The organism is Rhizobium sp. WSM1274 (assembly GCF_025200775.1).
Taxonomy (GTDB): domain Bacteria; phylum Pseudomonadota; class Alphaproteobacteria; order Rhizobiales; family Rhizobiaceae; genus Rhizobium; species Rhizobium leguminosarum_I.
This window is the reverse complement of sequence record NZ_CP104140.1, coordinates 227615-283211: the sequence shown is the minus strand read 5'-3', so window position 1 is coordinate 283211 and position 55597 is coordinate 227615. Positions and strand designations below refer to the sequence as shown.

Here is a 55597-nt window from a genome sequence, read left to right as displayed (position 1 = left end):
CTCCCTCCGTCCATTGGCCCATCAGCGGCCAGGACAGCACCGTCTCGACATAGGCTTCGAGCTGCGGTTCGAGCTCCACCGCATAGGTGCGGAATCGGGTGCAGACCGGCGCATACATCGCATCGGCGACGGTCGGCGTGATCCCGAACAGCCACGGGCCGCCGCTTGCCTCGAGGCATTCGGTCCAGATCGCCTTGACACGCTCGACATCAGGCCGCGCGCCCGAAAATATCTTGAAACTCGCATGCCGCGCCTTGAGGTTCATCGGCAATGCCGAGCGCAGATTGTGGAAACCCGAATGCATCTCGCCCGAAACCGACCGGCAGCGGGCGCGCGCCGCGCGCTCGGTGGGCCAGAGCCCGGCAGTGGGCGCGACCTCATGGAGATATTCGGCGATCGCCAACGTGTCCCAGACCGTCACATCGTCATGGGTCAGCCTCGGCACCAGAACCGACGGTGAAAGCAGAAGCAGTTCCTGGCGCGCCTCGTCATCCAGCTCCACAAGGACTTCGGCGAAGTCCAGCCCGGCCATCCGGCACAGCAGCCAGCTACGCAGAGACCATGAAGAGTAGTTTTTCGAGGAAATCGTCAGTGCCGCCTGCGACATCGGCTCGTATCCTTGTCGGACAATGTTGTTTCTTCCTCGATAATCTTCTCGCATGGCAGGACATATTCCACTAGCATTTTTTGCACTGCCGCATCGATGCGGCAGTGCGGGAGATTTCGGCCATGCTCTACCAGGCCTATCAGTTCCAGGATGATCTCATCGCGCCGCTCCGCGATCTGGCGCGGCGCCTGCAGATCTTCTCCGCGACAGCGCTTTGGGGATCCGGCAGCGAAATGGGACGGCACTTCGCCGCCGCGCTGGAGATGATCTCACGCTTCGAGATCACCCACCAACGTCCGGATTTCGCTATTACGTCGGTCATGATCGGCAATCGCGTGATGCCCGTCACTGTCGAGACCGTGCTCGACATGCCCTTCGGCACGCTGCTGCGCTTTGCAACGGACACCGATGCAAAGCGGCCGCGGGTGCTGGTCGTCGCACCGCTGTCCGGCCATTTTTCCACGCTGCTGCGTGGCACCGTGCAGACCCTGCTGCGCGACCACGACGTCTATATCACCGACTGGGCCAACGCCCGTGACGTGCCGCCGTCGGCCGGACGCTTCGGCATGGACGACTATGTGGACTATATCATGCATTTCCTGGAGGAGATCGGTCCGGGCGCTCATATCCTTGCCGTCTGCCAACCCTGCGTGCAGGCGCTGGCCGCCGTTGCCGTGATGTCGGAAGAGCGGCATCCCGCCACCCCGCGGACCATGACGCTGATGGCCGGTCCGATTGATCCGCGCGAGAGCCCGACCACGGTCAACGAACTTGCCGTATCGAAGTCGCTCGCCTGGTTCGAGAACTCGCTGATCGCGGACGTTCCCTGGCGTTATCGGGGTGCGGGACGGCGCGTCTATCCCGGTTTCCTCCAGCTTGTCGCCTTCATGTCGATGAACATGCAGCGCCACCAGGACGCCCATCGCAAGCTCTACGACCATCTGGCGAAGGGCGAGACGGCCGAAGCCGGCAAGATCAAGAATTTCTACGACGAATATTTCGCCGTGCTCGACCTCACCGAGGAATTCTACATCGAAACCATCGAACGCGTCTTCCAGAAGGCGGAAATCGCGACCGGCGACCTGACCCATCATGGCCGCAAGGTCGATCCCGGCCAGATCCGCAACACGGCGCTTTTGACCGTCGAGGGCGGGCGCGACGATATCTGCGCACTCGGCCAGACCTCGGCCGCGCACGATCTCTGTCGGGCGCTACGCCCACATCTGAAGCGCCATCATCTTCAGGCCAATGTCGGACATTACGGCGTCTTCAGCGGCCGCCGCTGGGAGGGGGAAATCTACCCCGTCGTGCGCAACATGATCCTGTCGATGGAATAACGCCCGTCAGATCCGAAACGCGATGGCAAGTCTTAGCGATCCGCCATGACAAGGTGGCCCGGCCCGACTTCGCGATAAGACGTGCTTGCAGGCTGATAGTCGACCGGGCGCATTGGGCTCTTGATCTCGTCATTCGCCACCATCCGCTTTTCGTGGCGACGGTCGGGATCCGGCACCGGCACTGCCGCGATGAGTTTTTTCGTATAGGGATGCTGCGGATTTTCGAAGACCGCGGATCGCGGGCCGATCTCGACGATCTCGCCGAGATACATCACCGCTACGCGATGGCTGACGCGCTCGACCACGGCCATGTCGTGCGAGATGAACAGGAAGGCAAGGTTGAGGCCCTGCTGCAGGTCGAGCATCAGGTTGATGACCTGCGCCTTGATCGAGACGTCGAGCGCCGAGACGCTTTCGTCGGCGACAATGACCTTCGGCTGCAATGCGAGCGCGCGGGCGATGCAGATGCGTTGGCGCTGGCCGCCGGAAAACTCATGCGGATAACGGGCGGCCATATCCGAGGAGAGACCGACCTTCACCAGCAGATCGGCGACGACATCCTTTGCCTGTTTCGCGTTGCCCATCCTGTGCTCGAGATAGGGTTCGGCGATAGCTGCGCCGACCGTAATGCGCGGATTGAGGCTGGCAAAGGGATCCTGGAAGATCATCTGCACCGACTTGCGCATCTCGCGCAGATCCTTCCGGTCGAGGCCGAGCACCTCCCTGCCCTCGACGAGAACGGAACCGGCCTGCGGCTCGATCAGCCGCATGATGGCGCGGCCGGTCGTCGATTTGCCGCAGCCGGATTCGCCGACGAGCGACAGCGTCTCGCCGGCATGAAGATCGAAGGAGACGTTTTCGACGGCATGCACCCGGCTGGTGAGCCGGCCGAACAGGCCGGAATGAATGTCGAAGCGCTTGGTGAGGTTCTTCACCTGCAGGACCGGCGTTGCTGCCACCGTATCGGCGACCTCGGCGGGAATGTCGGATTCCCCCGTTGCGGTATTGACCACGGGAAAGCGCAGCGGCCTTTGCCTGCCCTGCATCGAGCCGAGCACCGGCACGGCTGACAGTAGCGCTCTCGTATACGGATGTTTGCCGCGGTGGAAGATATCGGCGGTAACGCCGCTTTCCACCTGTTCGCCGCGATACATCACCACCGTCCGGTCGGCGATCTCGGCAACGACGCCCATGTCATGGGTGATGAACAGAACGGAGGTTCCCTCCTCGTCCTGCAGCATCTTGATGAGATCGAGGATCTGGCCCTGGATCGTCACATCGAGCGCCGTCGTCGGCTCGTCGGCGATCAACAGTTTCGGCCGGCTGGCAAGCGCCATGGCGATCATCACCCGCTGGCGCATGCCGCCGGAGAAACGATGAGGATATTCGCCGAAGCGCGAGGCGGCCGAGGGAATGCGGACCTTTTCCAGCAGCCTTATCGTCTCGGCTTTGGCATCGGCCCTGCTCATATCGGAATGGCAGAGCAGCGCTTCGGATATCTGGTCGCCGATGGTGAAGAGCGGATTGAGCGATGTCATCGGCTCCTGGAAGATCATCGCCACCTCGTTGCCGCGCACCTGCCGCATGGCATTTTCCGGCAAGGCCAGAAGGTCGCGTCCGCCGAGCATGACGCGGCCCTCGACGCGGCTCGTATCCGCCTGCAGCAGCCGCATAATCGAGAGCGAGGTGACGCTCTTGCCCGAGCCCGATTCGCCGACGATCGCCACCGTCTCCGCTGGCGCCACCGTGAAGGAAACATCGCGCACGACCGGTTTCCAGACGCCGTCCACCAGGAAGGATGTCGTCAGCCCTTCGACGGAAAGAACGTCGGTGGTCGTCTGGATCGGTTGCATTTGGGCGCTGGCCATGGTGGTTCCTCTTGCGACGGGTAAGCGGCGGATCAATCCGGCCAGCGCAGCACACCGTCGAAGCGGTGCCTGCTGCGGTTCTCGATCGCCGTTGCGATGATCTCGTTGGAGGCGCGCGCCTTGTCGAGTTCCTGCGCCAGGCGCTCCGCGACGACCGTCTCCTCGCCCGCGTGCAGATTGCACGGGTCGAGGTAGAAATAGCGGTGCTCCACCTCATGATCGCGAACGATGATCGGCGGGCTGCCCTTGGCAAGCGCATCGGCCAAATCCCAGGCGGTGATATGGGCTTGCTCGGGATCGACGATCAGGCGCAGCCGCTCGAGCGGATTGTGGGTCGGATCGGGCTCGATCAGCGCGGTAAGGCCAGGGCGGCCGTCGAGCGTGCGCTTCCACAAGTTGAGATAGCCGGTCTCGCGTTCCCGGATGCCGGCATGGTCGCGGTTTTCCCATGCTTCAAGTGCTGCCATGACGCCGAAGATGCTCTCCTTGCCGACCTTCATGCCGCGGCCGATGCCCATGTTCTGCAGGAAGGCGTGGCGCACCAGCTCCTTTCTGCCGGCAACGATGCCCGAGGTCGGGCCGCCGAGGAATTTGTGGCCGGAGTAAAGGGCGATGTCGGCCCCCTGCTCCAGGAAAATCCTGAGATCATATTCCGAGGCGGCATCGACGATGACGGGCACGCCCTTGGCATGGGCGATCTCGACGAATTCCTTGAGGTTCAGCAGGCCGTAATCGACAACATGGTGGGAGACGACATAGACGGCGGCGGCGGTCTTGTCGGTGATGGCGTTTTCCATGTGGAAGCGATGCGTCGAGGTCGCCTGCCCGACAAGCACGACCTTGCCGCCGGCAAGCCGGATTGCCTGGTCGACCGGGGCGCCGTAGCTGACGACATGGCCCATCTGCACCAGCACTTCGTTCTTCTCCGGCACGACATCCGGCAGCTTCTCGATCGCCAGCAGGTTATTGCCGGTGATCGCGCCGGCGACGGCGAGCGAAATACCGGCCGAGCAGGAGGCAGTGACGAAGCCCGCCTCGCCGCCGGTCAGCCTTGCGATGACGGCGCTTGCCTTGCGCTGCAGATCGTTGATCTCGACGAAGTGCGGCAGGATCGATGCCATCGCGCTGATCGCTTCGGGAACGACGATCGAGGCGCCGAGGCTGGTCATGGTGCCCGATACATTGATGACAGGGCGAAGGCCGAGCGACGGGCGGATATCAGTGAACATGGAGATCTCCAGGATTCTGGGTCGAAAAACAAAACATGGGGCGGTCGATCAAATGTGTCGAGCTTCCATCAGCCGTGCAAGGCGACGATCGCCTCGATCTCGACGGTGATGTTGCCGGGCAGCGAGCCGAAGCCGACGGCCGAGCGGGCATGTTCGCCGGCCGGCCCGAAGACTGCGATCAGCAGATCCGAGCAGCCGTTGATGACGCTCGGATGATCCTCGAAATCAGGCACGGCATTGACCATGCCGAGCAGCTTGACCACCCGCTTGACCCGGGAGAGATCGCCGAGCGCATTCTGCATGACGGCAAGCAGGTTGATGCCGGTCAGCCGCGCATGGCCATAGGCCCCCTCGACACTGATGCCAGCGCCGACCTTGCCGGCATGCAGGAAGCCGTCGGCCTCGCGCGGGCCCTGGCCGGAGAGGTAGAGCATATTGCCTTCGATCACGTGCGTGACGAAATTGGCGATCGGCGGCGGCGGCGGCGGAAGCGTTATGCCGAGGGCGGCAAGCCGTTCGTAAGGCGAGTTCTCGACCTTGCCGGCGGCGGTGGGAAACTGATTCACGCAAACTCCTGTCATGCAATTTTCGATTTAGCGAATTTCGATTGGGCCGACGCTTAGTCGGCGGATTAAAGATCCTTGCGAAGTCTCGGATCGAGCATGTCCCTGAGGCCGTCGCCGACCATCTGCAGCGACAGCACGGAGAGGATGATGGCGACACCCGGAAACAGCGTCATCCAATCGGCCTGGCCGATATACTGCCGGCCGGCGGCGATCATCGTTCCCCAGGTCGGGATTTCGGGACTGACGCCGAGGCCGAGGAAAGACAGGCCGGCTTCGGCGAGCATGGCGCTGGCGAAGAGGAACGTCGCCTGCACCAGGATCGGCGACAGCAGATTGCGCAGCACATGCCGCGTCATGATATGGAAGGTCGAAATGCCGAGCGCCCTCGCCGCCTCGACATAGGGCAGCTCGCGAATGACCAACGTCGAAGCGCGCACGATGCGGGCAAGCCGCGGCGCATAGACGATCGACAGCGCGATGATGACCGTCGTCAGCGACGGGCCGAGGGCGGCAACGAGCGCGATTGCCAGCAGAATATCCGGAAACGCCATCATTGCATCGATCAGCCGGGCGATCGGCGTGTCGAGCTTCTGGAAAAAGCCGGCAAGCAGGCCGAGCGTCACGCCGATCACGGCCGACAAGGTCACGACCGCAACACCGACGAGCAGCGACAGGCGGCCGGCGAAGATCGTCCGTGAGAAGACGTCGCGGCCGAATTCGTCGGTGCCGAAGACAAAGGTGCCGCTCGGCGGTTTCAGCCGATTGACGATGGAGAGCTTCGACGGCGAATAGGGCGCGACAAGAGGTGCGAGGACCGCCAGAAGCACGAAGATCGTCAGGATCAACAGACCCAGGGCGACCGTCTTGCGCTTCAGCAGGCGCCTGGCGAATTTGCTGCCCTCGCCTTCGATTGATTTAATTGCGATATCGGCCATCAGTAGCGCACCCTCGGATCGATCAGCAGATAGAGCATGTCGATCGCAAAATTGATCAGCACATAGAGGGCGGCGATGACGAGCAGCGCCCCCTGGATGACCGGATAGTCGCGGCGCAGGACCGCCGAGACGACAAGATTGCCGACACCCGGCAGGCCGAAGACAGTCTCGGTGACGACGGCGCCCGAAATCAGCACCGCTGCCGTCAGGCCGATCACCGTCAGGATCGGGATCAGTGCATTCTTCAGCGCGTGCTTGAGAATGACCCGGCGCTCGATCAGCCCCTTGGCGCGGGCCGTGCGGATATAATCGTCGCCAAGCACATCGAGCATCGACGCGCGGGTGAAGCGCAGGATCAGCGCCGAAGAGACAATGCCGAGCGCAAAGGCAGGCAGCGTCAGGTGATACATGCGCTCGAAGAAGGTCGAGCCCGGACCGCCATAACCCGAGACCGGGAAGAGGTTCAGCCTGACGGCGAAGAACTGCATCAGGATCAGGCCGAGCCAGAAGCTTGGAATGCTGGCGGCAAACATCGCGAGCGTCGTTGCCGCCTGGTCGACGAAGGAACCGCGCCGATAGGCGGCATAGATGCCGATCGGCAAGGCGATGATGCTGGCAATGGCGAGCGAAAACAAAGTCAGGAAGAAGGTCGGCTCGGCGCGGTCGAGCAGAGCCGAAGTGACCGGCATGTTGAGGAAGATCGACTGGCCGAGATCACCCTTCAGCAGCTGAGCGATATAATAGACATATTGCAGGCCGAGCGACTGATCGAGGCCGAGCCGGGACCTGAGGTCGGCAATATCCTGCGGCGTCGCATCCGGCCCGAGCATGACGGCGGCCGGATCTCCCGGTGTCACACGCACGATGACGAAGACGATCGTGACGACGAGAAACATCACGACGATCATGCCGAACAGGCGCTGGAGGATGTAGCGTATCATGAATGTCTGGCAAACCCTTGCAGATGCTGCAAAAAAGAAGACTGATACCGGCCACGATGGGCCGGTATCGCTGGCGATGTTTACTTCTTGATCGAAGCATTCCAAAAATACGGCCACGGAGCCGGATCGACGCCTTCGAGCTTGGTCGATTCCGCCGAAACCGCGTTGAAGTCGCCGATCTTCATGAAGGGTGCATCGGCATAGATCGCCTTCTGGACATCGGCCCAGAGCGCCACGCGCTTCTTCGGATCGACTTCCGATGTAAAGGCATCGACGGCGGCCTTGCGGGCCGGCGTATCCCACCAGCCCGGCGAACTGGTCGAGAGCGAGCCGATCAGCGCCGGCTCCGGCAGGAAGGGGCTATGGGTGATGTAGATATCCCAGAGCTTCGGATCGGTGCGGCGCTGGGTCAGCGTCGCCCAGTCCACAACCTGCATATCGACGGTGAAGCCGGCAAGCTTCAGATATTCGGCGGCGACCTGCGCCATCTTGTAATGGAACTCGTACTGGCGGCTGGTCAGGATGCGGATCGGCTCGCCATTATAGCCGGCCTTCTTGGCGGCGGCCGCCGCCCCTTCCGGATCGGCGACGTTATAGGCGCCTTCGACGCCGGCATCGGTCGACCAGGCAAAGGTCTTCGGATAGATGGCGCCGTCGAGCGCGTAGAAATCGGTGCTGCCGAAGGCCGCGGCCAGCATGTCTTCCATGCTGAGCGCCTGGCGGATCGCCTTGCGGACCTCGACATTCCCGGCAATACCTTCCTTCGTGTTGAAGACGAAGACCGGATAACCGAAGGGCTTGAGGATGATCGGCTGCGAGGCGGTCGAAGCCTTCAGCTTGTCGTAGGATTCGACGGGGATCGAGTCGACATAATCATACTGGCCGGAAACAGCGGCTTCGACGCGGGTGTTCGGATCCGGCACCGGCACGAAGCGGATCTCATCAAGATATTGATGACGGGCGCCGCCATAACCATTGCTGTCGCCTTCGCGGGACTTATAGCCATCGAAACGGACGAGCTGGATATACTGGTCGGCCTTGCGCTCCTTCAGCATGTAGGGACCGGTGCCGATGAAGTCCTTCATCGGCTCGTCCTGCTTTTCGGAAGGGATGATGATCGCGGCCGAATTGTTGAAGGCGAGCAGCGAGGTCAGCGGCGCATAGGGCTGCTTCAGCGCAATCTTGACGGTCGCCGGATCGACGGCGGTGACGGACTCGATGAAGCCGGCCACCTGCTTGCCGCGCGAAGCGATCTTCATCCAGCGGCCAAGCGAGGCGACGACATCTTCCGAGGTCATATCGGTATTGTCGTGGAACTTGATGCCGGTTCTGAGCTTGATCGTATAGGTTTTGCCGTCGGCGCTGATCTCAGGCAGGCTTTCGGCCAGAAGCGGCGTTACGTTCCAGCTCTTGTCGAAGGTGTAGAGCGTTTCGAAAATGTGTTGCGTGACGATGCCGACCAGATCGGCCGTCGACGACATCGGATCGAGCGTTGGCGGTTCGCCGATCGTCGCGACGTTGATGACGCCGCCCTTTTCCTGGGCAAGGAGTGTCGAAGGCAGGGCGATGAGCGCAGTGCCGAGAAGGAATGCGATCAGTGTTTTCATGTGAGAGCTCCCGTTTAGTTCCACAATTATGTAATTCATCTTTTTGTAACAGAATAGGAGATGGATCGATCCTGTCAAGCACGAGCGACGGATTATGCTAGGGCGGATAGCCGGACGCCGGAAAAACACACAATCTTCGGCTGCGCCGGCCTGCACCACGGCCGCGCATTATGCCAAGGTGAGGCGATCGCCCTGCGGTGAGGCTTCAACGGAACGGGAGAACAGGATGAGCATCGACTTCAATGACGGCAAATGGCTGAACGAGCCCGCACACTGGCAGGCGAACGAAGCCGGCCTTACCTTGACCACCGATGAGAAAACCGATTTCTGGCGAGAAACCCATTACGGCTTCACCCGCGACAGCGGTCATTTCCTCGCCTTTCCCACCACCGACGGCTTCACCGCGCAGATCCGCGTCCAGGGCGAATTCCGCACCCTCTACGACCAGGCCGGCCTGATGGTGCGCATCGACGAGAAACGCTGGGTGAAAACAGGCGTCGAGTTCACCGACGGCGAAGCCTTCCTCAGCACCGTCGTCACCGACGGCAAATCCGACTGGTCCGTCGCTCAGCCCTTCCGCGAATTGGAAGATTTCCGCATCCGCGTGACGGTCGCCAACGGCGCGATGCGCATCCAGGCTTCACGCGACGGACGCCGCTGGCCGCTACTGCGGTTAGCGCCCCTCCCGGCTGCCGAGCGCTACGAAGTCGGCCCGACCGCCTGCACGCCGGAGCGCAGCGGGCTGAGGGTGCGGTTTTCGGAGTTTTCGATTGGGCCGGCGATTACCACCGATCTTCATGACTTGAGCTAGCGGATTTCGATGTCGTATTCTCGACGGCAATATACGAATCCAGATAGTGGAGTCCAAGAGGCACCCCGGCAGAGATTATCCGCGGGGTGCGCATCTCTTAAAATCGTTCATCGTCATCGCGCGGCGCAGCCGCAGGACTGTCATTTTCGAGATGACATCCGCCCCGTTCTCTGCGAAAAAGGGCGTGATGAGAGACAGGGGCGTTCGTCGACAGACGGGCTGAGAAGCACCCTTCGAACCTGAACCGGATAATGCCGGCGGAGGGAGTCGCTCGGGGCCGCGGCACCGTCCGCATGAACCGCCCCGTGCCCGCCCCCGCCTGAAAGGGGCCATATGCAGACCAGGACCACACCAGGAGCGATGCTGAAGGCGATGCGCGAGAAGCCGCCGCTCGTTCAGTGCATCACCAATTACGTCGCCATGAACATCGCCGCGAATGTCCTGCTTGCATCAGGCGCCTCGCCCGCCATGGTGCATGCCGCGGAAGAAGCCGGCGAATTCGCCGCGATCGCCAGCGCTGTGACAATCAATATCGGCACGCTGTCGACGCAATGGATCGACGGCATGCAGGCGGCTGCGAAGGCGGCGACATCAGCCGGCAAACCCTGGGTGCTCGATCCGGTCGCCCATTATGCCACCGCCTTCCGCCGCAATGCGGTCGCCGAACTGCTGGCGCTGCGCCCAACCATCATCCGCGGCAACGCGTCCGAGATCATCGCGCTTGCCGGCGGAGAAAGCCGCGGCCAGGGGGTCGACAGCCGCGACCCGGTCGAGCAAGCGGAAGGTTCGGCGCGATGGCTTGCCGAGCGGCAGCGGGCGGTCATCGCCGTAACCGGCGCCGTGGATTTCGTCACCGACGGCGAGCGGGCCGTGCGCATCGAAGGCGGATCGGTCCTGATGCCGCAGGTCACGGCACTCGGCTGCTCGCTCACCTGCCTCGTCGGCGCCTTTGCCGCGACGGCACCTCAGGATATCTTCGGCGCGACGGTCGCAGCCCTTGCAACCTTCGCCATCGCCGGCGAGGAGGCCGCCCTTGGGGCGGCCGGCCCCGGCTCCTTCTCCTGGCGCTTCCTCGATGCGCTGGCCGCGCTCGACGCCGAAACGCTGGATGCCCGGGCAAGGATATCAGCCGCATGAAGGCTTTCGACCTTTCGCTCTATCTCGTCCTCGACCCCGATCTCTGCGCCGGGATCGGCATGGTCGAAACAGCGCGCCTTGCCGTTGCCGGCGGCGCCACCATGGTGCAGTTGCGTGACAAAAATGCCGGCACCATCAGGATGATCGAGACCGGCCGCGCCTTGAAACAGGCGCTGGATGGGACGGGCGCGCTTCTCATCGTCAACGATGACGTCGAGGCGGCCATCGCCATCGGCGCCGATGGCCTGCACATCGGCCAGGAGGATATGGATGCGCGCAGAGCGCGGGCCATGGTCGGTGCCGAGATGATCCTTGGCCTGTCGGTCGAGAGCGAGGCGCTTGCGAACGCCGTCGATCCTGGCTTGGTCGACTATACCGGCGTCGGGCCGGTGTTTGCGACACCGACCAAGGCCGATCACAAGCAGCCGATCGGCTTTGACGGCCTTGCAAGGCTGGTCAAGGCCTCGCCGGTGCCATCCGTCGCGATCGGCGGGCTCAAGGTAGATCATGTCGGCCAGGTGTTCGCCGCCGGCGCCCGGGGGCTTGCCGTCGTCTCCGCCATCTGCGGTTCGCCCGACCCCGAAGCGGCCACCCGCCGCATCGCCGCAGAAATTCGAAAGGCCCGCGCATGATCCGCAACGTTCTCTCGATCGCCGGCTCCGATCCCTCCGGCGGCGCCGGCATCCAGGCCGACCTCAAGGCCTTTTCCGCCCGCGGCGTCTACGGCATGGCGGTGCTGACCGCGCTGACGGCGCAGAACACGCAAGGGGTGAGCGGCGTGCATCTGGTGCCGCCGCAATTCGTCGCCGATCAGATCAATGCCGTCTTTGCCGATGTGCGCGTCGATGCCGTCAAGATCGGCATGATCGCCAATGCCGGCATCGCCGACGCCGTTGCCGGTGCGCTGACCGACCACCGCGACATTCCGATCGTCATCGACCCTGTCATGATCGCCAAGGGTGGAGCCGCCCTACTGGCGCCCGAAGCGGTCGACGTCCTGACCCGCCGGCTGCTGCCGCTTGCCACGCTTCTGACTCCGAACCTGCCGGAAGCCGCCGCCCTGCTGCACCAGCCGGTCGCGACAAACCGCGCTGACATGGCGGCGCAGGCCGAGCGCCTGCTGGCGCTTGGCCCGGTCGCGGTGCTGGTCAAGGGCGGCCATCTCGACAGCGACGAGAGCCCTGACGTGCTTGCTACCGCCGCCGGTCTGCACTGGTTCGAAGCCAGGCGCGTGCCGACCAAGAACACCCACGGCACCGGCTGCACGCTGTCCAGCGCGCTGGCGGCCGAGCTTGCCAAGGGCGCTTCGGCGCGGGAGGCCGTCGCCATCGCCAAGGATTACCTCGCCGGCGCGGTCGCGGCTGCCGGTTACCTCACCGTCGGCTCCGGCCATGGACCTGTCCAGCATTTTCATGCACTCTGGAAAGGCGGCGAATAGGCACTCGCTCAACCAAACATGCCGACCGAAACGGCCGGCCATTGGGCGAGCTTTACAAGAGCTGGGCGGACCCGTCGGTGCGGATGATCTGAAGCGGCTTGCTGGCCTCGTCGCCTGCCCTATGCTAGGGGACAGTCCCTTTCATAAGAGGCGAAGCCGTCATGCTGCCATGGATCCAGCTCGATTCCGCGACCATTCCCGGTGAATACGGCGAATTGCGGCTGAAGCGGCGCGGCAGCGAGTTCTCGATCATGCTCGGCGCCAACGAGCTGATGAACAGCCGTCTCAGCGGCTCGGAGGAGGCACTGGCGACCCTTTCCTGGGATCGGATCAAGGCGCACCCGAAGCCGCGGATCCTGATCGGCGGCCTCGGCATGGGCTTCACCCTGCGCGCCGCCCTCGCCGTCCTTCCCGAAGATGCCGGCGTCACCGTCGCCGAACTGGTGCCGGCCGTCGTCGCCTGGGCACGCGGGCCGATGGCCGAGGTCTTCAAGGGCTGTCTCGACGATCCGCGGGTCGGCATCCATCAGGGCGATGTCGGCGACGCGATCCGCACCGGCAAGGCCGCCTATGACGCCATTCTGCTCGATGTCGATAACGGTCCTGATGGCCTGACCCGCAAATCCAACGACCGGCTCTACGATTTTGCCGGCCTTCGCGCCGCCGGCGACGCGTTGCGCCCAGGCGGCGTGCTCGCCGTTTGGTCGTCCGGTCCGGACCCGGATTTCACGCGGCGTCTCAAGGATAGCGGTTTTTCCGTCGATGCGGTCAACACGCGCGCCAACGGCAAACGCGGCGGCGCCCGCCACGTCATCTGGCTGGCCGTCAAATCGGTGAAATGACGCTCAAGCAGAAGCGATCCTGCGGGCGGCATTGATGGCGCGGCGGGCGCCGGAGCGCAACTGCGCGGTCTCGGCGCCGGCAATGACCAGATCGAAGCCGAACTTCAGCAGTTCGCCAGCCCGCTCGCCGTCACCGGCGAAGGCGCAGGCGAATTTGCCATGGGCACGGCAGCGCGAAACCGCATGCTGCATGGCGCTGTCGATCTCGGCGGCGTTCGGCGCCACCTGATCGCCGTTCGACAGCGCGATCGAAAGGTCGGAAGGGCCGATGAAAATGCCATCGATGCCGGCAACGCCGAGGATGCCGTCGATCGCCTCGAGGGCTGCCCGGGTCTCGATCATGGCGACGGCGACGGTGAGCGCATTGGCGTTCTTCAGATAATCATCGGCCGACAGGCCTGTATGGTTGAGCGCCAGCGACGGTCCCCAGCTGCGTTCGCCGAGAGGCGGGTATTTGGTGGTCTTGACGAAGGCTTGCGCGTCTTCGGCCGAATTGATCATTGGCGCGATGATGCCAGAGGCGCCGGCATCGAGCAGGCGCGAGGCGGACGCGAAATCACCGACCGGAATGCGCGCCAGCGCCGGCTTGCCGGCAAGGCGCACCTGGGCAACGGCGTTCGCTGCCGAGGGCATGTCCCACATGCCGTGCTGCATATCCAGCACGATGGTGTCGAAGGCCTCCTGCGCCAGGTGATTGGCGAGCGTAGCGTCGGGAATACCGATCCAGGCGGAGATCATGCCGCCCCGGTGCTGCCTGATCCTGTCCGCAAATCCGTCGATATCAGCTGCGCTCATGCCATTCTCCTCAATTCGACAGGCCGCCAGCGGCCAGATATTTCACCTCGAGGAACTCGTCGATGTCGAATTCCCTCAAAGCCGTGCACGGGTTGCCGGCTCATCCTCTCCGGCGCAGCCGTGAAATAATAATTGTCACAGCGAGCCCGGCGACGACCATGATGCTTCCCCAGAGAACCCAGATGCTTTGGTTGATCATGAAACTGGACGCGGGATAGGGAAAATAGCCGCTTCCCTGGGCGATCCAGATCAGTCCCAGGAGGATCATGAGCAGTCCAACGATGTATCCGACGGTTCGCGACATGTTTCGGCCCTTCCTTATGAATCGATGCCACAATGTCGATCGACGCCAGTCATGACAAGGCTTCTCTCGTGAGCGCGAACATATTCCGGATGCAATGGCGCGCCGGCCTTGGTCCGAACGTCAGGTCCTGCCGACTTCATCCACCAGCCACGTGCTGAGCCTCTCGCTATCAATATTTGCCGATCGCGGCGGTATCAGCCAGTAACCGCGGTCGGGCGCCTCGAGCGGCGGCCCGGCTTCCACCAGCATATGTGTGGAAAGAAGCGTATCGACCAGCCCCATCCAGCCGATCGCCACGCCCTGCTCGCTGAGAGCGGCCTGGACGACCAACGAGTAAGTGTTGAAACTGACATCACCGCGGCCGGCATGGAGATCGCGAGTAACGGAGAATTCGGCAAGATAACTTCGCCAATCGAACCAGGGCGGCGGCGTCGGCGAGTCGAGATGGATCAGGATCGCCTTGGCAAGAAGCTGCGGATCGTCGAACGGGCCGTTGCGATCGAGAAAGCCTTTCGTGCAGACGGGCACGACCTTTTCCTGCAGCAGAAGCGATCCGATGGCGCCGAATTCCGCCCGCGTCCCGAAAACCACCACCACATCTGCGTCGTCGCGAAAGCCGGGCTCAAGCCTCTGGGTCGCGACGATCTGTATATCCGCTTCCGGGTGAAGCAGGCGAAAGCCGTGCATGCGCGGGATCAGCCAAAGCGCTGAAAAGGCATAGTCGGTTCTCAGTCTGACGACCGGCCTTTGAGCCTCAGTGCGGAAACTGCGCGCCAGGGCATCGATATCACCGACCGTTTTGGCGGCGACCTGGAAAAGCCGCTCTCCTTCCGCGGTCAACTCGACGCCGCGGTGCTGGCGGCGCAGCAGGGCGACGCCGAACTGCTCTTCCAGCCGCCGAATCTGATAGCTGACGGCCGGCTGCGTAAGGCCGAGACCTGCCGCCGCGGCCGAAAAGCTGCCGAGCCTTGCGACCTCCGCGAAAATGCGCATCCATCCCAGCTCAGGCGGGCGGTCTGGCATAAAAATTCCTTTTGACAACCATCGAAAAAATCCAGCTTTACAGGCATGATGATACTGGCTTTGATAAGATCTGCAAATAGCTAGGGGGACGTTCCCCTCATCGGCCCCCCGGCCTCTGAGACCACAGGAGACAATTTCACATGGCGCGTCCGAATATCCTCATCCTGATGGTCGATCAGTTGAATGGCACTTTCTTTCCCGATGGCCCTGCCGATTTCCTGCATGCGCCGCATCTGAAATCATTGGCGGAGCGTTCCGTGCGTTTCACCAACGCCTATACCGCAAGCCCGCTCTGCGCACCGGCGCGGGCCTCCTTCATGTCCGGACAATTGCCAAGCCGAACCCGCGTCTATGACAATGCGGCGGAATTTGCCTCTGACATGCCGACCTATGCGCATCACCTGCGCGCGGCCGGGTACCAGACCGCACTTTCCGGCAAGATGCATTTCGTCGGCCCCGACCAGTTGCATGGTTTCGAGGAGCGTCTGACGACGGACATCTACCCGGCCGACTTCGGCTGGACGCCGGATTATAGCAAGCCCGGCGAACGCATAGACTGGTGGTATCACAATCTGGGTTCGGTCACCGGCGCCGGCATTGCCGAGATCACCAACCAGATGGAGTATGACGACGAGGTCGCCTACCACGCCGCCCGCAAGCTGTTCGATCTCTCGCGCGGACACGACGAGCGCCCCTGGTGCCTGACCGTCAGCTTCACCCATCCGCACGACCCCTATGTCGCGCGCCGCAAATTCTGGGACCTCTATGAGGATTGCCCGGCACTTGACCCGGCGGTAGCGCCGATTGCCTTCGAGCGCCAGGACCCGCACTCTCAGCGCCTGATGATAGCCTGCGATCACGATGCTTTCGACATCAGCGATGAGCAGATCAGGCGGGCAAGGCGCGGCTATTTCGCCAATATCTCCTATGTCGACGAGAAGATCGGCGACATTCTTGGCGTCCTCGAACGGACCCGCATGGCCGAAAACACGATCATCCTCTTCGCCTCCGACCATGGCGACATGCTCGGCGATCGCGGCCTCTGGTTCAAGATGAACTTCTTCGAAGGATCGGCCCGCGTTCCGCTGATGATTGCAGCACCCGGCTGGAAGGCCAGACGGATCGACCAGCCCGTCTCCACGCTCGACGTGACGCCGACGCTGGCAGGACTTGCCGGGATCGATATCGCCTCGCTGAAGCCATGGACCGAGGGCGAGAATCTCGCAGCGCTTGCCCAAGGCACCGGCAGCCGCGGCCCGGTCCCGATGGAATATGCCGCAGAGGGTTCCGAGGCGCCGCTCGTCTGTATCCGGGACGGACGATACAAACTCTCGCTTTGCGAGAAGGACCCGCCGATGCTGTTTAATCTCGAGGCCGATCCGCAGGAGCTCGACAATCTGGCGGCCGATCCGGCGCATGCCGAGATTTTGGCAAGGCTTGTCGAACAGGCCGGCCGGCGCTGGAACCTTGCCGATTTCGACGCAGCCGTGCGCGAAAGCCAGGCGCGCCGCTGGGTGGTTTACGCGGCGCTGCGCAATGGGGCCTATTATCCATGGGACTATCAGCCGTTGCAGAAAGCCTCGGAACGCTACATGCGCAATCACATGGATCTGAACGTGCTGGAGGAAAACCAAAGGTTCCCGCGCTAGAACAGGATGATTTTAGGCCGGGTCGGCCTAAAATCTGAATCCTGTTCTACATTATGTCGTTAGAGCATGATGTCGTCCGAAAACCGCTCATACTTTTTCGGCATCATGCTCTAGGGATGAGCGAGAAGTGCTTCTGATTTAAGCCGTCCTGCGCGCCGGCGACTCGCGCAGGAAATCCTCGATGAACGTCTTTTGCAGCAGGATGCCGTCCCATTCATCCGGGAAGAAGGACGAGTCGTAGATCAGCGTGAAGGGACCGGCATAACCGGCCCTCTCGCACATCTCCAGGCACGTGCGGTAGTCCTCGGCGTCGAGGCCGCTAACGCCGTAATCGGCCTTGGCATGGCAGATTTCCGCCTGGCCCATGATATCGGCAAGGCCCTGATATTTCGCCGGCGCCGCCCAGTTGCCGAGGTCACCGTTGAGGCCGACCCTGCCATCCAGCCGGTCCAGCAGCCAGTTCATCTCGACGGGGGACGGCAGCAGGTCGAACCAGTTCTCGACGACGACACGTACGCCGCTGCCTTCCGCCTTTTCGGCCAGCCAGTTCAGATGGCGGGCGGCGCGGGCGAGGTTTTCTTCCGTCGGCTTCTGCTTGCCGGCTATGACGCGCATCCTCTGCGCCCCGAGGGCTGCAGCGATGTCGATCCACTCCGCCATCCATCTGACGTCGCGTTCGGCGGTCTCGGGATGGCTCGGATCGCCGTCCTCGACCAGCAGCGTCTGGAACAACACGTTCGAGGCCACCATCGCCTCGCGCAATTCGCTTATATAGGCGGCGTCGAGGCTCGGCAGATGGAAGGAACAGACCTCCAGCCGGTTGACGCCACGTGCCGTAAGCGCCGCCGGCACGTCGATCAGCACCGCGCCGCCTGGGCCATAGGGCTCTTTCGGCGCAGCGCTTTTGTCGGGATCGGGACTATAGGCGTGAACGGCGCCAAGCAGCCGATGCAGCGACCATGTCGAAACCGCGAAACGTCCGTTTTGCAAAACCTGCACTTGCTTTCCTCCGGGATCTCCTCACGCCATCAATGGCAACTAATTCCCGGCGGTTCAATTGCCAATTCAGGCAAAGTCGTCGCGGATGACCGGCTCGGCGGCAAGGGCGATCCCCAGGAGCGCCTCATCGCGATGGGCCGTGGCGGAAAGCAGCAGTCCAACAGGCATGCCAGCCTCGCCGGTGCCGCACGGAATGGAAACGCCGCACCAGTCGAGGAAATTGCCGAGCGCGGTGTTGCGCAACGTCTTGTTGTTCGTCGCGAAGAACAGCTCGTCATCCTGCACCAGCGGCCCGATCGGCGGCGCGACATGGGCGACAGTGGGAAAGGCGAGCAGCCGGTCGCCGACCAGGAGCTCGACATCGGCGATCAGGCGGCTGCGCGCCTCGAGGATTCTGAGGTAATCGGGCAGCGTCGTCTTGCTTCCGAGACGGGTACGCAAGACGACACGGTGATCCATCCTGTCCGCGTCCGGTCCGGCCAAGCGTTCCTGATGAAGTGCGAAAGCCTCCGCCGTGACCAGCGGACCATATCTCGTCATCAGCTCGAAGATTTCGTCGAAGGCGGGGATGACGGTGCGGGCAACCTTGGCGCCGGCCTTTTGAAGACGTTCCAAAGCCGCCTCGAACGCGGCGACGACGCCGGGTTCCGCTCCGTCGAAGACGACATTTTCAGGCACGATGAGTTCCAGCCCTTGCAGGGGATGCGCAACGACATCAGGCGCGGTCAGGCCACGCATCGCCGCATCGATCCAGACCGCGTCCGTGACGTTGCGGCAGAGCGGTCCTAGCGAATCCAGGCTCTTTGCCAACGGATAGACGCCTGCCATCGCGTGGCGGCCACGCGTCGCCTTGTAGCCGACGATGCCGTTCAAGGCGGCGGGAATACGCACCGAGCCGCCAGTATCGGTGCCAATGGCGACCGGAACCAATCCGGCAGCGACGACGACACCAGCGCCCGAGGACGAGCCGCCCGGAATGCGCGGGAGATCAGTGCCGCGCGGATTTACCGGCGTGCCGTAATGCGGATTGATGCCGAGGCCGGAAAAGGCGAATTCGCTCATATTGGTGCGTCCGACGGCGACCATGCCCGCCTGCCTGAGCAAAGCGACGACAGCCGCATCGCGCTTGGCCGGCATATCCTTTGCCAGTACGACGGAACCGGCCGTCGTCGGCAAGCCTTCCATGTCGAAAAGATCCTTCCAGGCGATCGGAATGCCGTCCAGCAATCCAAGCGAGCGCCCCTCCCGCAGACGTCGCGACGAAGCGCGTGCCTCCGCCATCGCCCGGCTTTCGAGCAGTGTGGTGAAGACCGCCTTGTCGGCATAATGCGCGATGGAATCGAAGACCGCCTCCGCCACCTCGACCGGATCGGCCGCGCCAGCTTGAATGAGGACGGAAAGCTGCGCGACCGACATCGCGCCGAAGGATTTGCTCATGGGACTATCCAGAAAAAAGATGTTCCTCTCTGGACTACCCCGGATCATTCCGGTGAACCAGAGGTTCACGATATTTTGCATTTATTGGTACGATTTTTTGAACACTGAGTTTGAATATCGCCCCTTCAATTACCACGATCGAAGACACACATGCTGCACGCATGCGGAAGCGGTTCGGCGCGAGGGTAAGAGTCTGCTCTTAAGAGACCGGCTCCGCATGTGTTGCAGGAGTAATTAAAAATGACAGATTGTGAAACTTTGACCCGTCGCCAGGATATGGTGACCCTTCATGTAAAAGAAGACGAAACAGCCGGTTTAGGCGAGCGTGATTATGTAGACCATGTCAGCGCCCAGAAACTTTCGGCCTTCGAGCGCATTGTCGTGGTCGGAGCGCTGGTTCTCTTGAGCTTTGCGGGTTTTGCCGCCCATTCTTCCGGCAATACGGACCCGATGACGACATCGGCCATTGCCGTCACGGGCGGCGATAACATGCCGCCGCATCCGGCCTACGGCCATTGCCGCGACAGCAGCCCCTACGCTGAGAGGGTCTGCTAACAGGAAAGCTAGCTCGCCGGGCATGGAGACCTTGGCCCAGGCTGCATCGACAGCAGGAAAAGGGAAAAGGACCATGGCCGGTGAAATTGACTATAATCTCGATCGGTTCATCGATGCCCAAAACGGCGTCTACGAACAGGCGCTTTTAGAGCTGAAAGCCGGACGCAAGACGTCCCACTGGATGTGGTTCATCTTCCCGCAGATCGCCGGTCTCGGCACGTCGGCGATGGCCGAAAAATATGCGATCCGCTCGGCCGAGGAAGCCGCCGCCTATCTCGCCGATCCCATTCTCTCAAGCCGGCTGCTGCGCTGCGTCGAGGCGATCCTGTCCGTGAACGGCCGATCGGCGCACGAAATCCTGGGCTCACCCGACGACCTCAAGCTGCGCTCGTCGATGACCTTGTTTGCCGCGATCAGCGACCATGGTTCGCCCTTCCACCGGGTGATCGAGCATTTCTATCAGGGAAAATTCGACGCTCGGACGATGGAAATCCTTAGCGCCAGCACAGGATGATTTTAGGCCAGGCCGGCCTGGAATCTGAACACGTTCCAAAATGAAACAGTTAGCGGCCCGGCCTGCTCTCCAGCGTAGCGATTTCCTCGGAAATCTCGCTCAACCGCTGACGCAGATCGCTGTCGGTGCCATCATCGACTTCTTCCTCGCCGAAACAATAGCGCGCATCATGGAGCTCCAGCTTGGCTTCGAGCTCGGCGCGTTTGGCATACAGGCGTTTGAGATAGACGTAGTTCATCTCCCTGCCTCCACATCGCTCTCGGGTTAGTGTGAAAACGGCATGGAAGCAGTAAGGTTCCCCTCCCACACTTGCGGTGGTCAGGCGAAAGAAGCGATTGCCGCATGGCAGGCCTTGGCGAAATGGCCGCAGCAGCCGGCAGCACCCATAGCCTGGCGGCTGACACGCGCGCCTTCGAGCAGCAGCGTCAACGTATCGGCAAGAAGCTGGGGTTCGCGCGCGCCGGCCGCCGAACAGAGCGCGGCCAGGCGATCACGCTGTTCGGCCTTGTGCCGCTCGATCATTTCATGGGCGGGATGGCCCTCGCCCTTCAGCTCGATGGCAGCATTGGCAAGATCGCAACCGGCGGGCTCGCCGTTCAGACATTGCGCCCGCAACTCCACCCAGGCGTCCAGCTGGGCGCGCGGATTGCCGGGATAGGCCGCTTCCAGATCGCGCCAGATGGTACCCGCCTTTTCGGAGGCCCGGCGCAGCGTCTCACAGACGAGTTCGTCCTTCGAGCCGAAATGCCGGTAGAGCGTCATCTTGTTGGTCAGAGCCGCGTCGGCAATGGCATCGACGCCGATACCGCGGATGCCGCGCTCGCGGAAAAGCTCCGAGGCGGTCGAGACGATACGCTCCCGCGGCGGGATGCGATCTTCTGGAACGGCTGCGGAGATTTCATTCGAAGTTTCTGATTTTTTTGCGGACGTAGTCCTTGACATCAATGTGACCGATCGGTAACAAATGCATTGTTACTTACCGGTAACACCACAAAACGCGAAAGTCAATGCCGAGGGCATGGCAGCGGAAAGTGGAACACGGGCGACCGCCCACGAAAGGAGGACAACCATGAGAAAGACCAGAGACGACCTGACGATATCCGAAGCCCTTCACGACCCCCTGATCGCCATGGTGTTGCGCGCCGACGGCGTAAAGCTTGAAGACTTCAAGCAACTCCTGGAGACGGCCGCCCGCAAACGCGAACCGCGCTCGACTTCGGTGGGCAATATGATCGGAGCGCTTGCAAGCCGCGCCAATCTGCCGGCAATGCCCTGCTTCGGCTGAAGAAGCCGCCTGAACAGCTTGGGGATCTCTCCCTGCCCCCGTCAAGGGCTGCCGTCACAACCAGACGGCGGCCCTTGCCGCTTTAAAGCATGTCGCGCAGCGCAAGGATCGCGACGCGCTTTAGAGGATCGGCTTGCCGCCGGTGACCGCGATCGTCGTGCCGGAGATATAGCTCGACAAGGGATCGGCCAGCATCACATAGGCTGTCGCAAGCTCGGCCGGCTGTCCCGGCCGTTTCATCGGCACTTGCTTGCCGAAATTGCTGACGCTTTCTTCAGGCAGTGTCGAAGGGATGAGCGGCGTCCAGATTGGTCCTGGCGCTACCGCATTGGCGCGAATGCCTTTCTCGGCCAGAAGCTGAGCAAGGCCGGCGGTGAAATTCTGGATCGCACCCTTGGTCGTCGCATAGGCAAGCAGCGTCGGGTTCGGATTGTCCGAATTGATCGAAGCCGTATTGATGATGGCGCTGCCGGGCTTCATATGGGCGACGGCTGCCTTGGTCAGGTAGAACATCGAGTGAATATTGACCTTGAAGGTCAGTTCCCACTCTTCATCGCTGATCTCGTCGATGCTCTTGAAGCTTGCCTGATGCGCGGCGTTGTTGACGAGAATGTCGATCCCACCGAGCTCCTTGACCGCCGTCTCGACGATCTGCCTGCAGTGAGCGGGATCCTGGATGTCACCGCTGACGAGAATGGCCTTGCGCCCGGCCTGCTCGATGAGCCGCTTGGTCTCGTCGGCATCCTCGTCCTCGTCGAGGTAGGAGATCACCAGATCGGCCCCTTCACGGGCATAGGCGATCGCCACGGCCCGGCCGATGCCGCTATCGCCGCCGGTGATAATCGCACGCTTGCCCTTCAGCCGCTCGGAACCGCGATAACTTTTTTCGCCATGATCGGGAACGGGGTCCATCTGTGCCGTGAAACCCGGCATCGGCTGTTTCTGAGAGGGGAAAGGTGGCGTGGGATAATTTGGCATCATGACCTCCTGGGTTGAGGGGGTCAAACTCGGACTGCGGCTTGTTGTTCCACGCCGAGCTGTCGCATCTGCCCACACGATCAACCTACAAGATGTTGCGATTTGCCATAGCCACCGCTATGCCATAGTAATGTAACATAACGGCGTTTTTCATGAGGTGCGTGGAATTGGACGGAAAGACATCCCCCCCGGTTTACTCCGAAGATGAGGGCGTTGCCGACGAGGCTGCTGGCAAGGGCGCGCGCCGCGCGCGTGTCAGCGGTATCGACCGGGCGCTTCAAGTGATCGACCATCTTTACGAGACCGGATCGCCTGCCGGCGTCTATGCCATCGCCAAGGCGGTGAAGGCGCCGCTGTCGACCGTTTACGTCATCGTTGACGATCTCGTCGAGAAGAACATGCTGACACGTCAGGCGGACGGCTCGATCTGGCTCGGCGCGCGGCTCTACCATTACGGCCTTGCGTATGCCAGGTCGCTGGATTTCATGAGCATCGCCACCCACGAAATGCACGATCTCTGCCGCCAGGCCGGCGAAACCGTGCAGGTCTGCGGCCGCGACGGCGACTATATGCTGGTGCTGGCCATGGCCGACGGCCCGAGCCATTTTCAGGTGGCGTCCCGCGTCGGCACAAGGGTGCCGCTGAACTGGACGGCCTCCGGCCGCCTGCTCGTCGGCCACCTGGCCGAGCAGGAGCGCATCGAACTGTTCAAGCGCTGCGCCCGCTCTTCGCCGACCGGCCGCGCCGAGATCGATCCAGGCACGTTGTCGGAAGCCGCCGGCAAGGCCTTCGAGTCGCGGCTGTCGATCCAGGCGGGGGAATCCGATTACGCGGTTGCCTGCATCGCCTCGCCGATCTGCGATCGCGACGGCCAGTGCGTCGCCACTATTTCCATCGTACTGCCGGAACAGAAGGCGTTTTCCGACGAGAACCACTATACGGCGCATGTGCGAAGTTCAGCGGAACGGATCGAAAAGCTGATGGGTTGGCGCAATCGCTGAGCATTGCGCCCCTTAGCGGATCCTATCTATAGGAATAGCCGTGGCTGTGGCGCACCAGCTTGCGCGCCCGCGGCACATAGCGGCTGGCGGTGAAGGTATCGGCGCCCATCACTGCATAGCGCGGCTCGAACAGCTTGTTGAGGACCGAGACATCGCCGTTGGAATCCGTCGCCTCGAGGTCGGAATCGACCAGGTCGAAAATGGTGAACTCCGCTTGCGAGCCGACCGAAAGCCGGTTTTCCATCGACAGCTTGATGACGGATGCCGGCGCATGGGTGACGGCCTCCACCACCTTGTCGAAAGGCATGCCGACGCTGAGCAGCTTCGACATCGTGGTCGCCAGGTCCCAGACCGGGAAATTCATCGAATGGCCGTGCAGGTCGGTCGAGATCGAGAACGGCAGAAGCCCCCGTGCGATTGCCGCCTCGGCGACCTTGAAGGAGAAGGAGGCGCCGCCATGGCCGATGTCGAGGCGGATGCCCTCGGAGGCACAGCGCTCGGCGAGGTTGAAGAGGTCCTCGTCTTCCATGATGCTCGACCCGGCCTTGCCGTTGAAGCAATGGGTGACGACGTCGCCGGGTCGGAGGATCTCAAGCACCTCGTCATAAAGCGCCGGCGGCTCGCCGACATGCACCATCATCGGCACTTTCAAGATCTTGGCGATCTTCTTGCCGAGCTTGACCGGGGTGACGCCCCAGGACCCGGTGATGACATGGCTGGCGCGCACCTTGATGCCGACAATGTGCTCGCTGTTTGCCGCATAGACTTCGAGAATGCGGTCGAGATCGATATCACGGATGTCCCGCAATTCCGCGACGCGGTTGCACGCGACGAGGCCGATCGAGCCGAGATTGAGGAAGGCCTTGATGCGCTCGCGCGAGGGCTCGATGATATATTCGCGGAAGCCATGGAAATTCGCCTCACCGGCCGAACCGGCATCGACCAGCGTGGTGACGCCGCGCTCGACGCCGCATTCGGACGGACGTATGGAAATATCGGTGCCGCCGTGCCAGATATGCACGTGCAGGTCGACCCAGCCGGGCGAAATGAAGGCGCCCTTGCCGTCGATGCGCACAACATCCTGCGAGACAGAAAGCGACGGACCGGTCTCGGCGATCCTGCCGTCGGCCTTGACGAGAATGTCGATTGCCCGCTCTTGTGTGCCCGCACCAAAAGCCACTGGTTTGACATTGGTGAGGAGAAGCGGCTTCTTCGCCTGGTCGCCGGGCATGATATGCATTCCTTTCGAAGTCTCGGACCGGGATCACGCCTCGGCCATCCGGGTCATTATGGAAGAGCAATGGAAGCTAGAGATGGCCTCTCAGGGCGCCGTATCGGAAATTCCATAACTATGATACATAAGGCTTTATAATAGAATAAAGCCGAAGACGAAGCTGTCAAGGAAAATGACGCGGTCGTCGCATAGACGAAACGTAAGCGGTGCGCTCCTTGCGAAGCGCGCCTTTTTCGAAGATCCGGTAAATTCGCCTTTATTTTCAATCCCGAAGAATCGAATAGTCAAGCCGTTCCAAGTGATCCGGATCGGCGATGGCGTCGATTGCGGCGATCCTGCCCTCGGCGATCGTCAGCGCCACCACGACGCGGAGCTGGCCCTTGATCTGCACGACGAATCCGAGCTCGCCGTCGACGATGGCGATTTCTGCCGCCTGCGCCCGACCCTTGAAGGCTTCGGCCACGTGAGCCGCGCCGCGCGTTTCGCCAATGGTGCCGAAGCGGGCCGCCGTCGCATCCGGCCGGAAGACGACATCAGGGGCAAGCACCGCGAGCAACCCTTCCAGATCGCCGTTGCGCGACGCCGTCAGAAAGGCTTCGGCGATCGTCCGCTTGCGGCCGAAATCGACATCAGGCGCTTCGTCCACCCCCTGCACCCGGCGGCGGGCGCGGCTTGCGAGCTGACGGGTGGCACCGGACGAACGGCCGATGATCGGCGCGATCTCGTCGAAGGGCAGATCGAACATGTCGTGCAGCACGAAGGCGACACGTTCGGCGGGCGCCAGCGTCTGCAGCGCGACGAGCAGCGCCAGACCGACCGAATCGGCAAAGGCGGCATCGCGCTCGGGATCGTTCGCGGGATCGGCGATCCCGCCATGAACAGGCGCCTCCAGCGGCTCCTCGCGCCGGGTCTTGCGGGTGCGCAGCATGTCGAGACAGATGCGCGCCACCACCGTCGTCAGCCAGCCGCCGAGATTGCCGACCCCTGTCGTGTCCGTGCGGCTGAGCCGCAGCCAGGCCTCCTGAACGGCGTCCTCCGCCTCGCTGCGCGAGCCGAGCATGCGATAGGCTGCGGCCCTCAGATGCGCTCTGTTCGCCTCGAACTCATCGGCCAGCCATTTTTTCTCGTCCATTTGTCACATTCCTCCGCTGCGTTCCGTCAAGGCCATGACGAATGAAACCCGGCCGATGTGACACCCGGCGGATCGTCGAACCATAAACGCATCAAGGAGACATACCATGCAGGAAAAAATGGTCATGCAGGAGCGAATGGGAAATCCCGCCCTCGTCCTTCCCGCAGCCATGCAGGCGCTCAATGCTCTCAGCAAGGTGCCGGCCGAATCCGGCCTTTCACCGAAGCTGCTCGAACTCGTCAACCTGCGCGCCAGCCAGATCAACGGCTGCAGCGTCTGTGTCGACGGTCATCCCCGTATCGCAAAGAAGCTCGGCGAAACCGACGAAAGGCTCTTTGCCATCGGCGCCTGGCGCGACTCGCCCTATTTCAGCGATGCCGAGCGGGCAGCCCTTGCGCTGACCGAGGCGGTGACCCGCATCGGCGACCGCGCCGACCCGGTGTCGGATGATATCTGGGACGAGGCGACCCGATATTATGACGGCAGGAGCCTTGCGGCACTCGTCATCGCCATCGCCAACATCAATGTCTGGAACCGGCTGAACATCGCCACCCGCCAGATCGCCGGGGCCTGGAAGCCGTAGACGGCGAGGTTGCCGGCAGCGCGTCACCCCTGCGCTGCCGGCAACCCACATCCCTAATCAGCATGGCTTCAGGCCATGCGAGACAATCAGCCGTTCAAATGATGCCGCCGCCGCCGGCAGCGGATGCCGGACGTTCGGCCGCCACTTGTCTGCGATAGCCGCTGGCGCGGTAGACGGCGATCGGGTCGATCGCGCCGCCGGCCCTGCGGCGGGCTTCGGCCAGAATCGGTTCGACATCGGCGCGATAGGCGCGCTTCAGCGTTTCCGACGCCATCAGCGCGTCGTTGTCGTCCTGGTAACCGGAGAGCGCCCTGCGATCGACGAGCAGCGCCTGCGCATAGGCGCGGCGGATTTCGTTGGCGCTGTTGATCAGGCTTTCGATCGGGTCGGTGACATTGTGCGACTGGTCGATCATATGGGCCGGGTTGAAGTCGTTGACGCCGCGCTGCTCGGCATCGACCAGTTCGTTGAAGACGAGGAACAGCCGGTAGGGATCGATCGCGCCGGCGTCGAGATCGTCATCGCCATATTTCGAATCGTTGAAATGGAAGCCGCCGAGCTTGCCGAACTGGATCAGGCGGGCGACGATCATCTCGATATTGGTGTTCGGCGCATGGTGGCCGAGATCGACGAGGCAATAGGCCTTGGGACCGAGCGTCTGGGCGATCAGGTAGTTGGTGCCCCAATCCTGGACGATGGTGGAATAGAAGGCCGGCTCGTACATCTTGTGCTCGGAGAACAGCTTCCAATCATCGGGCAACGCCTTGTAAATGTCAGCCATCGAGGCGAGGTAACGCTCGAAAGCCTTGGTGAAATGGCTCTGGCCGGGGAAGTTCGAGCCGTCGCCGATCCAGACCGTCAGCGCCTTGGAGCCGAGCGCCTTGCCGATCTCGATACATTCGAGATTGTGCTCGACCGCCTGCGCCCGTGTCGCCGCGTCGGTGTGGCTGAGCGAGCCGTATTTGTAGGAATGGGCCTGGCCGGGCGCATCGGAAAAGGTGTTGGAATTCATCGCGTCGAAGCCGAGGCCGAGCGCGTCGCCCTTGGCCTTCAATTCGCTAGCATCCGCCTTGTCCCAGGGGATATGCAGCGAGACGTTCGGCGTCGCCTGCGTCAGCTGGTTGATGACGGCGCAATCGTCGAGCTTGTCGAAGATGCCGCGCGGCTCGCCGGTGCCGGGGAAACGGGCAAAACGCGTGCCGCCGGTGCCGACACCCCAGGAGGGAACGGCAACGAAGAATTCCGCAACCTTGCGGGTGACCGCCTCGATATCGACGCCGCGACGGGCAAGCGTCGCGCCCAGCGCTTCATAGTCGGCTTTCAGCGCGGCTACCCGCTTGTCGTTATCCGTCGCAACCAGATCCTGCGCGATCCTGAATTCGGCCATGTCTTCCTCCCGGTTATGCAATTTAAACATTGGGACTTTGTCGTGGGACAGCCCCTCATCCGCCTGCCGGCACCTTCTCCCCGTTCAGACGGGGAGAAGGTGATATGCCGCACCGTCTCCGTCTCACTCCAACATTTCGTTGGTTAGGGTGAGGGGCCGACGCATCCGCCATCAATCAAATCACCGCGTAAAACTCTGCACGTTGCCGGCATCGACGTTGATGATGTTGCCGGTCGATTTTGCCGAAAGGTCCGATGCGAGGAAATAGATCGCCTCGGCGATATCTTCCGGAAACACGTTGAGTTTCAGCATCGAACGCTTGCGGTAATGTTCCTCGAGATCGTCCACCTCGATCTTCGACGAGGCGGCGCGCTGCTCGCGCCATTCGCCGCTCCAGATCTTCGAACCGCGCAGGACGGCATCCGGGTTGACGGTGTTGACACGGATGCCGGCATCCGCACCTTCCAGCGCCAGGCAGCGGGCAAGATGGATTTCGGCAGCCTTTGCCGTGCAATAGGCAGATGCATTCGGCGAGGCGGCAAGACCGTTCTTCGAAGCAACGAAGATGACGTTGCCGCCCAGCGCCTGGCGGCGGAAGAGCCGGAAGGCTTCACGCGAGACGAGGAAATAACCGGTCGCCAGAATATCGATATTGCGGTTCCACGTCGACAGCTCGGTCGCTTCGATCGGCGCGGAGGAGGCAATGCCGGCATTCGAGACGAGAATATCGATGCCGCCGAATTCGACGCAGGCTTCCGCGAAAGAGGCGATCACCGCATCTTCCTTGGTGACGTCGAGCCGGACGCTGCGCACGGCGTCAGCGCCGAACTTCTTGACGAAATCGGCTTCGGTGCCTTCGAGCGCTGCCTGATCGATATCGGCAAGCACCACGCAGGCGCCTTCGCCGACGAGCCGTGCGGCCGTCGCGCGGCCGATGCCGCCGGCGCCGCCGGTGACGAAGGCGACGCGGCCGGCAAGACCCTTCGGCTTCGGCATGCGCTGCAGCTTGGCTTCTTCGAGCAGCCAATATTCGATGTCGAAAGCTTCCTGCTCGGGCAGTCCCTGATATTCGGAGACCGTCGAGGCGCCACGCATGACGTTGATGGCGTTGACGTAGAATTCGCTGGCAATGCGGGCCGTCGCCTTGTCGCGGGCAAAAGACAGCATACCGACGCCGGGTACCAGGAAGATGACGGGATTGGCGTCGCGCATGGCGGGCGAATTGTCATGCTTGCAGTCGTTGTAGTAGCGGGCGTAGTCGGCGCGGTAGTCCTCCAGCGCCTTGTCGAGACCGGCGACGATCGCGTCGACATCCGGCTTGGCCGGGTCGAAATCGACGATCAGCGGGCGGATCTTGGTGCGCAGGAAATGGTCAGGGCAGCTGGTGCCGAGCGCGCCGAGCGGGCGCAGATCGCTGGAATTGACGAATTCGAGCACGGCGTCCTGATCGTCGAAATGACCAAGCTTGCGCTCCTGCTTGCCGATGCGGCCGCGGATCTCCGGCATCAGCCGGGCGGCGATGGCGCGGCGTTCGGCTACAGCCAAGCTCTGCGTGACCGCGCCGCCGAAAATCGTCTTGCCTTCGGTCTTTTCAGCGAACCAGACGATCGCCTTGTTGATGATATCGAGCGTTAGCTCGTAGCAGGCTTTCGCATCGTTCGCCCAGGTAAAGAGGCCATGGCTTTCGAGCACCACGCCCTTGGCATTCGGATTTGCGGCAACGAAAGCGCCGAGATCGAGGCCGAGCTGGAAGCCCGGACGGCGCCAGGGCAGCCAGCCGATCTCGTCGCCGAAGATCTGCTGCGTCAATTCCTTGGAATTCCTCGATGCAGCGATCGCGATGATCGCATCGGGATGCATGTGGTCGACATGGGTGAAAGGCACGAAACCGTGCAGCGGCGTGTCGATTGAGGCAGCGCGGGCATTCAGGTTGAAGGTGCAGTGCGGCAGGAAGCCGACCATGCGGTCCTCGTCCTCGACACCCTTGTAGATGCCCTTTAGCGATTCCAGCTTGTCTTGGTAGAGCGTCGCGAAACCGTCGAGCTTGATCGTGCCGACGTCGCCGCCCGAGCCCTTGACCCAGAGCACCTTGACCTTGCCGCCGGTCAGCGGATCGGTTTCCATCACCTTCGCCGAGGTGTTGCCGCCGCCATAATTGGTGATGCGCTTGTCGGCGCCGAGCAGGTTGGAGCGATAGAGCAGTTTGCCAGGCTCATCGAGGCCTGCCGCGTAAGCCTCATCCCACCGGTTTTCCAGAAGCCGGACGTTCGCCGCCATGTCATCCTCCCATATGAAATCTTCATCGAGACGCAAAGTTCGCGCCGCTTTTCGCTCACGGTATCGCGCATTAAAATGGAGGTTGTCAATCGAAAACGATCAAATTCGATTATTGTGCAGCGCAATATGAAAATTTATGATCGTTTTTGATTGACACATTGTCATATGTGCGAAATAAACGGTCCAAGGAGGAGCCCCATGCACGAACGCGAACGCCATCGCATCATACTGAGCGCCGTTCAGGAAAAGTCCGTCGTGACGGTTCAGGATATTTCCGAACTGACCGAGGCTTCCGAGGCGACGATTCGGCGCGACATCGCGGCTCTTCATGTCCAGGGCAAGATCCGGCGTGTGCGCGGCGGCGCCGAAGCGGTGCATCCGCCGCAGCTCGGAAATCTCGCCGGGCGCCCCTTCCGCGTTTCGGAATCGGTCAACATTGACAAGAAGCGCGCAATCGCACGCCAGGCGGTCGAGCTTTGCGATCCGGGCGACGCGATCATCATCAACGGTGGCACGACCACCTTCCAGATGGTGCATTTCATGGCGGCGCACCGCCTGCAGGTGATGACCAATTCTTTCGCGATCGCCGAACATCTGGTCAAGCACTCGAAGAACACGGTGACGGTGCCGGGCGGCGCGATCTATCGCGAGCAGAGCCTGATCCTCTCCCCCTTCGACAATGACGCGATCCGTAATTTCTATGCCCGTCGCTTCTTTATCGGCGCGCAGGGCATCGGCCCGCTCGGCATCATGGAAGCCGACGCGCTGATCATCCAGAGCGAGCAGAAGCTGATGCATCAGGCCGACGAACTGGTCGTCATGGCCGATTCCAGCAAGTTCCATCGCCGGTCGAGCCTCATTCTGTGCCCGCTCGAGCGTGTGTCTACCATCATCACCGATGACGGCATTCCAGAGGAAGCCGTCAGGATGATCGAGAATGCCGGCATCAGGCTCATTGTCGCGAGCCCGGTCGCCCAAGCAATCAAGGAGGATTCCTCGTCGGTCGCATAAGGCGCCGGAGAGGTGTGAAGAGTGTCAATCAAGTGGGAGGATGAAAGCATGAAACTCGCAAAGAAACTCGCAATCGGCGTGGCATTTGCCGTCGCCATGATGGCCGGAACGGCAAGTGCTGCCGACATCAAGATCGGTCTCGTCGTCAAGTCGCTCGGCAACGGCTTCTTCGATGCCGCCAACAAGGGTGCGCAGGAAGCCGCCAAGGAACTCGGCGGCGTCGAGGTCATCTATACCGGTCCGACGACGACGACGGCCGAAGGCCAGATCGAAGTCATCAACTCGCTGATCGCCCAGGGCGTCAGCGCCATCGCCGTTTCGGCCAACGATCCCGACGCGCTCGTTCCGGCGCTGAAGAAGGCTACACAGCGCGGCATCAAGGTCATCTCCTGGGATTCCGGCGTGGCACCTGAAGGCCGTATCCTGCAGCTCAACCCGTCGTCCAACGAGTTGATAGGCAAGATGTGCCTGACGCTGGTCAAGGACCATCTCGACGGCGGCAAGGGTGACTTCGCCATCCTGTCGGCCACGACCACCTCGACCAACCAGAACATCTGGATCGACCAGATGAAGAAGCAGCTCAAGGATTTCCCGGGCCTCAACCTCGTCACCACCGTCTATGGCGACGACCTTTCGGACAAGTCCTATCGTGAAGCCGAAGGCCTGCTGAAGGCGAACCCGAACATCAAGGTCATCGTCGCTCCGACGACGGTCGGCGTTCTCGCCGCGTCCAAGGTCGTCGAAGACAAGGGCCTTATCGGCAAGGTCTACGTCACCGGTCTCGGCCTGCCATCCGAAATGGCCGGCGCGATCAAGTCGGGCGCGACGAAGGAATTCGCCATCTGGAACCCGATCGATCTGGGTTACTCCGCAACGCAGATCGCCTATCGCCTCGTCAAGGGCGAGACCGACGGCAAGCCGGGCAGCGAGATCGAAGCCGGCCGCATGGGCAAGATCAAGGTCGGCGCCAATGGTGAAGCCGCCATGGCCGATCCCTTCGTCTATAATGCTTCGAATATCGACCAGTTCTCCAAGGTCTTCTGATCTAGAGCCATCGCATAAAAGCCCGGCGGCCTGATGGCCGCCGGGAATTCTCATTCGACACTGGTAGAAGCTTGATGAACGCCGCCTTTCAACAAACCGCCACGGACAGCAAAACCGGTGATGCGCCCGCCATTCTGGAAATGCGTGGCATCTCCCAGATCTTTCCGGGCGTGAAGGCGCTCGACAATGTCAGCATCGCGCTGCATCCCGGCACGGTGACCGCGCTGATCGGCGAAAACGGCGCCGGCAAATCGACGCTGGTCAAGATCCTGACCGGCATCTACAGGCCGAACGAAGGCGAGATCCTGGTCGACGGCCAGCCGGTGACCTTTGCCAGCGCCCAGGCCGCAATCGACGCCGGCGTCACCGCCATCCATCAGGAAACCGTGCTGTTCGACGAACTGACGGTTGCCGAAAACATTTTCCTCGGCCATGCGCCGCGCACTCGTCTGCGCACCATCGACTGGCAGGCGATGAACAGCCGCGCCAAAGCGCTGCTGACCGCGCTCGAAAGCAATATCGACCCGACGATCCGCCTGAAGGACCTTTCGATCGCGCAGCGCCACCTGGTGGCGATTGCGCGCGCTCTGTCGATCGAGGCCCGCATCGTCATCATGGACGAGCCGACGGCAGCGCTTTCCCGCAAGGAGATCGACGATCTCTTCCGCATCGTCCGGGGCCTGAAGGAAAAGGGCAAGGCGATCCTCTTCATCAGCCACAAGTTCGACGAAGTCTACGAGATCGCCGATGATTTCGTCGTCTTCCGCGACGGCCGCGCCGTCGGCCAGGGCCGGCTCAAGGAAACGCCGCAGGACGAGATCGTCCGCATGATGGTCGGCCGCGACGTCGAGAACGCTTTTCCGAAGGTCGATGTCGCCATCGGCGGCCCAGTTCTGGAGATCCGCAACTACACCCATCGCACCGAATTCCGCGACATCTCCTTCACGCTCCGCCAGGGCGAGATTCTCGGCATCTACGGCCTGATCGGCGCCGGCCGTTCGGAACTGTCCCAATCGCTCTTCGGCATCACCAGGCCGCTCTCGGGTAAGATGATGCTCGAAGACCGCGAAATCACCATCCATTCGCCGCAGGACGCGATCCGCGCCGGCATCGTCTATGTGCCGGAGGAGCGCGGCCGCCACGGCTTGGCGCTGCCGATGCCGATCTTCCAGAATATGACGCTGCCTTCGCTTAGCCGCACCTCGCGCCGGGGCTTCCTCAGGGCGGCAGAAGAATTCGCCCTCGCCCGCAAATATGCCGAGCGGCTGGACCTGCGCGCCGCCGCCCTTTCCGTCCCGGTCGGCACGCTGTCGGGCGGCAACCAGCAGAAGGTCGTCATCGGCAAATGGCTGGCGACGGCGCCGAAGGTCATCATCCTCGATGAACCGACAAAGGGCATCGACATCGGCTCGAAGGCAGCCGTGCACGGCTTCATCAGCGAACTCGCCGCCGAGGGCCTGTCGATCATCATGGTCTCGTCCGAACTGCCTGAAATCATCGGCATGTCGGACCGCGTCCTGGTGATGAAGGAGGGTCTCGCCGCCGGGATTTTCGACCGCGCCGAACTGTCGCCGGAAGCGCTGGTGCGCGCCGCCACCGGCAATGCATAAGGTAAGAGCATGGCAAGACTGATCAGAAAACGCGAAACCCTGCTGTTCCTCATCATCGTGGTGATGATCGCGATCTTTTCGACGCGCGCCGCCGATTTCGCAACGCCGGAGAATCTCGCCGGCATTTTCAACGATACCTCCATCCTGATCATCCTGGCGCTCGCGCAGATGACGGTCATCCTGACGAAATCGATCGACCTGTCGGTTGCCGCCAATCTCGCCTTCACCGGCATGGCGATCGCGATGATGAATGCCGCCTATCCCGACCTGCCGCTCATCGTGCTCATCCTTGCCGCGATCGTCATCGGCGCCTGCCTCGGCGCCATCAACGGCTTTCTCGTCTGGGCGCTCGAAATCCCGCCAATCGTCGTCACACTCGGCACGCTTACCATCTATCGCGGCATGGCCTTCGTGCTGTCGGGCGGGGCATGGGTCAACGCCCACCAGATGACGCCGATTTTTCTGTCGGTGCCGCGCACGCCGATCCTCGGCCTGCCGGTTCTCGGCTGGGTGGGCATCGTCATCGTGCTTCTGATGTATGTCCTGCTCAGATACACCCAGTTCGGCCGCTCGGCCTATGCCACCGGCGGCAATCCGACCGCGGCCGTCTATGCCGGCATCGATACCGGCTGGACGAAATTTTTGGCGTTTGTTCTGTCGGGCGCGCTGGCCGGCCTCTCGAGCTATCTCTGGGTGTCGCGTTATGCCGTCGCCTATGTCGATATCGCCAACGGCTTCGAGCTCGACAGCGTCGCGGCCTGCGTCATCGGCGGCATTTCGATTGCCGGCGGCGTCGGCTCGGTCGCCGGCACCGTGCTCGGCGCGCTTTTCCTCGGCGTCATCAAGAATGCATTGCCGGTGATCGGCATTTCACCCTTCACGCAGATGGCGATCTCCGGCACCGTCATCATTCTCGCCGTCGCCTTCAACGCCAGGCGTGAGCGCAACCGCGGCCGCATCATCCTGCGCGACCGCGCCGCAGCCGAGATCAGAACGGAGGCCGCAGCATGAGCGCCGTGTCCACACACGAAAAGCGGGTCATCCCCGACCGCCTCGGCACACCCTTCCGCCGCATCGTCGCGAGCTGGGAAGTGCTGCTCTTTGCCGTCGCCGTGCTGATCTTCATCTTCAATTCGCTGGCTTCGCCCTATTTCCTCGATGCCTGGAATCTTTCGGACGCCACCTTCAACTTCACCGAAAAGGCAATGATTGCCTTCGCCATGGCGCTACTCGTCATATCAGGCGAGATCGACCTTTCGGTCGCCGCGATCATCGCGCTCGCCTCGACGGCGATGGGCGCGGCAGCGCAGGTCGGCATCGGCACACCGGGTCTGGTCGCGATCGGCATCGGCACCGGCTTTGCCTGCGGCATCTTCAACGGCGTGCTGGTCTCGGTGCTGAAACTGCCGTCGATCGTCGTCACCATCGGCACGATGAGCCTTTTCCGCGGCATTTCCTATATCGTCCTCGGCGACCAGGCCTATGGCAAATACCCGGCGGATTTCGCCTATTTCGGCCAGGGTTATGTCGTCTGGGTATTCTCCTTCGAATTCGTGCTCTTCATCGTGCTGGCGATCCTCTTCGCCGTGCTGCTGCATGCGACGAACTTCGGCCGGCAGGTCTATGCGATCGGCAACAACGACTTCGCCGCCCGCTTTTCCGGCATTCCGGTCGAACGCGTCAAATTCATCCTCTTCCTGCTGACCGGCGTCATGAGCGGCATCGCCGCCGTCTGCCTGACCTCGCGCCTCGGCTCGACCCGGCCGTCGATCGCCCAGGGCTGGGAACTCGAGGTCGTCACCATGGTCGTGCTCGGCGGCATCTCGATCCTCGGCGGCTCCGGCACGATCGTCGGCGTTGTCATCGCTGCCTTCGTCATGGGCCTCGTCACCTTCGGCCTCGGCCTGCTGAACGTGCCCGGCATCGTCATGTCGATCTTCATCGGCCTGCTTCTGATCATCACCATCGCCATTCCGATCATCGTCCGCCGCATCAAGCTCATGAGCTCCCGATGACATCAGAGAAACACGCCTTCAAGATGCAGCTCAACCCCGGCATGGAAGCCGAATACCGCAGGCGGCATGACGAGATCTGGCCGGAACTGGTCGATCTCCTGCGCAAGTCAGGCGCCAGCGACTATTCCATCCATCTCGACCGGGAAACCAACACGCTGTTCGGCGCGTTGACGCGGTCCACTGATCACACCATGGCGAGCCTGCCGGAGCATCCCGTCGTGAAAAAATGGTGGGCTTATATGGCCGATATCATGGCGACCAATCCCGATAATTCACCGGTCCAGAGCGACCTGGTCACCGTCTTCCATATGCCATGAACGCCACCTCCTATCGCCGCATCGCCGTCCTCGACATCGGCAAGACCAATGCCAAGGTCGTCGTGCTCGACAGCGAAACGGGCGCTGAGATCGCCGTGTTGAAACGGCCGAATATCACGATCAAAACCGGCCTCTATCCGCATTACGACGTAGAGGCTCTCTGGTCCTTTGCGCTCGATGCGCTGAAGAACCTTGCGCGCGCGCCCGGCTTCGACGCCATTTCGATCACCACCCATGGCGCCTCTGCAGCACTGCTTGCCCGGGACGGCACGCTTGCCATGCCTGTCATCGACTATGAACACGAATATCCGCAGGACATCCGCGATGCCTATACGCGGCTGCGCCCCTCCTTCGATGAGACCTTCTCGCCGCGCCTCGCGATGGGTCTCAATGTCGGCGCGCAGCTGCACTACCAGAAGAGCGCCTTTCCCGAGGAATTCGCCGAGGTGGCGACCATCCTCACCTATGCGCAATACTGGACGGCGCGGCTGACGGGTGTTGCCGCCAATGAGCTGACTTCGCTCGGCTGCCACACCGACCTCTGGAACCCGAGGGCCGGCCGCTATTCCTCACTCGTCGACAGGCTCGCCATCCGCGGCCTCATGGCGCCGATCCGCTCCGCCTTCGATGCGCTCGGCCCGGTCCTGCCGGATATCGCCACGGAGCTCGGCCTTGCCGCACCCGTGCCGGTCTATTGCGGCATTCACGATTCCAATGCCTCGCTGCTGCCGCATCTGGTTCATCGGGAGGCACCCTTCGCCGTCGTCTCCACCGGCACCTGGGTCATCAATTTCGGCGTCGGCGGCGATCTCGCCCGTCTCGATCCGGAACGCGATACGCTCGCCAATGTCGATGCCTATGGCCGCGCCGTCCCCTCTTCCCGTTTCATGGGTGGGCGGGAATTCGAAATCCTGTCGGCCGGGATCGGCCCTGTCGACGAAAAAGCCGCTCAGGCGGCAATCGGTCCCGTTATCGACAAGGGCATGATGCTGCTGCCGAATATCGCCCCCGGTTCCGGGCCTTTTCCCGGAAAAGCAAGCCGCTGGATCGGTGCAGAGGAAGCAAGCCGCGACGAGCGCTCTGCCGCTGCCTGCCTCTATCTCGCTTTGATGACCGATGCCTGCCTCGGACTGATCGGTGCCAAAGGCCCCGTTATCGTCGAAGGGCCTTTTGCGCTGAATGAGACCTATCTCAAGCTGCTGGCCGCCCTGACCGGCCGCGAGGTCATGGCCCTTCCGGGTTCGACCGGCACCAGCCAGGGTGCCGCCCTTCTGACCGGCATCCGGCCGGTGTCGGGCGCCGAGACGCATGTTCCGCCGACCGATGTCCCCGGACTGACCGCCTATCGCACCCGCTGGTACGCGGCGATGGAATAGGAGCTTTTCCAAGAACGGACCTTGTTCGTCCCTGCCTTCTCGCTAGTGTGGCACCTCGAAAATCAGGTCGAGGAGATAGCATGACAGAGACATTCGATCCGCGCGCGCTTGCAGCCGGGCTTCACAGCCTGCGACAGGCCGGCCGTCAGGAGGCAACGGACACTTTCGCGCTGCCAGCCGATCTCCATCAGGCGATGGAGGCGCAGAATTTGCTCACTGCTGCAGACCATATTTCGAGCAATGCCTGGAAAGTGACGGTCTCGCCGCAGGGCCAGGCGGTCACCGGCCCCCTGCATCCCTATGCCGAAGCCGTCTCAGGCGCCGACATTCCCTGGTATCCGGGCCTGAAATTCGAAACCGAGATCGCCGTCCGTCTTGGCAGGGATCTGGCGATCCGCACAGGTGCTCCCTACAGCCGCGCCGAAGTGGTCGAGGCGATCTCCGCTGTCTATCTCGGCGCTGAACTGCTGGTGAGCGCCATCAGGGAAAGCGGCAGCGTTTCGTTTCTGCTGTTCGTCGCCGACCGGCTCGGCAATAGCGGCTATGTGCTCGGCCCGGAGGTCGAGAAAAGTGTCGTCGACACCGCCGGTGGCACGCCGCTCAAAGTCACTCATGCCGGCCGTACGATCTATGATGGCCCGGCGCAGCATCCGAAGGGCGATGTTCTCACCTGGCTCATCGATTACGCCAATGACGGTTTGCGCCCCGAGACATCGCTGAAGGTAGGCGCGCTTGTGACTACAGGCACGTTGAGCGGCGCGATCGAACTGACCGAACCCGGCGAGATCGACATCCTGCTCGGCAATAGCAGCCTCAGCTTCTCGGTGTCGAAGAGTTAATTCGGCGCGGCGGTGCAGCCTACGCCTTGTCGCGGAACATCTCGATGATGGCGGAAAAATCCCTTCCGCCATTGCCCTGCTTTTCGAAGAGCGCAAAAAGCTGTGCTGCTTCCGCGCCGAGCGGGGTGGAGGCGCCGCTCGCCAGGGCCGCCTCCTGCGAGAGCCTGAGATCCTTCAGCATCAGAGCAGCGGCAAAACCCGGTTTGTAGCCATTGTTCGCAGGCGAGTTCGGCACCGGTCCGGGCACCGGACAATAGGTATTGATCGACCAGCACTGGCCTGACGAGGTCGAGGCAACGTCAAACAATGCCTGATGCGAGAGCCCAAGTTTCTCGGCGAGCACGAAGGCTTCGCAGACGCCCACCATCGAGATACCGAGGATCATGTTGTTGCAGATCTTCGCCGCCTGGCCGGCGCCGGCCTCGCCGCAATGGACGATCTTCTTTCCCATGGCCTCGAGGATTGGTTTTGCCCTGGCGAAGGCGTCTTCCGTGCCGCCGGCCATGAAGGTCAGCGTGCCCGCGGTCGCCCCACCCGTGCCGCCGGAGACGGGAGCGTCGAGCGACAGGCAGCTGGCGGCCTTGGCCATTTCATGCGCCTTGCGGCTGCTTTCGACATCGATGGTCGAGCAATCGATGACCAGTGTGCCTGGCGCGGCGGACTGCAGGATATCGGTCCAGGTCGTCAGCACGTGCTTGCCCTGCGGCAGCATTGATATGACGATCTCCGCGTCTTTGACAGCCTGACTGGCATGGCTTGCCGGCTTGACGCCGCTCTCCTCGGCCGCCTTCAGCACCGAAGCCGCGAGGTCGAAGCCGAAAACCTCATGACCTGATTTGACCAGATTGGCGGCCATCGGCCCGCCCATGTTGCCGAGGCCGATGAATGCGATCTTTGCCATGGTCTTCTCCTATCGATTGTCTTCGAGGATCATCGCTGCCGCCTTTTCGGCGATCATGATGGTCGGCGAATTGGTGTTGCCCGAGGTGATCGACGGCATCACCGAGGCGTCGGCGATCCTGAGCTTGCCGAGCGCCCGGAATCTCAGCCTGGGATCGACGACGCTGTCCCTGTCGGCGCCCATGCGGCAGGTGCCGACGGGATGGAAGATCGTCGTGCTGATCTCGCCCGCCGCCCGTTCCAGATCGGCCTCCGTCTGATAGGCAGGCCCCGGCTTGAATTCCTCCGGCCTGAACCGCGCAAAGGAAGGCTGCGCGACGATCTTGCGCGTCAACCTTATTGAACGGACAGCTATGTCACGATCACGCTGCGTCGAGAGGTATTTAGGGCTGATCGTCGGCTGGGCGGCAAAATCCGGGCTCGAGAGGTGGACAGAACCGCGGCTTTCCGGCCTGAGGTTGCAGACGCTCGCGGTGATCGCCGGAAAAGGATGGACGGGATCGCCGAACTTTTCCAGCGAGACCGGCTGCACATGATATTGCAGGTCGGGCGTTTCCCGGTCCGGGCCCGATCGGGTGAAAATGCCGAGTTGGCTCGGCGCCATCGCCATCGGTCCGGAGCGACGGACGAGATATTCGAGCCCGATCGCCGCCTTGCCAATCAGCTTCGTCGCCTTCTCGTTCAGCGTCGGAACGCCCGTGACTTTGTAGGCCAGACGCAGTTGCAGATGGTCCTGCAGGTTCTCGCCAATGCCCTTGACCTCGGTGACGACATCGACGCCCGCCCGTTGGAGAACCTCGCCCCGGCCGATGCCCGACAGTTCCAGGATATGCGGCGAGCCGATCGAACCGGCCGAAAGGACGGTTTCTTTCGCGGCATAAGCGCGTTTTGCCACGCCCTGATGCTGGAACTCGACGCCGGCAACGGCGCCTTCCTCCACCAGCAGCCGCCGGACCTGCGCCTTGGTGAGCACGGTCAGGTTGGAGCGCTTCATTGCCGGGCGCAGGAAGGCCTTCGACGTGTTCCAGCGAATGCCGGAACGCTGGTTGACGTCGAAATAGCCGGAGCCCTCGTTGCTGCCGCGGTTGAAATCCGCGGTCTCCGGAATGCCGGCTTCCCTGGCAGCCTGCTGGAAGGCATCGAGCACGGCCCAGCGCACCCGCGCTTTCTCGATCCGCCATTCGCCGCCGGCACCATGCATCTCGTCTTCGCCGCGATAAAAATCCTCCGACTTGCGGAAGAATGGCAGAACATCGTCCCAGCCCCAGCCGCTGCAGCCCATCTGCCGCCAGAGGTCGTAGTCGCGCGCCTGACCGCGCATGTAGATCATGCCGTTGATCGACGAACAACCGCCGAGCACCTTGCCGCGCGGATAGCTCAGCGCCCGGCCGTTCAGCCCCGCTTCCGGCGCCGTGGTGAAGCACCAGTCGGTGCGCGGATTGTTGATGCAATAGAGATAACCGACTGGAATATGGATCCAGTGATAATTGTCGCTGCCGCCGGCTTCGAGCAGCAGTACCCGGCTCCTGCCATCGGCCGACAGCCGGTTGGCGAGCACGCAGCCGGCGCTGCCTGCCCCGATAATGATATAGTCGTAACGATCCATGCCCCGCACGAGACTCCAGATGCTTGCCGCTTTCCTCTCCCCGCAGCACGGGGAGAGGAAGAGTCGCAGCGTCGCCGCCCGTCTCTTTTCCGGGGAAAAGTAATTCTTCCCGGAAAGAGAGAGGTCCGCCCGTTCAGCGGCGATAGACGAAGCCCAGTTTCCGCCCCAGCCGAGAGGCGTAGAATTCACCGATGATCCCACGGCGGAAGATCAGCACGCAGACCATGAAGACGATGCCGGTGATGATCGTCACCGGGAATTCCGATGTAGCGAGGTAGTTTTCCAGCGCCACCACCAGCCCGGCGCCGAAGAGCGGACCGATCAGCGTGCCGATGCCGCCGAGCAGCGTCATCAGAATCACCTCGCCCGACATCTGCCAGGCGACGTCGGTCAGCGTTGCAAACTGGAAAACGATCGATTTCACCGCGCCCGCGAGCCCGGCAAGCGCTGCCGACATGACGAAGGCGCCGAGCTTGTAGCGCGCCACGGAATAGCCAAGCGAGATCGCCCGTTGCTCGTTCTCACGGATCGATTTCAGGATCATGCCGAAGGGTGAATTGATGAAGCGCCAGATGATCAGCACGCCGATGATGAACACGGCCAGCACGAAATAATACATGTTGGTCGAGCTGTTCAGATCGATAAAGCCGAAGAGATGACCGCGTGGCACCGACTGGATGCCGTCCTCGCCCTCGGTGAACTTCGCCTGCAGGCAGAAGAAGAAGAACATCTGCGACAGCGCCAGCGTGATCATCGCGAAATAGATGCCCTGCCGGCGGATGGCGAAGAAACCCATGACGAGCCCGAGAAACGCCGCCCCCGCCACGCCGATCAGGATGCCGAGTTCCGGCGGCAAGCCCCATGCCTTCACCGTATAGGCGGTGAAATAGGCAGCACCGCCGAAGAAGGTGGCGTGGCCGAAGGAAAGCAGGCCGGTATAGCCGAGCAGCAGGTTGAAGGCGCAGGCAAAGAGCGCAAAGCAGAGCAGCTTCATCAGGAAGATCGGATAGAAGAAAAACGGCGCCAGCAGCAGAAGCAGCAGCCCGGCCAGCAGGAAACCCGCCTGCACCGAAAGGGCGGTCCGGCTTTTTTCCGTTCGGATGGCGTCGGTGATGTCGGCCATGTCAAGCATCCCGTCCGAAGAGGCCCGCGGGCCTGATGAGAAGCACGATCGCCATGATGACGAAGATCACGATGTTCGACGCCTCGGGATAGAAGACCTTGGTGAGGCCCTCGGCGATGCCGAGCACATAACCGGTGATGATCGCGCCCATGATCGATCCCATGCCGCCGACGACGACGACGGCGAAAACGACGATGATCATATTCGAGCCCATCAGCGGCGAGACCTGGTAGATCGGCGCCGCCAGCACGCCGGCAAAGGCGGCGAGACCGGCGCCGAGCGCATAGGTGAGCGTCAACAGCACCGGCACGTTGACGCCGAAGACCTGCACCAAAACGGCATTTTCGGTGGCGGCCCTGAGATAGGCGCCGAGCTTGGTCTTTTCGATCAGCAGCCATGTGCCAAGGCAGACGACGAGCGAGACGACGACCACCCAGCCGCGATAGATCGGCAGGAACATGAAGCCGAGATTGGCCCCGCCGGCAAGGGCCGCCGGTGTCGCATAGGGCTGGCCGGAAGAGCCGTAGAGATAACGGAAGGTGCCCTCGACCGCGAGCGCCAGTCCGAAGGTGAAGAGCAGGCCGTAGAGCGGATCGAGATCATAGAGCCGCCGCAGGAACAGCCGCTCGATGATAGCGCCGGCAAGGCCGACGATAACGGGCGCCAGGATCAGTGACGGCCAGTAGCCGATGCCGGCATAGGTCAGCAGCAGGTAGGCGACGAAGGCGCCGAGCATATATTGCGCGCCATGGGCGAAGTTGATCACCCTAAGCAGGCCGAAGATGATGGCGAGGCCGAGGCTGAGCAGCGCGTAGAACGAGCCGTTGATCAGGCCGATCAGCAGCTGGCCGAGCAGCGCCTGCAGGGGAATGCCGAAGATCATCGTCATCTGGTCACACTCCCAGAACCTTGTGCAGCGTATCCATGCGCTGCGGCAGTTCACCGACCGGGAATTCCGACACCATCTGCCCATGATCCATCAGATAGAAGCGATCGGCAATACGGCTGGCGAAGCGGAAATTCTGCTCGACCAGCAGGATCGTCATGCCGCGCTCCTTCAGCGTCTTCAGCACCTCGCCGATGCGCTGGACGATCACGGGGGCAAGCCCCTCCGTCGGTTCGTCGAGAATGAGCAGCCTGACGCCGGTACGCAGGATCCGGGCGATCGCCAGCATCTGCTGCTCGCCGCCGGATAGTTTGGTGCCCGGGCTGCCGCGGCGCTCGTGGAGATTGGGGAAGAGCTCATAGATCTCGTCGAGCGTCATGCCGCCCGCTGCCACAACAGGCGGCAGCAGCAGGTTTTCCGAAACGGTCAGCGTCGAGAAGATGCCGCGTTCCTCCGGCACGAAGCCGATGCCCCGATGCGCCGTCTTGTGCAGCGGCACCTGCATCATATCGCTGCCGGCAAAGCTGATCTTGCCCTTGCGGGCCCTCACGATGCCGGTGATGGTGCGCAGCGTCGTCGTTTTACCGACGCCGTTGCGGCCGAGAATGGTGATCGTCTCGCCTTCGGCCACACGCATGTCGACGCCGTGCAGGACGTGGCTTTCGCCGTACCAGGCATTGAGCCCCTGGACTTCGAGGAGAGCGGCCATCAATGCTCCTCCGTGCCCATATAGGCCACGCGCACGCGCTCGTCCTGGCTGACGGTGGCATAGTCGCCCTCGGCGAGGATCTCGCCGCGCTGGAGCACGGTGACATGCTGGCAGATATTGGCGACGACGGAGAGATTGTGTTCGACCATCAGCACCGCCCGGTCGCGGGCGACGTCGCGTATGATCGACGAGACGACGCCGACATCCTCCTGCCCCATGCCGGCCATCGGCTCGTCGAGCAGCAGCACTTTCGGATCCAATGCCAGCGTGGTGGCGATCTCCAGAACGCGCTTGCGGCCATAGGAAAGATCGGCGGCGATGTGATCGCGCTCCTTGGACAGCCCGACGCTCGCCAGCAGTTCGTCGGCGCGCTCGTTCAGCCGGCCGAGCGCGGACAGCGGCTGCCAGAACTGCGTGGAAAGATTGTTCGGCCGCTGCAGCGCCACGCGGACATTGTCGAGAACGGTCAGGTGCGGAAAGACCGCCGAGATCTGGAAGGAGCGAACGAGCCCCATGCGCGCCACTCTGTCGGGCGGCGTCTTGGTGATGTCGGTGCCCATCAGCGTGATGGTGCCGGAGGTCGGCTGCAGGAACTTGGTCAGCAGGTTGAAGACCGTCGTCTTGCCGGCGCCGTTCGGGCCGATCAGTGCATGCACGCTCGCGTCATGCACGTCGAGATCGACGTTCTTGACGGCCGTGAAGCCACCGAAATCGCGGCGCAAGCCGCGGGCGGACAATACCACCCGCGGCTTTTCCTGAGTTTCAATTGCGGAGACCGCCATCGTGCTTACTTCACAAGATCGCAGCCGCTCTTGGCGGGATCGATATAGGCTTCCTTGCCGGGAATGGTGGCGAGAACGTTGAAGTAATCCCACGGCTCCTTGCTTTCGGCAGGCTTCTTGACCTGCAGCAGGTACATGTCGTGGATCATGCGGCCATTGGCGCCGACCGTGCCGCCGCGGCCGAAGACGTCGTCGACCGGCAGTTCATGCAGCTGCTTGGCGACGGCTTCCGTCTCGTCGGTGCCGGCCTTCTGCACCGCCTTCAGATATTGCGTCACTGCTGAATAGGTACCGGTGTGGATCATGTTCGGCATCTTGCCGGTGCGGGCGAAGAATTTCTTGGCGAAGGCGCGGCTTTCGTCGTCGCGGTTCCAGTAATAACCTTCCGTCAGCGTTAGCCCCTGCGCCGCATCGAGGCCGAGACCGTGGACTTCGGCCAATGTGAAGAGTAGTGCCGCCAGATGCTGGCCGCCTTGGGTGATGCCGAATTCGGCCGCCTGCTTGATGGCGTTCGAGGTGTCGAGGCCGGCATTGGCAAGGCCGATCACCTTGGCGCCGGACGATTGCGCCTGCAGCAGGAAGGACGAAAAGTCCTGGGTCGACAGTGGGTGGCGGACGGCGCCGACGACCTTGCCGCCACTCGCCTTGACGTAATCACTGGTCTGCTGCTCCAGCGAATAGCCGAAGGCATAGTCGGCAGTCAGGAAGAACCAGCTGTCGCCGCCCTGCTTGACGAGCGCGCCGCCGGTGCCGACAGCTAGCGCATGGGTGTCGTAGGCCCAATGGAATCCATAAGGCGAGCAGGCCTTGCCGGTGAGATCCGTAGTGGCCGCACCTGTGACGATGTCGATCTTCTTCTTCTCCTTGGCGATCGCCTGCACGGCGAGCGCCACCGACGAGGTCGTCAGTTCCATGATCGCATCCACCTGCTCGGTGTCGTACCACTGGCGGGCGATGTTGGAGGCTATATCCGGCTTGTTCTGGTGGTCGGCATCGACGATCTCGACCGGCACATCAAGCACCTTGCCGCCGAAATCTTCGACCGCCATCTTGGCGGCTTCGACAGAAGACTTGCCGCCGAAATCGGCATAGACACCCGACTGATCGTTCAGGATGCCGATCTTGACCTTGCCGTCGGTCGCGCTCTGCGCGAGTACCGCAGTGCTGCTCGCGAGCAGAAATGCAACTGATACAATGAAATTCTTACGCATATTCTCTCCTCCCAGAGATTGGCCAGATTGCGGATCTGTTCAGATTTGGCCAGCCGCACTCCTCAGAGCGGCGGACCCTGCCCTTACGATCACGGAAATTCCCCGTTGAAGCAACGGGTGGTTTACAACTAATTCCAAACAGTATCTGTTCGTTTTTGAACAGATGAGGATCGCGATGAACAATCCACCGCAGTTTACTTGGGACGATCTGCAGTTTTTTCTAGCCGTCGCCCGCACCGGACAGCTGTCGACCGCCGCCAGGCAACTGCGCTCCAGCCATGCCACCGTCTCGCGCCGCATCGACCGGCTGGAGTTCACCCTCAAGGTCAAGCTGTTCGAGCGCAATCCCCGCGGCTACGTGCTAACCGCCATGGGCACGCGCTTCGTCGAGACGGCCGAGAGGATGGAGCAGGAGACCGAACGGCTGCGCGCCGACCTCGCCGACGGCTCGATGGCGCAGCGCGGCCTTGTGCGGCTCAGCGCGCCGGAGGGTTTTGCCAATTTCTTCTTCGCAACCGTGCTGCCGCAGTTTGCCGCCCAGCATCCGCACCTGGCGCTGGAACTGGTGACGATCCAGCAGATCATGTCGCTGTCGCGCAAGGAGGCCGATCTTTCCGTCGTGCTCGACGAACCGAAGGGCGGGGCGTATTTCGCCGAGAAGCTGACGGATTACCACCTGCAGGTATACGGCTCGCGCGATTATCTGGCCAAGGCGCCTGACATCAACTCCCGCGAAGACCTGCTCAGCCATCCCTTCGTCAGCTATATCGAGGAAATGATCTTCGCGCCGGGCCTGGATTATCTGGGCGATGTGCACCCGCGCATCAAGCCGCAGTTCCAGAGCTCCAGCATCTTCGCGCAGCTGACTGCCACGAGAAACGGCCTCGGCCTCTGCATCCTGCCCTATTTCTTCGCCAGCCGTTATCCCGAACTCGTGCGCGTGCTGCCAGACGAGATCGACCTCAAGCGCCATTACTGGATCACCTGCCATCGCGACCTGAAACAGGCGCCCCGCGTGCGCGCCGTCATCGATTTCCTCCGTGAGGCGGTGCGCGGCGAGGATGCGCGCTTCGTCCCGCCCTATGTCACCGCCGCCGGCCCCGCGCGCCGGGCAAGAGCGGATGTTTAGATCAAGAGCGGATGTTTAGATCATGAGTGGCATGATGCCAGCTATTTCAGGAATTCGTAAGCGGGGCTGATTTGGTGGCCGTGCCGACACAATTAGCATGTCTGACCCAGAGCAGGGTGCTAGTTGCGCAAAGGATCGAGAGCGTTCAGGCGCGTGCTGCAACCATCGAGGCGAGGGGTGCCACAAGATGATCTTCGTCACCGATCCCCAGCCGATCGCCGAGATAGTGCCAGAACGACAGGCCGAGCTTTTGGCAGGTCTTCATCAGGCCGAGCATGCTGTCGCGCGCCTGCCGACCGTTGCGACTGACCGTGCCGCCGGAAATCTTTCGCTTGATGACAAGTCCGCGCAGATCTCTTTCCGACGCATTGGTGTGGAGCGGGGTTTCAGGCCGCTCCAGAACCCGCGGCAGTTCGGCCTTGCGGCGACCCAGTCGAAACAGCAGTTTGTCGAGGTCGCCATAACCGGTGCGCAGCGAAAAAATGCGATCGAACCGGGCCTGAAGGCCCCGGGCTACACGGGGATCAGGTCTTCGCCGATAGGCTTTCAGAGCCCTGTAAAAGTGCCAGACAAGCTCGCGCAGGGTTTCGACGTGTTTCACTTGGCCGGGCGTCGCCGGCATCAGCTTGTGCAGCAAACGCTCGGCGTGGACCCAGCACGGCGCATGGGTGCCGACGCGGAATTGTCCGGCATCGTCGGATACGATCACCGCATTGCCGACCAGACCATGATGGCGGATGGCGCCCCAGATGCCGGCCTCGGCAAACGGGCGGATTATGTCCTTGTCGAAGATGTCGATACCATTGGCGGCCAGATACTCGAGAAACGGAACCTGATTGGCAAACCGCTGCGGTTCACATGTCTTCAACCGCGCCAGAAGGGCGGGGTCCACCTGACGGTTTTCCAGAAGGGTGAAGGCGGCATCGTTGAGAACATAGTCCTGATAGTTGCCGCGCAGCAGGGCCAGAAAGTTCAGCCGCGACTTCGACGGCGTCGTGCGGAAGGCGGTGAAATGCTCGCCTCCGATCTGTGTCGTATGGAAATTGCGGTTGGCATGACGGGCGCCAGTGTCGTCGACCGTGACAAAGGGAGCCGAGACCAGGCCGGCATGCAGCACGGCGGCATCCTCGGCATGAAAGCCGTCCAGCCGCTCTGTCAAAAACCGGATGACCTGGCGTTTGGAAATCTCGACACCGACATCGTTCAGCAAGGTCGTCAATCGCTGCGTTGTGACCTGCCCATGGCTATGAAGCATCAGGCAGAAGCGACGCAGACTGGCGCCGTAGCCACCCTTTATCCCTGCTGGCAGCGGCGCAATGATCGTGCGTCCTTCCGGTGTCACCCAGCATTCGCGGCGATAGCGCACCACTTCGGCCCGCACGACCAGATCACGAACCATACAATCCTTGTAGCCTTTAAACCGCGATCCAGGTGGGGCTCTGGCAGGCAGCACCTCTTCGCGCGTGGCGCTCCTGGTGTCGCCCTTCGGCCCGCGATGCCGCGCAGGCTTTCGGCTGCCGGCAACCGTCTTGTCGCTCGTTGCCTGCTCCATACCCGAGGGTCTGAACGGTGGGCGTGGCGGCAGGTTTTTAAGTCGCGCAATCTCGTCGCGCAGAAGCTGGTTGTCGACCTTCAGCCGCGTGTTCTCGATCCTCAGCTGATCGTTTTCTTCTCGAAGCTTTCGGTTGTCAGCCTCGAGCGCCTCAATCCGGATCTCTGCCCGATCGGCCCGCTCCACCAGACCAGTCACGAGCTCGCGCAGCGCCTTCAGCGACAGCGTATCGGCATGCTCGGCCATGGGGAGGCGGCGCTTCGTCATAAAGGAAGTGAATCATGATTCACAAAAAATCGGAATCCCCCGTGCCACCAGATCTGCTCCAGTTACAGGAATTCGGCCCGGTGCGGGGTGAATGCATCGATCAGTCGGCCCTTTTCCAGCGCCTTGACGCCATGGACCAGATTGGGGGGCACGATGAAGCTGCCGCCCTGCTTGAGCACCTCGGTCCGGCCATCGATCGTCACTTCGAAACTGCCTTCGGCGACATAGCTAGCCTGGATGTGCGGATGCGAATGGGCGGCACCCACGGCACCGCTTTCGAAGGCCACTTCCACCATCATCATCTCGGGCAGGTAGGTCATGATGCGCCGGACGACACCGGGCTCCGGATTGACCCACTCGGCGCCTTCGGCCGATACGAACAGATCGCTTGACGACATTTCCGCCTCCTCGTTCCAGAATCGATCGCGGGCAAAGTGGATCATGCCGACGCTTTTGAAAAGATGGCGTGGCCCGTCTTTTCGGCGCGACCGTCGTCTGTTGACGCGGTCGGCTGGCGGGTCTATGGCCAACTTGAGCGAGGCAAGCCTGAACCGGGATGAGGAGACGCCGCCATGCAGCATACGCGCGAAGTTTTCGACTGGGCCGATCCATTTCGCCTGGTGGAGCAGCTGACCAGCGAAGAGCGCATGGTGCAGGACACCGCCCACGCCTATGCGCAGGAAAAGCTTGCGCCCCGCGTTCTCGACGCCTTCCGCAACGAAAAGACCGATCCAGCGATCTTCCGCGAAATGGGCGAACTCGGCCTGCTCGGCCCGACGATCTCGCCGGATTATGGCGGTGCCGGCCTCGGTTACGTCGCCTACGGCCTGATCGCCCGCGAGGTCGAAAAGGTCGATAGTGGTTATCGTTCGATGATGAGCGTCCAGTCATCACTCGTAATGGTGCCGATCGAAACCTTCGGGTCGCAGGCACAGAAGCTGAAATACCTGCCGAAACTCGCCACCGGCGAATGGATCGGCTGCTTCGGGCTGACCGAACCGGATCACGGCTCCGACCCCGGCTCGATGGCTACACGTGCCAAAAAGGTCGACGGCGGCTACAGCCTGACCGGCTCGAAGACCTGGATCTCCAACGCACCGATCGCCGATGTCTTCGTCGTCTGGGCAAAGACCGAGGATGGCCTCATCCGCGGCTTCATCCTCGAAAAGGGCTGGAAAGGGCTTTCGGCTCCCGCCATCCACGGCAAGGTGGGACTGCGCGCCTCGATCACCGGTGAAGTGGTGATGGACGGGGTCTTCGTGCCTGAGGAAAACCTTCTGCCTGATGTGACAGGCCTCAAAGGGCCGTTCACCTGCCTCAACTCGGCCCGCTTCGGCATCGCCTGGGGCGCACTCGGTGCTGCCGAGGATTGTTATGCGAGAGCCCGGCAATATACGCTCGAGCGCAAGCAGTTCGGCCGGCCGCTTGCCGCCAACCAGCTGATCCAGAGGAAGCTCGCCGACATGGCGGCGGAGATCGCGCTCGGCCTTCAGGGTTGTCTGCGGCTTGGCCGCATGAAGGAGGAAGGCCATCCGCCGGTGGAACTGACCTCGATCCTCAAGCGCAACAGCTGCGGCAAGGCGCTGGAGATTGCCCGGGCGGCCCGCGACATGCTCGGCGGCAACGGCATCTCCGACGAATTCGGCATCGCCCGTCACCTCGTCAACCTCGAAGTGGTCAACACCTATGAGGGCACGCACGACATCCACGCGCTGATCATCGGCCGGGCGATCACCGGCATTGCCGCCTTTGCGAACTAGCCTCTTGGCGCGAAAGGGCGAATTGCCACGCGCCTGACAATGTGCAACCTTCGCTGAAGGCGGCAAGAGCCGGCAAAAAGGGGGGACCATGCATGTTTCTGCTTGTTGCATTGCTGATTGGTGTCATTGCCGGGCTTCGCGCCATGACGGCGCCCGCCGCCGTCGCCTGGGGCGCGGCGCTTGGCTGGTTTGATGTCTCGCAGACGCCGCTTGCGTTCATGGCTTACCAATGGACGCCGTGGATCTTCACGCTTCTCGCCGTCGTCGAACTGATCACCGACCAGCTGCCATCTACGCCTTCGCGCAAGGTGCCGGTGCAATTCGGCGCTCGCATTGTCATGGGCGGGCTGGCAGGTGCCACGATCGGCGCCGCCAACAGCCTGCTCTTCGGCGGGCTGATTGTCGGGGTGATCGGCGCCGTCATCGGCACATATGGCGGTGCTGCCGTCCGCGGCAGGCTCGCAGCGTCCTTCGGCAAGGATCTGCCGGCTGCTCTCATCGAGGATGCCGTCGCCGTCATCGGCGCGCTGCTGATCGTGGCCGTGTCATGAAGAGCTTCGACGCCATCGTTATCGGCGCCGGTCAGTCCGGCCCCTTCCTCGCTGCCCGGATGGTCGAAAAGGGCATGAAGGTGGCGCTGATCGAGCGCAAATTCCTCGGCGGCACCTGCGTCAATGCCGGCTGCATGCCGACGAAGACGCTGGTCGCCAGCGCCCGCGCCGCCCATGTCGCGAGAAACGGCGCCGTTTACGGCGTGAATCTCCAGGGCGAGATCGCCATCGACATGAAGGTGGTCAAAGCCCGTGCCGAAACCGTGACCATGAACGCCCGCAACGGCTTGATCGGCTGGTTCGCCGGCATGGACGGTATGACCGTGATTTACGGCCACGCCCGTTTCGAGGGCCCGAAGACCGTCAGCGTCAACGGCGAGACGCTGAACGCACCGCGCATCTTCCTCAATGTCGGCGCGCGGCCCGTCATCCCCGACCTGCCCGGGATCAACGATATCGACTATCTCACCAGCACCTCGATCATCCATCTCGACACGCTGCCGCGGCATCTGGCCGTCATCGGCGGCAGTTATATCGGGTTGGAATTCGCACAGATGTATCGCCGCTTCGGCGCCGAAGTCAGCGTCATCGAGCATGGCCCGAAGCTCGCATCGCGCGAGGACGAGGATATATCCGACGCGATCGCTGATGTCCTGCGCTCGGAGGGCATCGACATTCATACCGGCGCCAGCGACATCGCCTTCGCCAAGAGCAGCGACGGAATAACGGTCGCCACCGATTCAGCGAGAATCGATGCGAGCCATGTGCTGATCGCCACGGGCCGCAAGCCGAATACCGACGATCTCGGCCTCGATACCGCCGGCGTCATCACCGACAAGCACGGCTATATCACCGTCGACGACAGGCTTGCCACCAATGTCGACGGCATCTTAGCGCTCGGCGACTGCAACGGCCGCGGCGCCTTCACCCACACTTCCTACAATGATTTCGAGATCGCCGCCGCCAACCTGCTCGACGGCGACGATCGCAAGGTCTCGAGCCGCATCCTGGCCTATGCCCTTTATATCGACCCGCCGCTTGGCCGCGTCGGCATGACGGAGAAGCAGGCGCGTGCCTCGGGACGCAAGATCATGATCTCGACCCGGCCGATGAGCCGCGTCGGCCGCGCCAACGAGCGCGGCGAGACCAAAGGCTTCATGAAGGTGATCGCCGACGCCGAGACCAAAAAAATCCTCGGTGCGGCGATCCTCGGCATCGAAGGCGACGAGGTGATCCACGGCATCATAGACGCGATGAATGCGGGAACGACCTATCCGGCCTTGCAATGGTCGGTGCCGATCCATCCGACGGTGTCGGAGCTGATCCCGACGCTGCTTGGGGATTTGAAGCCGGTTTAGCTGTAGAAACCCCGGGCCGAGGACAGCTGCGTGTCTATCGAACTGCTGATCGAGCACTACGGCCTGTTGGCGATATTTCTGGGTTCAGCCTTCGAAGGCGAAACAGCCGCCTTCCTTGGCGGCGTGATTTCCCACCGCGGGCTGCTGACCTATTGGTCGGCGTCGCTTGCGGCAACGGCAGGATCGTTCGCCGGCGATCAGTTCTGGTTCTTCGCCGGCCGTTATGCGGCTCGATGGGGTCTCGTCCGCCGGCTGATGGAGACACCGGCGCTGGCGCGTGCAACCCGGCTCCTGGAAAGATATCCCACAGGCTTCATCCTTGCGTTTCGTTTCCTGGTGGGATTGCGGACGATCAGCCCGATCGTCATCGGCACGACGCGAATAGCGACCGGGAAATTCATCATCCTGAATGCCGTGGCCGCGCTGGTATGGGGGCAGCTCTTCACGGCGCTGGGCTATTTGTTTGGGCACGGCCTTGAACAGACATTGGGCCGCCTTCCGCTTCACCGCCATCTCCTGATCGCAGTCGGAGCCGCGGCTGTCGTCGCAGCCGCGGCTCTTGCCTTTCGCAAGATGAAACTGAACGCCAAGCACTCATAGAGGTATGGCGTCCTATTCCATCACAATCTGCAGCTTCACGTCGCTCGGCCGCGCCTCGACGGCGCGGTCAAACGCCTTGATGGAATCCTCGAATTTGAACGTCTCTGATATCAGCGGCTTCAGATCCACGCGACCCGAGCCGAGCAGCGCGATCGAGCGCTCATACTGGTGCGCGTAGCGGAACACCGTCTCGATGCGGATTTCCTTGGTGGATGCCGTCGAGACGTCGAAGCCGATCGGGTTGACCGGCAGGCCGACGACGACGATGACGCCGCCCGGGCGCGGCAGCGCCATGATCGTCTCCCAGGCCTTTGGCGAACCGGAGCATTCGAAGACGACATCGGCGCCCCAGCCGTCGGTCAGCCGGGCAACTTCTTCGGCCAGGTTCTTCTCGCGGATATTGACCGGGATGACGCCCTGGTATTGTGCGGCGATATCGAGCTTCGGCTGGGCAAGATCAGCCACGATCGCGCGGGCGCAGCCGCCGGCAAGCGCCGCGATCGCCACCATGGTGCCGATCGGCCCGGCGCCGAGAACGACGGCAGTATCACCAGGCGTAATCTTCGCCTTGGCAGCCGCCTGCATGCCGACGGCGAAGGGCTCGACCATGGCGCCTTCGGCAAAGCTGACACTGTCGGGCAGCTTGAAGGTGTAGTTGGCGGGATGCACGACCTCTGGCGTCAGCACGCCATGGATCGGCGGGGTCGCCCAGAAGGTGACAGCCGGGTCGATATTGTACATGCCGAGCCGGCTTGCCTTCGAATTCGGATCGGGAATGCCGGGCTCCATGCAGACGCGGTCGCCCACTTTCAGATGCGTGACGCCGGTACCGACCTCGACCACCGTGCCCGCCGCCTCATGGCCGAGCACCATCGGCGCGTTGACGATGAAGGGGCCGATCTTGCCGTGGGTGTAATAATGCACGTCCGAACCACAGACGCCCACCGTGTGGATCCTGATCTTCACCTCGCCGGGGCCGGTTTCGAGCGGCAGATCGATATCGCGGAGCGCAAGCTCATGCTGGCGCTCGAGGACAAGCGCGCGGACTTTGGTCATCGTCGGTTTCCTTCCCTAATGGCTTGCCCATGACTCCATCGGGCAGCGTTGCAGCCGACTATAAAGCCCGAAGCCTTCCCAATTCAACCAGATTGCGAAGGCTTTTGCTCAACAAATGAAAAAATGCTCACTCGTACTTGCCGAGGCTCAGTGCCGGCAGCGGCCCGTCCGAAAACTGCGCCAACCTGGTCCGATGGTGAGCGGCCTCGCATGGGCATTTATAAGATTTTTATATTGATGGCCTGTCGTCCGTCTCGAACCTTTATGCTCTTCGGCTCCATATTGACGTCCGAGAGATCGAAAGATCGTCTCCACGCCAGAAAGCATGAAAGGCGGCCTCCCAGCGCCCTTTGTCTTGTCTGACTCCAAGAAGAACGACAGGAGTCACGATCATAATGGATATCATTCTACTCGGCACGGCGATCATATTCTTTGCGCTGTGCTTTGCCTACACCCGAGCCTGCGACAGGCTTTGACAGGAGAAACGACGATGACCCTCGATTATGTCTTGAGCGGTGCCGTAACCGTGTTTCTCACCGTTTACCTCACCTACGCTCTCCTTCGCCCAGAACGCTTCTGAAGAGAACTGGCGCTTCTGGGGTCGCGCATGCGCGACCGAGAAGCAGCCGGGTATTGAAAGTTTACCTCCATGACCCTCAACGGATGGCTTCAGATCCTGCTTTACTGCGGGATCGTGCTCGTGCTCGTCAAACCGCTCGGCGGTTACATGACGCGTGTCTATAACGGAGAGCGCACATTCCTCTCCCCGGTCCTCGTCCCGATCGAACAGGGGCTTTACCGTATTGCCGGCACCAGCGAGCGCGAAGAGCAGCACGGGACCTCCTATGCCTTCGCGATGCTGATGTTCAACCTCCTCGGCGTCCTCGTCCTCTACGCGCTCCTGCGCCTGCAGGACGTCCTGCCCTATAATCCGGCCGGCATGGCCGCCGTCCCGCCGGAGCTTTCGTTCAACACCGCCGTCAGCTTTCCCACAAATACCAATTGGCAGAATTATGGCGGCGAAAGCACCATGTCGTATCTGACCCAGATGGCCGGCTTCACGGTGCAGAACTTCCTGTCGGCCGCGACCGGCATGGCGATCGCGGTCGCCTCCATCCGTGCCTTCGCACGGGCGTCGGGCAAGGCGATCGGCAATTTCTGGGTCGATATGATCCGCGGCACGTTCTATATCCTGCTGCCGATCTGCATCGTGCTGACCATCGTCTACGTCTATCTCGGCGTGCCGCAGACGCTTGGCGCTTATGTCAATGCGACCACGCTCGAAGGTGCGCAGCAGACGATTGCCGTCGGGCCGGTCGCCTCGCAGCTTGCGATCAAGATGCTCGGCACCAACGGCGGCGGCTTCTTCAACGCCAATTCGGCCCATCCGTTCGAAAATCCCAACGCGATCTCCAATCTCATCC

The 55597-nt window shown here is 62.2% G+C and carries 56 protein-coding genes and 1 riboswitch (2 of these 57 cut by a window edge); of the genes, 27 read left to right on the top strand and 29 right to left on the bottom strand.

Going from position 1 to position 55597, the window contains the following annotated elements; translation table 11 throughout:
* Positions 1-607, bottom strand: partial view of a glutathione S-transferase gene (locus N2600_RS31110; RefSeq protein ID WP_260299527.1) — the 5' portion only. It extends 47 nt beyond the left edge of the window; only the first 607 of its 654 coding nucleotides appear in the window; it begins with the start codon at positions 605-607; the stop codon falls past the left edge of the window.
* A 122-nt stretch (positions 608-729) separates the two neighbouring features.
* Here N2600_RS31110 and N2600_RS31105 point away from each other — a divergent pair, with 122 nt between their 5' ends.
* Positions 730-1944 (top strand): polyhydroxyalkanoate depolymerase, encoded by a 1215-nt coding sequence (locus tag N2600_RS31105; RefSeq protein ID WP_222336589.1) that lies wholly within the window; start codon positions 730-732, stop codon positions 1942-1944.
* A 32-nt stretch (positions 1945-1976) separates the two neighbouring features.
* Here the strand turns inward: N2600_RS31105 and N2600_RS31100 are convergent, their stop codons facing one another.
* From N2600_RS31100 to N2600_RS31075, 6 genes are all read right to left on the bottom strand, one after another.
* The gene (locus tag N2600_RS31100) at positions 1977-3812 is read right to left on the bottom strand and encodes an ABC transporter ATP-binding protein (RefSeq protein ID WP_260299526.1); all 1836 of its coding nucleotides are present in this window, start codon (positions 3810-3812) and stop codon (positions 1977-1979) included.
* Positions 3813-3844: 32 nt separating this feature from the next.
* Complete coding sequence (locus tag N2600_RS31095; protein WP_222336592.1) at positions 3845-5041, bottom strand: aminotransferase class V-fold PLP-dependent enzyme; 1197 nt, start codon at positions 5039-5041, stop codon at positions 3845-3847.
* Positions 5042-5109: 68 nt separating this feature from the next.
* Positions 5110-5622: a RidA family protein gene (locus tag N2600_RS31090; RefSeq protein ID WP_260299525.1), complete on the bottom strand. Its 513-nt coding sequence runs from the start codon at positions 5620-5622 to the stop codon at positions 5110-5112.
* A gap of 50 nt (positions 5623-5672) precedes the next feature.
* Positions 5673-6542 carry an ABC transporter permease gene (locus N2600_RS31085; RefSeq protein ID WP_170256390.1) on the bottom strand — a complete coding sequence of 290 codons (870 nt, stop codon included), beginning with the start codon at positions 6540-6542 and terminating at the stop codon, positions 5673-5675.
* Positions 6542-7483, bottom strand: coding sequence for an ABC transporter permease (locus tag N2600_RS31080; RefSeq protein WP_017968415.1), 942 nt, complete (start codon positions 7481-7483; stop codon positions 6542-6544). Before N2600_RS31080 ends, N2600_RS31085 begins: the two co-directional genes overlap by 1 nt.
* Before the next feature lie 80 nt (positions 7484-7563).
* On the bottom strand, positions 7564-9090 hold the full coding sequence (locus N2600_RS31075) for an ABC transporter substrate-binding protein (RefSeq protein WP_260299524.1): 1527 nt from the start codon (positions 9088-9090) through the stop codon (positions 7564-7566).
* A gap of 226 nt (positions 9091-9316) precedes the next feature.
* On the opposite strand from N2600_RS31075, the gene N2600_RS31070 reads away from it, so the two are divergent.
* The 5 genes from N2600_RS31070 (at position 9317) to N2600_RS31050 (ending at position 13318) form a co-directional block, all read left to right on the top strand.
* On the top strand, positions 9317-9901 hold the full coding sequence (locus N2600_RS31070; protein ID WP_260299523.1) for a DUF1349 domain-containing protein: 585 nt from the start codon (positions 9317-9319) through the stop codon (positions 9899-9901).
* Between the two features lie 186 nt (positions 9902-10087).
* Positions 10088-10184, top strand: a riboswitch (TPP riboswitch).
* A 50-nt stretch (positions 10185-10234) separates the two neighbouring features.
* Positions 10235-11038, top strand: coding sequence for a hydroxyethylthiazole kinase (gene thiM, locus N2600_RS31065; RefSeq protein ID WP_260111846.1), 804 nt, complete (start codon positions 10235-10237; stop codon positions 11036-11038).
* A complete protein-coding gene (thiE, locus tag N2600_RS31060; RefSeq protein ID WP_260111845.1) occupies positions 11035-11670 on the top strand; it encodes a thiamine phosphate synthase in 636 nt (211 codons plus the stop codon). Before thiM ends, thiE begins: the two co-directional genes overlap by 4 nt.
* Positions 11667-12476, top strand: a complete 810-nt coding sequence (thiD, locus tag N2600_RS31055) for a bifunctional hydroxymethylpyrimidine kinase/phosphomethylpyrimidine kinase (RefSeq protein ID WP_260111844.1) — start codon at positions 11667-11669, stop codon at positions 12474-12476. The genes thiE and thiD overlap by 4 nt, the downstream gene beginning before the upstream one ends.
* A 161-nt stretch (positions 12477-12637) precedes the next feature.
* On the top strand, positions 12638-13318 hold the full coding sequence (locus tag N2600_RS31050) for a spermidine synthase (protein WP_170277703.1): 681 nt from the start codon (positions 12638-12640) through the stop codon (positions 13316-13318).
* A gap of 3 nt (positions 13319-13321) precedes the next feature.
* Here N2600_RS31050 and N2600_RS31045 read toward each other — a convergent pair whose 3' ends face one another.
* The 3 genes from N2600_RS31045 to N2600_RS31035 all read right to left on the bottom strand — a co-directional run bounded on the left by N2600_RS31045 (position 13322) and on the right by N2600_RS31035 (position 15440).
* Positions 13322-14113, bottom strand: coding sequence for an HpcH/HpaI aldolase family protein (locus tag N2600_RS31045; protein WP_162115326.1), 792 nt, complete (start codon positions 14111-14113; stop codon positions 13322-13324).
* 100 nt (positions 14114-14213) lie between these two features.
* Positions 14214-14417 carry a hypothetical protein gene (locus N2600_RS31040; RefSeq protein WP_026154593.1) on the bottom strand — a complete coding sequence of 68 codons (204 nt, stop codon included), beginning with the start codon at positions 14415-14417 and terminating at the stop codon, positions 14214-14216.
* A 120-nt stretch (positions 14418-14537) separates the two neighbouring features.
* Entirely contained in the window at positions 14538-15440 is a 903-nt protein-coding gene (locus N2600_RS31035) for a choline sulfate utilization transcriptional regulator (protein ID WP_075225523.1), read from the bottom strand.
* A 140-nt stretch (positions 15441-15580) separates the two neighbouring features.
* Here N2600_RS31035 and betC point away from each other — a divergent pair, with 140 nt between their 5' ends.
* Positions 15581-17089, top strand: coding sequence for a choline-sulfatase (betC, locus tag N2600_RS31030; protein WP_260299521.1), 1509 nt, complete (start codon positions 15581-15583; stop codon positions 17087-17089).
* Between the two features lie 138 nt (positions 17090-17227).
* Here betC and N2600_RS31025 read toward each other — a convergent pair whose 3' ends face one another.
* Both N2600_RS31025 and N2600_RS31020 read right to left on the bottom strand, forming a co-directional pair.
* Positions 17228-18088 (bottom strand): sugar phosphate isomerase/epimerase family protein, encoded by an 861-nt coding sequence (locus N2600_RS31025; RefSeq protein ID WP_260299520.1) that lies wholly within the window; start codon positions 18086-18088, stop codon positions 17228-17230.
* Positions 18089-18154: 66 nt separating this feature from the next.
* The gene (locus N2600_RS31020) at positions 18155-19525 is read right to left on the bottom strand and encodes an amidase (protein WP_260299519.1); all 1371 of its coding nucleotides are present in this window, start codon (positions 19523-19525) and stop codon (positions 18155-18157) included.
* 276 nt (positions 19526-19801) lie between these two features.
* On the opposite strand from N2600_RS31020, the gene N2600_RS31015 reads away from it, so the two are divergent.
* Entirely contained in the window at positions 19802-20080 is a 279-nt protein-coding gene (locus N2600_RS31015; protein WP_260299707.1) for a hypothetical protein, read from the top strand.
* Between the two features lie 73 nt (positions 20081-20153).
* Positions 20154-20594: a DUF1810 domain-containing protein gene (locus N2600_RS31010; protein ID WP_162115321.1), complete on the top strand. Its 441-nt coding sequence runs from the start codon at positions 20154-20156 to the stop codon at positions 20592-20594.
* Between the two features lie 49 nt (positions 20595-20643).
* Here N2600_RS31010 and N2600_RS31005 read toward each other — a convergent pair whose 3' ends face one another.
* Together N2600_RS31005 and N2600_RS31000 are read right to left on the bottom strand one after the other, a co-directional pair.
* Positions 20644-20832, bottom strand: a complete 189-nt coding sequence (locus tag N2600_RS31005; protein ID WP_003547852.1) for a hypothetical protein — start codon at positions 20830-20832, stop codon at positions 20644-20646.
* Between the two features lie 80 nt (positions 20833-20912).
* A complete protein-coding gene (locus N2600_RS31000) occupies positions 20913-21536 on the bottom strand; it encodes a TetR/AcrR family transcriptional regulator (RefSeq protein WP_017968388.1) in 624 nt (207 codons plus the stop codon).
* A gap of 127 nt (positions 21537-21663) precedes the next feature.
* On the opposite strand from N2600_RS31000, the gene N2600_RS30995 reads away from it, so the two are divergent.
* Complete coding sequence (locus N2600_RS30995) at positions 21664-21879, top strand: hypothetical protein (protein WP_222360358.1); 216 nt, start codon at positions 21664-21666, stop codon at positions 21877-21879.
* Between the two features lie 120 nt (positions 21880-21999).
* Here the strand turns inward: N2600_RS30995 and N2600_RS30990 are convergent, their stop codons facing one another.
* A complete protein-coding gene (locus N2600_RS30990) occupies positions 22000-22857 on the bottom strand; it encodes an SDR family oxidoreductase (RefSeq protein WP_260299518.1) in 858 nt (285 codons plus the stop codon).
* Between the two features lie 152 nt (positions 22858-23009).
* Between N2600_RS30990 and N2600_RS30985 the strand changes: the two genes are divergently transcribed.
* Entirely contained in the window at positions 23010-23858 is an 849-nt protein-coding gene (locus N2600_RS30985) for an IclR family transcriptional regulator (RefSeq protein WP_162115318.1), read from the top strand.
* A gap of 22 nt (positions 23859-23880) precedes the next feature.
* Here the strand turns inward: N2600_RS30985 and N2600_RS30980 are convergent, their stop codons facing one another.
* Together N2600_RS30980 and N2600_RS30975 are read right to left on the bottom strand one after the other, a co-directional pair.
* On the bottom strand, positions 23881-25089 hold the full coding sequence (locus tag N2600_RS30980; RefSeq protein ID WP_260299517.1) for an amidohydrolase/deacetylase family metallohydrolase: 1209 nt from the start codon (positions 25087-25089) through the stop codon (positions 23881-23883).
* Between the two features lie 265 nt (positions 25090-25354).
* Complete coding sequence (locus N2600_RS30975) at positions 25355-26224, bottom strand: sigma-70 family RNA polymerase sigma factor (protein ID WP_260299516.1); 870 nt, start codon at positions 26222-26224, stop codon at positions 25355-25357.
* A gap of 124 nt (positions 26225-26348) precedes the next feature.
* Here N2600_RS30975 and N2600_RS30970 point away from each other — a divergent pair, with 124 nt between their 5' ends.
* The gene (locus tag N2600_RS30970; protein ID WP_260299706.1) at positions 26349-26807 is read left to right on the top strand and encodes a carboxymuconolactone decarboxylase family protein; all 459 of its coding nucleotides are present in this window, start codon (positions 26349-26351) and stop codon (positions 26805-26807) included.
* Between the two features lie 94 nt (positions 26808-26901).
* Here N2600_RS30970 and rhaI read toward each other — a convergent pair whose 3' ends face one another.
* Positions 26902-28194, bottom strand: a complete 1293-nt coding sequence (rhaI, locus tag N2600_RS30965) for an L-rhamnose catabolism isomerase (protein WP_260299515.1) — start codon at positions 28192-28194, stop codon at positions 26902-26904.
* Between the two features lie 180 nt (positions 28195-28374).
* Positions 28375-30471 carry a bifunctional rhamnulose-1-phosphate aldolase/short-chain dehydrogenase gene (locus N2600_RS30960; RefSeq protein ID WP_260299514.1) on the bottom strand — a complete coding sequence of 699 codons (2097 nt, stop codon included), beginning with the start codon at positions 30469-30471 and terminating at the stop codon, positions 28375-28377.
* A 198-nt stretch (positions 30472-30669) separates the two neighbouring features.
* On the opposite strand from N2600_RS30960, the gene N2600_RS30955 reads away from it, so the two are divergent.
* From N2600_RS30955 to N2600_RS30920, 8 genes are all read left to right on the top strand, one after another.
* A complete protein-coding gene (locus N2600_RS30955) occupies positions 30670-31482 on the top strand; it encodes a DeoR/GlpR family DNA-binding transcription regulator (protein ID WP_011655152.1) in 813 nt (270 codons plus the stop codon).
* Positions 31483-31530: 48 nt separating this feature from the next.
* Positions 31531-32526, top strand: a complete 996-nt coding sequence (rhaS, locus tag N2600_RS30950) for a rhamnose ABC transporter substrate-binding protein (RefSeq protein ID WP_026154590.1) — start codon at positions 31531-31533, stop codon at positions 32524-32526.
* A 74-nt stretch (positions 32527-32600) separates the two neighbouring features.
* Complete coding sequence (locus tag N2600_RS30945; RefSeq protein WP_260299513.1) at positions 32601-34136, top strand: sugar ABC transporter ATP-binding protein; 1536 nt, start codon at positions 32601-32603, stop codon at positions 34134-34136.
* Between the two features lie 9 nt (positions 34137-34145).
* On the top strand, positions 34146-35147 hold the full coding sequence (locus N2600_RS30940) for an ABC transporter permease (protein ID WP_170258347.1): 1002 nt from the start codon (positions 34146-34148) through the stop codon (positions 35145-35147).
* The gene (locus tag N2600_RS30935; protein WP_222314847.1) at positions 35144-36151 is read left to right on the top strand and encodes an ABC transporter permease; all 1008 of its coding nucleotides are present in this window, start codon (positions 35144-35146) and stop codon (positions 36149-36151) included. Before N2600_RS30940 ends, N2600_RS30935 begins: the two co-directional genes overlap by 4 nt.
* Positions 36148-36468, top strand: a complete 321-nt coding sequence (gene rhaM / locus N2600_RS30930) for an L-rhamnose mutarotase (RefSeq protein ID WP_170258349.1) — start codon at positions 36148-36150, stop codon at positions 36466-36468. The genes N2600_RS30935 and rhaM overlap by 4 nt, the downstream gene beginning before the upstream one ends.
* Positions 36465-37844: an FGGY-family carbohydrate kinase gene (locus tag N2600_RS30925; protein ID WP_260299512.1), complete on the top strand. Its 1380-nt coding sequence runs from the start codon at positions 36465-36467 to the stop codon at positions 37842-37844. The genes rhaM and N2600_RS30925 overlap by 4 nt, the downstream gene beginning before the upstream one ends.
* Before the next feature lie 80 nt (positions 37845-37924).
* Complete coding sequence (locus N2600_RS30920; RefSeq protein WP_260299511.1) at positions 37925-38683, top strand: fumarylacetoacetate hydrolase family protein; 759 nt, start codon at positions 37925-37927, stop codon at positions 38681-38683.
* A 19-nt stretch (positions 38684-38702) separates the two neighbouring features.
* Here the strand turns inward: N2600_RS30920 and mmsB are convergent, their stop codons facing one another.
* The 7 genes from mmsB to N2600_RS30885 form a co-directional block, all read right to left on the bottom strand.
* Complete coding sequence (gene mmsB / locus N2600_RS30915; RefSeq protein WP_260299510.1) at positions 38703-39584, bottom strand: 3-hydroxyisobutyrate dehydrogenase; 882 nt, start codon at positions 39582-39584, stop codon at positions 38703-38705.
* 9 nt (positions 39585-39593) lie between these two features.
* On the bottom strand, positions 39594-41189 hold the full coding sequence (locus N2600_RS30910; protein WP_260299509.1) for a GMC family oxidoreductase: 1596 nt from the start codon (positions 41187-41189) through the stop codon (positions 39594-39596).
* A gap of 133 nt (positions 41190-41322) precedes the next feature.
* A complete protein-coding gene (locus N2600_RS30905; RefSeq protein ID WP_260299508.1) occupies positions 41323-42312 on the bottom strand; it encodes a branched-chain amino acid ABC transporter permease in 990 nt (329 codons plus the stop codon).
* Between the two features lies 1 nt (position 42313).
* Positions 42314-43201 (bottom strand): branched-chain amino acid ABC transporter permease, encoded by an 888-nt coding sequence (locus N2600_RS30900; RefSeq protein ID WP_003553893.1) that lies wholly within the window; start codon positions 43199-43201, stop codon positions 42314-42316.
* Between the two features lie 4 nt (positions 43202-43205).
* A complete protein-coding gene (locus tag N2600_RS30895; protein WP_260299507.1) occupies positions 43206-43907 on the bottom strand; it encodes an ABC transporter ATP-binding protein in 702 nt (233 codons plus the stop codon).
* On the bottom strand, positions 43907-44689 hold the full coding sequence (locus N2600_RS30890; RefSeq protein ID WP_170279523.1) for an ABC transporter ATP-binding protein: 783 nt from the start codon (positions 44687-44689) through the stop codon (positions 43907-43909). Before N2600_RS30890 ends, N2600_RS30895 begins: the two co-directional genes overlap by 1 nt.
* Positions 44690-44694: 5 nt before the next feature.
* Positions 44695-45900, bottom strand: a complete 1206-nt coding sequence (locus tag N2600_RS30885) for an ABC transporter substrate-binding protein (protein WP_170279524.1) — start codon at positions 45898-45900, stop codon at positions 44695-44697.
* Positions 45901-46075: 175 nt separating this feature from the next.
* Between N2600_RS30885 and N2600_RS30880 the strand changes: the two genes are divergently transcribed.
* Entirely contained in the window at positions 46076-47029 is a 954-nt protein-coding gene (locus N2600_RS30880) for a LysR family transcriptional regulator (protein WP_170279525.1), read from the top strand.
* Positions 47030-47174: 145 nt separating this feature from the next.
* Here N2600_RS30880 and N2600_RS30875 read toward each other — a convergent pair whose 3' ends face one another.
* Together N2600_RS30875 and N2600_RS30870 are read right to left on the bottom strand one after the other, a co-directional pair.
* Positions 47175-48848 (bottom strand): IS66 family transposase, encoded by a 1674-nt coding sequence (locus N2600_RS30875; RefSeq protein ID WP_260299506.1) that lies wholly within the window; start codon positions 48846-48848, stop codon positions 47175-47177.
* Positions 48849-48910: 62 nt separating this feature from the next.
* Complete coding sequence (locus N2600_RS30870; protein ID WP_260299505.1) at positions 48911-49246, bottom strand: cupin domain-containing protein; 336 nt, start codon at positions 49244-49246, stop codon at positions 48911-48913.
* A gap of 174 nt (positions 49247-49420) precedes the next feature.
* Between N2600_RS30870 and N2600_RS30865 the strand changes: the two genes are divergently transcribed.
* From N2600_RS30865 to N2600_RS30850, 4 genes are all read left to right on the top strand, one after another.
* Positions 49421-50608, top strand: coding sequence for an acyl-CoA dehydrogenase (locus N2600_RS30865; protein ID WP_260299504.1), 1188 nt, complete (start codon positions 49421-49423; stop codon positions 50606-50608).
* A 92-nt stretch (positions 50609-50700) separates the two neighbouring features.
* A complete protein-coding gene (locus N2600_RS30860; protein ID WP_162115298.1) occupies positions 50701-51159 on the top strand; it encodes a DUF4126 domain-containing protein in 459 nt (152 codons plus the stop codon).
* A complete protein-coding gene (locus N2600_RS30855) occupies positions 51156-52517 on the top strand; it encodes an FAD-containing oxidoreductase (protein ID WP_222314844.1) in 1362 nt (453 codons plus the stop codon). The genes N2600_RS30860 and N2600_RS30855 overlap by 4 nt, the downstream gene beginning before the upstream one ends.
* Before the next feature lie 30 nt (positions 52518-52547).
* Positions 52548-53117 (top strand): DedA family protein, encoded by a 570-nt coding sequence (locus N2600_RS30850; protein WP_170258362.1) that lies wholly within the window; start codon positions 52548-52550, stop codon positions 53115-53117.
* Between the two features lie 12 nt (positions 53118-53129).
* Here the strand turns inward: N2600_RS30850 and N2600_RS30845 are convergent, their stop codons facing one another.
* On the bottom strand, positions 53130-54173 hold the full coding sequence (locus N2600_RS30845) for an NAD(P)-dependent alcohol dehydrogenase (RefSeq protein ID WP_260111831.1): 1044 nt from the start codon (positions 54171-54173) through the stop codon (positions 53130-53132).
* A 490-nt stretch (positions 54174-54663) separates the two neighbouring features.
* Here N2600_RS30845 and N2600_RS30840 point away from each other — a divergent pair, with 490 nt between their 5' ends.
* Positions 54664-54753, top strand: coding sequence for a K(+)-transporting ATPase subunit F (locus N2600_RS30840; RefSeq protein ID WP_003547774.1), 90 nt, complete (start codon positions 54664-54666; stop codon positions 54751-54753).
* 69 nt (positions 54754-54822) lie between these two features.
* Positions 54823-55597: the start of a potassium-transporting ATPase subunit KdpA gene (gene kdpA / locus N2600_RS30835; protein ID WP_260299503.1), read on the top strand. Its footprint extends 929 nt past the window's final position; 775 of the gene's 1704 nt are visible here — the first part of the coding sequence; its start codon is at positions 54823-54825; its stop codon lies beyond the right edge, outside the window.

Coding starts and splice junctions, on each gene's coding strand:
- N2600_RS31105 (WP_222336589.1), top strand. CDS start 730: ATGCTCTACCAGGCCTATCAGTTCCAGGATGATCTCATCGCGCCGCTC.
- N2600_RS31100 (WP_260299526.1), bottom strand. CDS start 3,812: ATGGCCAGCGCCCAAATGCAACCGATCCAGACGACCACCGACGTTCTT.
- N2600_RS31095 (WP_222336592.1), bottom strand. CDS start 5,041: ATGTTCACTGATATCCGCCCGTCGCTCGGCCTTCGCCCTGTCATCAAT.
- N2600_RS31090 (WP_260299525.1), bottom strand. CDS start 5,622: ATGACAGGAGTTTGCGTGAATCAGTTTCCCACCGCCGCCGGCAAGGTC.
- N2600_RS31085 (WP_170256390.1), bottom strand. CDS start 6,542: ATGGCCGATATCGCAATTAAATCAATCGAAGGCGAGGGCAGCAAATTC.
- N2600_RS31080 (WP_017968415.1), bottom strand. CDS start 7,483: ATGATACGCTACATCCTCCAGCGCCTGTTCGGCATGATCGTCGTGATG.
- N2600_RS31075 (WP_260299524.1), bottom strand. CDS start 9,090: ATGAAAACACTGATCGCATTCCTTCTCGGCACTGCGCTCATCGCCCTG.
- N2600_RS31070 (WP_260299523.1), top strand. CDS start 9,317: ATGAGCATCGACTTCAATGACGGCAAATGGCTGAACGAGCCCGCACAC.
- thiM (WP_260111846.1), top strand. CDS start 10,235: ATGCAGACCAGGACCACACCAGGAGCGATGCTGAAGGCGATGCGCGAG.
- thiE (WP_260111845.1), top strand. CDS start 11,035: ATGAAGGCTTTCGACCTTTCGCTCTATCTCGTCCTCGACCCCGATCTC.
- thiD (WP_260111844.1), top strand. CDS start 11,667: ATGATCCGCAACGTTCTCTCGATCGCCGGCTCCGATCCCTCCGGCGGC.
- N2600_RS31050 (WP_170277703.1), top strand. CDS start 12,638: ATGCTGCCATGGATCCAGCTCGATTCCGCGACCATTCCCGGTGAATAC.
- N2600_RS31045 (WP_162115326.1), bottom strand. CDS start 14,113: ATGAGCGCAGCTGATATCGACGGATTTGCGGACAGGATCAGGCAGCAC.
- N2600_RS31040 (WP_026154593.1), bottom strand. CDS start 14,417: ATGTCGCGAACCGTCGGATACATCGTTGGACTGCTCATGATCCTCCTG.
- N2600_RS31035 (WP_075225523.1), bottom strand. CDS start 15,440: ATGCCAGACCGCCCGCCTGAGCTGGGATGGATGCGCATTTTCGCGGAG.
- betC (WP_260299521.1), top strand. CDS start 15,581: ATGGCGCGTCCGAATATCCTCATCCTGATGGTCGATCAGTTGAATGGC.
- N2600_RS31020 (WP_260299519.1), bottom strand. CDS start 19,525: ATGAGCAAATCCTTCGGCGCGATGTCGGTCGCGCAGCTTTCCGTCCTC.
- N2600_RS31015 (WP_260299707.1), top strand. CDS start 19,802: ATGGTGACCCTTCATGTAAAAGAAGACGAAACAGCCGGTTTAGGCGAG.
- N2600_RS31010 (WP_162115321.1), top strand. CDS start 20,154: ATGGCCGGTGAAATTGACTATAATCTCGATCGGTTCATCGATGCCCAA.
- N2600_RS31005 (WP_003547852.1), bottom strand. CDS start 20,832: ATGAACTACGTCTATCTCAAACGCCTGTATGCCAAACGCGCCGAGCTC.
- N2600_RS31000 (WP_017968388.1), bottom strand. CDS start 21,536: ATGTCAAGGACTACGTCCGCAAAAAAATCAGAAACTTCGAATGAAATC.
- N2600_RS30995 (WP_222360358.1), top strand. CDS start 21,664: ATGAGAAAGACCAGAGACGACCTGACGATATCCGAAGCCCTTCACGAC.
- N2600_RS30990 (WP_260299518.1), bottom strand. CDS start 22,857: ATGCCAAATTATCCCACGCCACCTTTCCCCTCTCAGAAACAGCCGATG.
- N2600_RS30985 (WP_162115318.1), top strand. CDS start 23,010: ATGAGGTGCGTGGAATTGGACGGAAAGACATCCCCCCCGGTTTACTCC.
- N2600_RS30980 (WP_260299517.1), bottom strand. CDS start 25,089: ATGCCCGGCGACCAGGCGAAGAAGCCGCTTCTCCTCACCAATGTCAAA.
- N2600_RS30975 (WP_260299516.1), bottom strand. CDS start 26,224: ATGGACGAGAAAAAATGGCTGGCCGATGAGTTCGAGGCGAACAGAGCG.
- N2600_RS30970 (WP_260299706.1), top strand. CDS start 26,349: ATGCAGGAGCGAATGGGAAATCCCGCCCTCGTCCTTCCCGCAGCCATG.
- rhaI (WP_260299515.1), bottom strand. CDS start 28,194: ATGGCCGAATTCAGGATCGCGCAGGATCTGGTTGCGACGGATAACGAC.
- N2600_RS30960 (WP_260299514.1), bottom strand. CDS start 30,471: ATGGCGGCGAACGTCCGGCTTCTGGAAAACCGGTGGGATGAGGCTTAC.
- N2600_RS30955 (WP_011655152.1), top strand. CDS start 30,670: ATGCACGAACGCGAACGCCATCGCATCATACTGAGCGCCGTTCAGGAA.
- rhaS (WP_026154590.1), top strand. CDS start 31,531: ATGAAACTCGCAAAGAAACTCGCAATCGGCGTGGCATTTGCCGTCGCC.
- N2600_RS30945 (WP_260299513.1), top strand. CDS start 32,601: ATGAACGCCGCCTTTCAACAAACCGCCACGGACAGCAAAACCGGTGAT.
- N2600_RS30940 (WP_170258347.1), top strand. CDS start 34,146: ATGGCAAGACTGATCAGAAAACGCGAAACCCTGCTGTTCCTCATCATC.
- N2600_RS30935 (WP_222314847.1), top strand. CDS start 35,144: ATGAGCGCCGTGTCCACACACGAAAAGCGGGTCATCCCCGACCGCCTC.
- rhaM (WP_170258349.1), top strand. CDS start 36,148: ATGACATCAGAGAAACACGCCTTCAAGATGCAGCTCAACCCCGGCATG.
- N2600_RS30925 (WP_260299512.1), top strand. CDS start 36,465: ATGAACGCCACCTCCTATCGCCGCATCGCCGTCCTCGACATCGGCAAG.
- N2600_RS30920 (WP_260299511.1), top strand. CDS start 37,925: ATGACAGAGACATTCGATCCGCGCGCGCTTGCAGCCGGGCTTCACAGC.
- mmsB (WP_260299510.1), bottom strand. CDS start 39,584: ATGGCAAAGATCGCATTCATCGGCCTCGGCAACATGGGCGGGCCGATG.
- N2600_RS30910 (WP_260299509.1), bottom strand. CDS start 41,189: ATGGATCGTTACGACTATATCATTATCGGGGCAGGCAGCGCCGGCTGC.
- N2600_RS30905 (WP_260299508.1), bottom strand. CDS start 42,312: ATGGCCGACATCACCGACGCCATCCGAACGGAAAAAAGCCGGACCGCC.
- N2600_RS30900 (WP_003553893.1), bottom strand. CDS start 43,201: ATGACGATGATCTTCGGCATTCCCCTGCAGGCGCTGCTCGGCCAGCTG.
- N2600_RS30895 (WP_260299507.1), bottom strand. CDS start 43,907: ATGGCCGCTCTCCTCGAAGTCCAGGGGCTCAATGCCTGGTACGGCGAA.
- N2600_RS30890 (WP_170279523.1), bottom strand. CDS start 44,689: ATGGCGGTCTCCGCAATTGAAACTCAGGAAAAGCCGCGGGTGGTATTG.
- N2600_RS30885 (WP_170279524.1), bottom strand. CDS start 45,900: ATGCGTAAGAATTTCATTGTATCAGTTGCATTTCTGCTCGCGAGCAGC.
- N2600_RS30880 (WP_170279525.1), top strand. CDS start 46,076: ATGAACAATCCACCGCAGTTTACTTGGGACGATCTGCAGTTTTTTCTA.
- N2600_RS30875 (WP_260299506.1), bottom strand. CDS start 48,848: ATGACGAAGCGCCGCCTCCCCATGGCCGAGCATGCCGATACGCTGTCG.
- N2600_RS30870 (WP_260299505.1), bottom strand. CDS start 49,246: ATGTCGTCAAGCGATCTGTTCGTATCGGCCGAAGGCGCCGAGTGGGTC.
- N2600_RS30865 (WP_260299504.1), top strand. CDS start 49,421: ATGCAGCATACGCGCGAAGTTTTCGACTGGGCCGATCCATTTCGCCTG.
- N2600_RS30860 (WP_162115298.1), top strand. CDS start 50,701: ATGTTTCTGCTTGTTGCATTGCTGATTGGTGTCATTGCCGGGCTTCGC.
- N2600_RS30855 (WP_222314844.1), top strand. CDS start 51,156: ATGAAGAGCTTCGACGCCATCGTTATCGGCGCCGGTCAGTCCGGCCCC.
- N2600_RS30845 (WP_260111831.1), bottom strand. CDS start 54,173: ATGACCAAAGTCCGCGCGCTTGTCCTCGAGCGCCAGCATGAGCTTGCG.
- N2600_RS30840 (WP_003547774.1), top strand. CDS start 54,664: ATGACCCTCGATTATGTCTTGAGCGGTGCCGTAACCGTGTTTCTCACC.